54 protein-coding genes and 3 pseudogenes (2 of these 57 cut by a window edge) are annotated in these 55767 nt (G+C 72.5%); 26 read left to right on the top strand and 31 right to left on the bottom strand.

The genetic code is table 11. The annotated features are described in order from the left end of the window. Nucleotides 1-920: the 3' portion of an enoyl-CoA hydratase/isomerase family protein gene (locus ACWGIH_RS28940; RefSeq protein ID WP_453451141.1), read on the top strand. 160 nt of this gene lie to the left of the window's left edge; the window shows 920 of its 1080 coding nt (coding positions 161-1080); its start codon lies off the left edge, out of view; it ends in the stop codon at nt 918-920. 198 nt (nt 921-1118) lie between these two features. Here the strand turns inward: ACWGIH_RS28940 and ACWGIH_RS28935 are convergent, their stop codons facing one another. The 3 genes from ACWGIH_RS28935 to ACWGIH_RS28925 form a co-directional block, all read right to left on the bottom strand. Beyond that, nucleotides 1119-1619, bottom strand: a complete 501-nt coding sequence (locus tag ACWGIH_RS28935) for a hypothetical protein (protein WP_453451140.1) — start codon at nt 1617-1619, stop codon at nt 1119-1121. 75 nt (nt 1620-1694) lie between these two features. Beyond that, on the bottom strand, nt 1695-2432 hold the full coding sequence (locus ACWGIH_RS28930) for an ABC transporter permease (protein WP_453451139.1): 738 nt from the start codon (nt 2430-2432) through the stop codon (nt 1695-1697). A 2-nt stretch (nt 2433-2434) separates the two neighbouring features. Further along, entirely contained in the window at nt 2435-3367 is a 933-nt protein-coding gene (locus ACWGIH_RS28925) for an ABC transporter ATP-binding protein (RefSeq protein WP_453451138.1), read from the bottom strand. Nucleotides 3368-3475: 108 nt separating this feature from the next. Here ACWGIH_RS28925 and ACWGIH_RS28920 point away from each other — a divergent pair, with 108 nt between their 5' ends. The 3 genes from ACWGIH_RS28920 (at nt 3476) to ACWGIH_RS28910 (ending at nt 6634) form a co-directional block, all read left to right on the top strand. After that, entirely contained in the window at nt 3476-4690 is a 1215-nt protein-coding gene (locus ACWGIH_RS28920) for a sensor histidine kinase (RefSeq protein ID WP_453451137.1), read from the top strand. Nucleotides 4691-4704: 14 nt separating this feature from the next. After that, nucleotides 4705-5367: a response regulator gene (locus tag ACWGIH_RS28915; protein ID WP_453451136.1), complete on the top strand. Its 663-nt coding sequence runs from the start codon at nt 4705-4707 to the stop codon at nt 5365-5367. Nucleotides 5368-5476: 109 nt separating this feature from the next. After that, nucleotides 5477-6634 (top strand): ROK family transcriptional regulator, encoded by a 1158-nt coding sequence (locus ACWGIH_RS28910; RefSeq protein WP_453451135.1) that lies wholly within the window; start codon nt 5477-5479, stop codon nt 6632-6634. A gap of 21 nt (nt 6635-6655) precedes the next feature. Here the strand turns inward: ACWGIH_RS28910 and ACWGIH_RS28905 are convergent, their stop codons facing one another. Continuing rightward, nucleotides 6656-7417 carry a GntR family transcriptional regulator gene (locus ACWGIH_RS28905; protein ID WP_453451134.1) on the bottom strand — a complete coding sequence of 254 codons (762 nt, stop codon included), beginning with the start codon at nt 7415-7417 and terminating at the stop codon, nt 6656-6658. A gap of 245 nt (nt 7418-7662) precedes the next feature. Next, nucleotides 7663-8553: an RNA polymerase sigma factor SigJ gene (sigJ, locus tag ACWGIH_RS28900; protein WP_453451157.1), complete on the bottom strand. Its 891-nt coding sequence runs from the start codon at nt 8551-8553 to the stop codon at nt 7663-7665. A gap of 181 nt (nt 8554-8734) precedes the next feature. Here sigJ and ACWGIH_RS28895 point away from each other — a divergent pair, with 181 nt between their 5' ends. Next, a complete protein-coding gene (locus ACWGIH_RS28895) occupies nt 8735-9580 on the top strand; it encodes an alpha/beta fold hydrolase (protein WP_453451133.1) in 846 nt (281 codons plus the stop codon). A 72-nt stretch (nt 9581-9652) separates the two neighbouring features. Here ACWGIH_RS28895 and ACWGIH_RS28890 read toward each other — a convergent pair. Further along, nucleotides 9653-10441, bottom strand: a pseudogene (locus tag ACWGIH_RS28890) (DMT family transporter); the annotation flags it as partial. Nucleotides 10442-10575: 134 nt separating this feature from the next. On the opposite strand from ACWGIH_RS28890, the gene pdxR reads away from it, so the two are divergent. The 5 genes from pdxR (at nt 10576) to ACWGIH_RS28865 (ending at nt 14798) form a co-directional block, all read left to right on the top strand. Beyond that, the gene (gene pdxR, locus ACWGIH_RS28885; protein ID WP_453451132.1) at nt 10576-12051 is read left to right on the top strand and encodes a MocR-like pyridoxine biosynthesis transcription factor PdxR; all 1476 of its coding nucleotides are present in this window, start codon (nt 10576-10578) and stop codon (nt 12049-12051) included. Between the two features lie 82 nt (nt 12052-12133). After that, nucleotides 12134-12406 carry a hypothetical protein gene (locus ACWGIH_RS28880; RefSeq protein ID WP_453451131.1) on the top strand — a complete coding sequence of 91 codons (273 nt, stop codon included), beginning with the start codon at nt 12134-12136 and terminating at the stop codon, nt 12404-12406. 19 nt (nt 12407-12425) lie between these two features. Then, nucleotides 12426-14219: a S8 family peptidase gene (locus ACWGIH_RS28875; RefSeq protein WP_453451130.1), complete on the top strand. Its 1794-nt coding sequence runs from the start codon at nt 12426-12428 to the stop codon at nt 14217-14219. 34 nt (nt 14220-14253) lie between these two features. Beyond that, nucleotides 14254-14508, top strand: a complete 255-nt coding sequence (locus ACWGIH_RS28870) for a hypothetical protein (protein ID WP_453451129.1) — start codon at nt 14254-14256, stop codon at nt 14506-14508. 14 nt (nt 14509-14522) lie between these two features. Then, nucleotides 14523-14798: a hypothetical protein gene (locus ACWGIH_RS28865; protein WP_453451128.1), complete on the top strand. Its 276-nt coding sequence runs from the start codon at nt 14523-14525 to the stop codon at nt 14796-14798. A gap of 48 nt (nt 14799-14846) precedes the next feature. Here ACWGIH_RS28865 and ACWGIH_RS28860 read toward each other — a convergent pair whose 3' ends face one another. Then, nucleotides 14847-15257, bottom strand: a complete 411-nt coding sequence (locus tag ACWGIH_RS28860; RefSeq protein WP_453451127.1) for a VOC family protein — start codon at nt 15255-15257, stop codon at nt 14847-14849. Nucleotides 15258-15557: 300 nt separating this feature from the next. Here ACWGIH_RS28860 and ACWGIH_RS28855 point away from each other — a divergent pair, with 300 nt between their 5' ends. Continuing rightward, complete coding sequence (locus ACWGIH_RS28855; protein WP_453451126.1) at nt 15558-17141, top strand: alkaline phosphatase D family protein; 1584 nt, start codon at nt 15558-15560, stop codon at nt 17139-17141. Between the two features lie 153 nt (nt 17142-17294). Beyond that, entirely contained in the window at nt 17295-18728 is a 1434-nt protein-coding gene (locus tag ACWGIH_RS28850) for an N-acetyltransferase family protein (protein ID WP_453451156.1), read from the top strand. On the opposite strand, the gene ACWGIH_RS28845 is transcribed toward ACWGIH_RS28850, so the two are convergent. Further along, nucleotides 18649-19983 (bottom strand): trans-sulfuration enzyme family protein, encoded by a 1335-nt coding sequence (locus ACWGIH_RS28845; protein ID WP_453451125.1) that lies wholly within the window; start codon nt 19981-19983, stop codon nt 18649-18651. The genes ACWGIH_RS28850 and ACWGIH_RS28845 overlap by 80 nt on opposite strands. Before the next feature lie 42 nt (nt 19984-20025). On the opposite strand from ACWGIH_RS28845, the gene ACWGIH_RS28840 reads away from it, so the two are divergent. Together ACWGIH_RS28840 and ACWGIH_RS28835 are read left to right on the top strand one after the other, a co-directional pair. After that, entirely contained in the window at nt 20026-20538 is a 513-nt protein-coding gene (locus ACWGIH_RS28840; RefSeq protein WP_453451124.1) for an Lrp/AsnC family transcriptional regulator, read from the top strand. A 35-nt stretch (nt 20539-20573) separates the two neighbouring features. Further along, entirely contained in the window at nt 20574-22292 is a 1719-nt protein-coding gene (locus tag ACWGIH_RS28835; RefSeq protein WP_453451123.1) for a DUF885 domain-containing protein, read from the top strand. A gap of 4 nt (nt 22293-22296) precedes the next feature. Here ACWGIH_RS28835 and ACWGIH_RS28830 read toward each other — a convergent pair whose 3' ends face one another. After that, nucleotides 22297-22824, bottom strand: coding sequence for a rhodanese-like domain-containing protein (locus ACWGIH_RS28830; RefSeq protein WP_453451122.1), 528 nt, complete (start codon nt 22822-22824; stop codon nt 22297-22299). A 94-nt stretch (nt 22825-22918) separates the two neighbouring features. Here ACWGIH_RS28830 and ACWGIH_RS28825 point away from each other — a divergent pair, with 94 nt between their 5' ends. After that, complete coding sequence (locus ACWGIH_RS28825; protein WP_365822191.1) at nt 22919-23365, top strand: Lrp/AsnC family transcriptional regulator; 447 nt, start codon at nt 22919-22921, stop codon at nt 23363-23365. A gap of 14 nt (nt 23366-23379) precedes the next feature. Here the strand turns inward: ACWGIH_RS28825 and ACWGIH_RS28820 are convergent, their stop codons facing one another. From ACWGIH_RS28820 to ACWGIH_RS28810, 3 genes are all read right to left on the bottom strand, one after another. Beyond that, complete coding sequence (locus ACWGIH_RS28820) at nt 23380-26451, bottom strand: AAA family ATPase (protein WP_453451121.1); 3072 nt, start codon at nt 26449-26451, stop codon at nt 23380-23382. Next, complete coding sequence (locus ACWGIH_RS28815) at nt 26448-27611, bottom strand: exonuclease SbcCD subunit D (RefSeq protein WP_453451120.1); 1164 nt, start codon at nt 27609-27611, stop codon at nt 26448-26450. Before ACWGIH_RS28815 ends, ACWGIH_RS28820 begins: the two co-directional genes overlap by 4 nt. Before the next feature lie 134 nt (nt 27612-27745). After that, nucleotides 27746-28960, bottom strand: a complete 1215-nt coding sequence (locus ACWGIH_RS28810; RefSeq protein WP_453451118.1) for a DUF6777 domain-containing protein — start codon at nt 28958-28960, stop codon at nt 27746-27748. Nucleotides 28961-29143: 183 nt separating this feature from the next. Between ACWGIH_RS28810 and ACWGIH_RS28805 the strand changes: the two genes are divergently transcribed. After that, nucleotides 29144-30454 (top strand): streptophobe family protein, encoded by a 1311-nt coding sequence (locus ACWGIH_RS28805; protein WP_453451117.1) that lies wholly within the window; start codon nt 29144-29146, stop codon nt 30452-30454. 20 nt (nt 30455-30474) lie between these two features. Here ACWGIH_RS28805 and ACWGIH_RS28800 read toward each other — a convergent pair whose 3' ends face one another. Genes ACWGIH_RS28800 through ACWGIH_RS28785 form a run of 4 tightly spaced genes read right to left on the bottom strand, consistent with a single transcriptional unit; the run spans nt 30475 to nt 35690 of the window. Next, nucleotides 30475-31497 (bottom strand): serine/threonine-protein kinase, encoded by a 1023-nt coding sequence (locus tag ACWGIH_RS28800; RefSeq protein WP_453451116.1) that lies wholly within the window; start codon nt 31495-31497, stop codon nt 30475-30477. Then, a complete protein-coding gene (locus tag ACWGIH_RS28795) occupies nt 31497-32588 on the bottom strand; it encodes a hypothetical protein (protein ID WP_453451115.1) in 1092 nt (363 codons plus the stop codon). Before ACWGIH_RS28795 ends, ACWGIH_RS28800 begins: the two co-directional genes overlap by 1 nt. A 60-nt stretch (nt 32589-32648) precedes the next feature. Continuing rightward, entirely contained in the window at nt 32649-35006 is a 2358-nt protein-coding gene (locus tag ACWGIH_RS28790; RefSeq protein ID WP_453451114.1) for an FHA domain-containing protein, read from the bottom strand. A 57-nt stretch (nt 35007-35063) separates the two neighbouring features. Further along, the gene (locus ACWGIH_RS28785) at nt 35064-35690 is read right to left on the bottom strand and encodes a YigZ family protein (protein ID WP_453451113.1); all 627 of its coding nucleotides are present in this window, start codon (nt 35688-35690) and stop codon (nt 35064-35066) included. A 103-nt stretch (nt 35691-35793) separates the two neighbouring features. Between ACWGIH_RS28785 and ACWGIH_RS28780 the strand changes: the two genes are divergently transcribed. Further along, nucleotides 35794-36471 (top strand): 4'-phosphopantetheinyl transferase family protein, encoded by a 678-nt coding sequence (locus ACWGIH_RS28780; protein WP_453451155.1) that lies wholly within the window; start codon nt 35794-35796, stop codon nt 36469-36471. Here the strand turns inward: ACWGIH_RS28780 and ACWGIH_RS28775 are convergent. Both ACWGIH_RS28775 and ACWGIH_RS28770 read right to left on the bottom strand, forming a co-directional pair. Beyond that, nucleotides 36446-38074, bottom strand: a complete 1629-nt coding sequence (locus ACWGIH_RS28775; RefSeq protein WP_453451112.1) for an amidohydrolase — start codon at nt 38072-38074, stop codon at nt 36446-36448. The two genes, ACWGIH_RS28780 and ACWGIH_RS28775, sit on opposite strands and share 26 nt — an antisense overlap. A gap of 140 nt (nt 38075-38214) precedes the next feature. Beyond that, a complete protein-coding gene (locus ACWGIH_RS28770; protein ID WP_453451111.1) occupies nt 38215-38892 on the bottom strand; it encodes a thiaminase II/PqqC family protein in 678 nt (225 codons plus the stop codon). 185 nt (nt 38893-39077) lie between these two features. Between ACWGIH_RS28770 and ACWGIH_RS28765 the strand changes: the two genes are divergently transcribed. Next, a complete protein-coding gene (locus ACWGIH_RS28765; RefSeq protein WP_363206712.1) occupies nt 39078-39653 on the top strand; it encodes a TerD family protein in 576 nt (191 codons plus the stop codon). Nucleotides 39654-39743: 90 nt separating this feature from the next. Next, nucleotides 39744-40148, top strand: coding sequence for a CoA-binding protein (locus ACWGIH_RS28760; protein WP_363313172.1), 405 nt, complete (start codon nt 39744-39746; stop codon nt 40146-40148). Between the two features lie 94 nt (nt 40149-40242). On the opposite strand, the pseudogene ACWGIH_RS28755 reads toward ACWGIH_RS28760, so the two are convergent. Then, a pseudogene (locus ACWGIH_RS28755) lies at nt 40243-40508 on the bottom strand (ABC transporter permease); the annotation flags it as partial. On the opposite strand from ACWGIH_RS28755, the pseudogene ACWGIH_RS28750 reads away from it, so the two are divergent. After that, a pseudogene (locus tag ACWGIH_RS28750) lies at nt 40444-40893 on the top strand (MarR family transcriptional regulator); the annotation flags it as partial. The pseudogenes ACWGIH_RS28755 and ACWGIH_RS28750 sit on opposite strands and share 65 nt — an antisense overlap. 407 nt (nt 40894-41300) lie before the next feature. Here ACWGIH_RS28750 and ACWGIH_RS28745 read toward each other — a convergent pair. The 6 genes from ACWGIH_RS28745 to ACWGIH_RS28720 form a co-directional block, all read right to left on the bottom strand. After that, nucleotides 41301-41894: a sigma-70 family RNA polymerase sigma factor gene (locus ACWGIH_RS28745; RefSeq protein WP_453452628.1), complete on the bottom strand. Its 594-nt coding sequence runs from the start codon at nt 41892-41894 to the stop codon at nt 41301-41303. Nucleotides 41895-42057: 163 nt separating this feature from the next. Beyond that, complete coding sequence (locus ACWGIH_RS28740; RefSeq protein WP_453452626.1) at nt 42058-42852, bottom strand: hypothetical protein; 795 nt, start codon at nt 42850-42852, stop codon at nt 42058-42060. A 161-nt stretch (nt 42853-43013) separates the two neighbouring features. Continuing rightward, entirely contained in the window at nt 43014-43271 is a 258-nt protein-coding gene (locus ACWGIH_RS28735; RefSeq protein ID WP_453452624.1) for a hypothetical protein, read from the bottom strand. A 139-nt stretch (nt 43272-43410) separates the two neighbouring features. Continuing rightward, the gene (locus tag ACWGIH_RS28730; protein ID WP_453452623.1) at nt 43411-44202 is read right to left on the bottom strand and encodes a lysophospholipid acyltransferase family protein; all 792 of its coding nucleotides are present in this window, start codon (nt 44200-44202) and stop codon (nt 43411-43413) included. Beyond that, complete coding sequence (locus tag ACWGIH_RS28725; RefSeq protein WP_453452621.1) at nt 44199-44966, bottom strand: GNAT family N-acetyltransferase; 768 nt, start codon at nt 44964-44966, stop codon at nt 44199-44201. The genes ACWGIH_RS28730 and ACWGIH_RS28725 overlap by 4 nt, the downstream gene beginning before the upstream one ends. Then, nucleotides 44939-45295, bottom strand: a complete 357-nt coding sequence (locus ACWGIH_RS28720) for a hypothetical protein (RefSeq protein ID WP_453452619.1) — start codon at nt 45293-45295, stop codon at nt 44939-44941. Before ACWGIH_RS28720 ends, ACWGIH_RS28725 begins: the two co-directional genes overlap by 28 nt. Before the next feature lie 182 nt (nt 45296-45477). Between ACWGIH_RS28720 and ACWGIH_RS28715 the strand changes: the two genes are divergently transcribed. Next, nucleotides 45478-46695 carry a CaiB/BaiF CoA transferase family protein gene (locus ACWGIH_RS28715; RefSeq protein WP_453452617.1) on the top strand — a complete coding sequence of 406 codons (1218 nt, stop codon included), beginning with the start codon at nt 45478-45480 and terminating at the stop codon, nt 46693-46695. Between the two features lie 47 nt (nt 46696-46742). Here ACWGIH_RS28715 and ACWGIH_RS28710 read toward each other — a convergent pair whose 3' ends face one another. Both ACWGIH_RS28710 and ACWGIH_RS28705 read right to left on the bottom strand, forming a co-directional pair. Next, nucleotides 46743-47300: a YbaK/EbsC family protein gene (locus tag ACWGIH_RS28710; protein ID WP_453452615.1), complete on the bottom strand. Its 558-nt coding sequence runs from the start codon at nt 47298-47300 to the stop codon at nt 46743-46745. A 42-nt stretch (nt 47301-47342) separates the two neighbouring features. Continuing rightward, nucleotides 47343-47927, bottom strand: coding sequence for an XRE family transcriptional regulator (locus ACWGIH_RS28705; protein ID WP_453452613.1), 585 nt, complete (start codon nt 47925-47927; stop codon nt 47343-47345). A 94-nt stretch (nt 47928-48021) separates the two neighbouring features. On the opposite strand from ACWGIH_RS28705, the gene ACWGIH_RS28700 reads away from it, so the two are divergent. Beyond that, a complete protein-coding gene (locus ACWGIH_RS28700; RefSeq protein WP_453452611.1) occupies nt 48022-48885 on the top strand; it encodes an EamA family transporter in 864 nt (287 codons plus the stop codon). Nucleotides 48886-48901: 16 nt separating this feature from the next. On the opposite strand, the gene ACWGIH_RS28695 is transcribed toward ACWGIH_RS28700, so the two are convergent. Further along, complete coding sequence (locus tag ACWGIH_RS28695; RefSeq protein WP_453452609.1) at nt 48902-49660, bottom strand: acyltransferase; 759 nt, start codon at nt 49658-49660, stop codon at nt 48902-48904. Between the two features lie 156 nt (nt 49661-49816). On the opposite strand from ACWGIH_RS28695, the gene ACWGIH_RS28690 reads away from it, so the two are divergent. Continuing rightward, nucleotides 49817-50347 carry a gamma carbonic anhydrase family protein gene (locus ACWGIH_RS28690; protein ID WP_453452608.1) on the top strand — a complete coding sequence of 177 codons (531 nt, stop codon included), beginning with the start codon at nt 49817-49819 and terminating at the stop codon, nt 50345-50347. A 2-nt stretch (nt 50348-50349) separates the two neighbouring features. Here ACWGIH_RS28690 and ACWGIH_RS28685 read toward each other — a convergent pair whose 3' ends face one another. From ACWGIH_RS28685 to ACWGIH_RS28675, 3 genes are all read right to left on the bottom strand, one after another. Beyond that, nucleotides 50350-51030, bottom strand: coding sequence for a DedA family protein (locus ACWGIH_RS28685; protein WP_453452606.1), 681 nt, complete (start codon nt 51028-51030; stop codon nt 50350-50352). 83 nt (nt 51031-51113) lie between these two features. Beyond that, on the bottom strand, nt 51114-52784 hold the full coding sequence (locus ACWGIH_RS28680; RefSeq protein ID WP_453452604.1) for a carboxylesterase/lipase family protein: 1671 nt from the start codon (nt 52782-52784) through the stop codon (nt 51114-51116). A gap of 204 nt (nt 52785-52988) precedes the next feature. After that, on the bottom strand, nt 52989-53426 hold the full coding sequence (locus ACWGIH_RS28675) for a DUF4442 domain-containing protein (protein ID WP_363206715.1): 438 nt from the start codon (nt 53424-53426) through the stop codon (nt 52989-52991). A 96-nt stretch (nt 53427-53522) separates the two neighbouring features. Here ACWGIH_RS28675 and ACWGIH_RS28670 point away from each other — a divergent pair, with 96 nt between their 5' ends. From ACWGIH_RS28670 to ACWGIH_RS28660, 3 genes are all read left to right on the top strand, one after another. Continuing rightward, nucleotides 53523-54464 carry a hypothetical protein gene (locus tag ACWGIH_RS28670; protein ID WP_453450945.1) on the top strand — a complete coding sequence of 314 codons (942 nt, stop codon included), beginning with the start codon at nt 53523-53525 and terminating at the stop codon, nt 54462-54464. Between the two features lie 78 nt (nt 54465-54542). Beyond that, complete coding sequence (locus ACWGIH_RS28665) at nt 54543-55595, top strand: hypothetical protein (protein ID WP_453450946.1); 1053 nt, start codon at nt 54543-54545, stop codon at nt 55593-55595. Nucleotides 55596-55694: 99 nt separating this feature from the next. Further along, nucleotides 55695-55767 carry the 5' end (the start) of a hypothetical protein gene (locus ACWGIH_RS28660; protein ID WP_453450947.1) on the top strand. Its footprint extends 968 nt past the window's final position, so the window shows 73 of its 1041 coding nt (coding positions 1-73); it begins with the start codon at nt 55695-55697; its stop codon lies beyond the right edge, outside the window.

The following is a 55767-nucleotide window of genomic DNA, read 5'->3' as shown; positions in this document are numbered from 1 at the left end:
TCGGCGTTGTCGTCCTGACCGGGGCCGGTGAGCGGGGGCTGTGTGCCGGGGGTGACATCCGGTCCATCCACGATGACATCCGTGCGGGCGGCGGCGCCGATTCCGTGGCGTTCTGGCGTGACGAGTACCGGCTCAACGCCCGTATCGCCCGCTTCCAGAAGCCGTACGTGGCCGTCATGGACGGCATCGTGATGGGCGGCGGGGTCGGCGTGTCGGCGCACGGCAGCGTGCGGATCGTCACTGAGCGGTCCCGGATCGCCATGCCGGAGACGGGGATCGGCTTCGTCCCGGACGTCGGCGGTACGTACCTGCTGTCGCGGGCACCCGGCGAACTCGGCACCCATCTCGCGCTGACCGGCTCGGCGGTGGGCGCGGGCGACGCCCTTCTGTGCGGTCTCGCCGACCACTACGTGCCGTCGGACCGGTTGCCGGAGTTCACGGCCGCGCTGGCCGGCGCCGACGTGAGCCAGGTGGTCGCGGAGTACGCCGTCGCCGCGCCCGAAGGTGAACTCGCGGCCCACCGCGCGTGGATCGACGCCTGCTATTCCGCCGATTCCGTCGAGGAGATCGTCGACCGGCTCTACAACTCCGGTGACCGCGCGGCCAAGGAGACGGCCGAGACCATCCTCGCCAAGTCACCGACCTCCCTCAAGGTCACGCTCGCCGCTCTGCGCCGGGCCCGTGCCCTCGCCTCCCTGGAGCAGGTGCTCGACCAGGAGTACCGCGTGTCGGCCACCGCGATCGGGGCGCCCGACATGGTCGAGGGCATCCGTGCCCAGGTCGTCGACAAGGACCGTGACCCGCACTGGTCCCCCGCCGAGCTCACGCAGGTGAGCGACGCGGAGGTGGCCCGCCACTTCGCGCCGCGCGCCGGTGACGAGCTCGGTCTCGCCGCCGATTCGGGCCCGCGGCGCCCCTGACCAGGCACCCCGCCTCGTGCTGCGGCGCCGGCGCGAGGCGGACATCACCCGTCACCCCATGGCCGCCGTCAACCTCCGGCCCCGAGGTGATACGCCGGACCGGTCTCGGCTCCGAGAGCGAGGCTCGGGCGCCCTTCTGGGGACGCACCCTGCGCTCCGGCGTTCCGGCGCTCCTGCCGCGCCGAGAGAAAGCCCCCGCTACGGCGGATCGATCTCCGTGACCATGGCGAGGAGCTGGAACGGCAACTCCTTGTCCCATTGCGAGACACCGAGAGCTAGCCACCGCCCGTCGGCCCGCCACAGGTGGAGGTCAGGCACCGAGGAGCTCAGCGACCCCCACGGCTCCGGTATGTCCTCGCCCTCAGGGGCCTGGCCCCCGCCGTCTTCATCCCCATCGTCCTCGCCCCCGTAGCCGTACGCATCGCCCTGCGCCCGCTCGAAGATGCTTGCCAGGCTGAATATCTGGGGCGCCCCCCAGCGCTCGGCGAGCAGGACCGTCAGGGCGTCGCGCTCGGCGTCGTACTGATCCGACGTCGCCTCCCACTCCGTGCCGTCGTCATCCCAGAAGTCGCCACTCGTCAGTAACTCGGCGATGTGATACCCGGGACCGCCGACGCCGGACGGCGACCTGCCGTGCTCCGCGGGGAACTCCCGTGAGCGCAGCAGGTCGATCGCGGCGAGATGCTCTGCGGTACTCATGGCACCCAGTAAACCGGCCGCCACTGACAACTGGCCCACCGTCAGGCCCCACCCGTCACCATCCGGACACCTGCCTCACGCGTCGCGCCGCCGCAGCGCCCACCAGCCCGCGAGGAGCGCGGCGGCCGCCCATGCCGCGGTGACGGCAAGCCCCGCCCAGGGGCCGAGAGTTCCGGCCGGGTTCTCGTGGAGCACCTGCTGCCCCGCCCGGTCGGGCAGGAACTCCGCGACGCCGCTCGCCACGTCCCCGACCACGAAGGACACGATGAGCGTGAACGGGATGAGGATGCTCAGCACGGCGACCCCGCTGCGCAGCAGCACGGTCAGGCCGGCGGCGAGCAGCGCCATGAGCGCGAGGTAGACGCCGCCGCCGACGCATGCCCGTACCGCGCCGTCGTGGCCGAGGCCGATGGCGTACTCCCCCAGGAAGGCCTGACCGGTCAGGAAGCCGACGAAGCTGGTGAGGACTCCGACAGCGAGGGCCAGGGCGCCCACCACCGCGACCTTGGCCCCGTAGAAGAGACCTCGGCGCGGCACCGCGGAGAGCGAGATCCGCAGGGCGCCGTTCAGGTACTCGGAGGACATCGCCGTCGTGCCGAAGCTGATGGCGGCGATCTGGCCGAAGTTGAGCGCGTAGAAGGCGCCGAAGAGCGGTTCGTAGTCGGCGTTGTCCGCCTCCGCCGTGCCGACCGCGGCGAACGCGAGCACGGTGACGGCGACGGTGGCCGCGAAGACGGCGATGAGCGACCCGAGGCTGGCTCGCACCGACTTGATCTTGATCCACTCCGAGCGGAGCACGGCGGTCGTCTGCATGGTCAGGCCTCCTGGCGGGGCGTCGAAGGGGCGGCGGCGAACTCGGCGTCGTCGGCGGTGAGGGCCAGGTAGGCCTGCTCCAAGGAGGCCTGCTGGTCGGAGAGTTCGAGGAGCGGGATGCCGTGGCCGGCCGCGATGGGGCCGATCTCGTCGGCCTTCGCGCCGTCCACGGTCCAGCGGTCGTCCTCCCCGTGCGTCACCGCGTACCCCTTGTCCCGCAGCAGGCCGCGCAGCCGTTCGCCCTCCGGGGTGCGCAGCCGCACCCGCGGGCTGCTGTGTGCCGCGATGAAGTCGGCCATCGAGGTGTCCGCGAGCAGCTTTCCGCGGCCGAGGACCACCAAGTGGTCGGCGAACGTGGCGGTCTCGTTCATGAGGTGGCTCGACACGAGGACCGTCCGGCCCTCGCGGGCGAGGCGGCGCAGGAGTTCGCGGATCCAGATGATGCCCTCGGGGTCGAGGCCGTTGGACGGCTCGTCCAGCATGATGACGCGCGGGTCGCCGAGCAGCGCGGCCGCGATCCCCAGGCGCTGGCGCATGCCGAGGGAGAACGTCTTGATCCGGCGTCCCGCGACGGTGGCGAGCCCGGCCTCTTCGAGGACCTCGTCCACGCGCCGGACGGGGATGCGGTTGGCGGCGGCCAGGGCGAGGAGATGGTTCCGTGCGGTACGCGATCCGTGCGCGGCCTGGGCGTCGAGCAGGGCCCCCACGTGGCGCAGGGGTTCGTCGATGGCCGCGTAGGGACGGCCCCCCACGGTCGCCGTACCCGAGGTGGGCCGGTCGAGGCCGAGGACGAGCCGCATGGTGGTGGACTTGCCCGCGCCGTTGGGGCCGAGGAATCCGGTGACCTTCCCCGGGCGGACGGTGAAGGTCAGTCCGTCCACCGCGCGGGTGGTGCCGTACTCCTTGCTGAGGTCTTGGACGTCGATGCTGGTCATGGGCTCAGACTGGCGGCCGGGAGGGCGGTGGGGCTTCCCCCGCCCGGGGATCGCGTCTCCCCCTCATGGGGGAGCCGGGCAGCGGCGGGTGGCTGGCACGATGACGTGATGCCCCGCTTCCTCAGGCCGCTCACCCGCGCGGTGACCTACACGCGCTGGCTGCACCTGCTCATCGGCGCGGCCGTTCCCTTGACCATCTCGTTCATCTACCCCGGGCTCAGCGACCCTTCGTTCTTCGACTGGATACTGATCGCTCTCCAGCCGATACCGCTGGCGGCGGCCGTCGCCGTCCTGCCGTCCATACGCCGGGCGGAGGGGCTGCAGGCCCGCCTGATGCTGTTTCCGGGGCAGCACGCGCGCGTGCCGGGCACCGCCGAGGATCCCGGCGTGTCCGTGGCTCCCTCCGCGTCCTGGCGGGAACGGGGCAGGACGGCCGTGTGGCTCGTGCTGCGTCTAGAGGCCGGCGCCGTCGCGGCGTTCTGCACGGTGCAGTTGATGGGGACGATGCTGGCCCTCATCGGGTCGGTGACGGAACCCGGCGAGGACCCCGGTGCGCTTCTCCCCCTTCCCGCCCCGCATTGGACGAACGCGCTGCTCGCCCCCCTTCCGCTGCTGCTCCTCCTCGCGCTCGTCGTGGTGGCTGGCCGGCTGATGGCGGTGGCCGCGCGACGGCTGCTCGGCCCCTCCCCCAAGGAGCGGCTGGCCGCCTTGGAGGAGCGCACCGAGCAGCTCCTCGAACGCAACCGCATCGCCCGCGAACTGCACGATTCCATCGGGCACGCGCTGACCGTCGCGGTCGTCCAGGCGGGCGCCGCGCGGGCCGCCGCGGACCCGGAGTTCACCGACCGCGCGCTCGGCGCGATCGAGGAGACGGGCCGTGCCGCCCTGGAAGACCTGGAGCGCGTCCTGCGCGTGCTGCGGGAGGACGGCCGGCCCGCGAGCCGCCGCCCCACGCTCGCCGACGCCGGTCAACTCCTGGACTCCGCGCGCGCTTCGGGGGCGAAGGTCGACACCGAGGTCACCGGCCCCTTGGACCAGATGCCCGGTCCGGTGTCCCGCGAGGCCTACCGCATGCTCCAGGAGGCCCTCACGAACGTGCTGCGCCACTGCGGTCCTGTTCCGGTGCGGGTGCGGCTCGCGGTCGACGCGACGGCCCTGGAGATCGACGTACGCAATCCCCTGCCCACGGCAGGAGAGGCCACCGGGCGTGGCGGCAGCGGACTGCGCGGCATCCGGGAACGGGCCACGCTGCTCGGCGGCCGGGCCACCACGGGCCCCCGCGAGGGCGAGTGGCAGGTGCATGTCCTGCTGCCCCTGGGGTGATCTACGCTGACCGGATGCCGGTCACCGTCCTCCTCGTCGACGACGAACCCCTCGTACGTGCCGGGCTGCGCGCCGTCCTCGAGGCGCAGCCCGACATCGAGGTGGTCGGTGAGGCGGCCGACGGCGCCGCGGTGATTCCGCTCGTGCGCCAACTGCGGCCGGATGTGGTCGCGATGGACGTCCGCATGCCGCTCCTGGACGGCATCGAGGCCACGCGTGCGGTCCTGCGCACCGTGCAGGACCCCCCGAAGATCCTCGTCGTGACGACCTTCGAGAACGACGAGTACGTGTACGAGGCGCTGCGCGCGGGTGCCGACGGCTTCCTCCTGAAGCGTGCCCGCCCCGCGGAGATCGTGAACGCCGTCCGGCTGGTCGCGGAGGGCGAGTCGCTGCTGTTCCCCGCGGCGGTACGGCAGCTGGCCGGGGAGTACGGGCGGCGGCCGGGCAACGCCGCGGCCAGGGACGCCCTGGACCGGGCCGCGCTCACCGAGCGCGAGTCGGCCGTGCTGCGCCTCATGGCACGCGGCCTGTCGAACGCGGAGATCGCGCGGGAGCTGATCGTCGGCGCCGAGACGGTCAAGTCGCACGTGAGCTCCGTCCTGGCGAAGCTGGGGGCCCGGGACCGAACGCAGGCGGTCATCGCCGCGTACGAATCCGGTTTTGTGGCACCCGGGTGAGGGCGAAGGACGATCGGCACTCTGTGTCACAGGTGGGCCCGGCGCTCGCAGTGGCCGGTCCCGGCGAGTACGATCCGCCCATCATGCGCACGAGCTGGGAGGACGGACGTTGGGGCGGCTGACCGGCGGGGATCCCTCTCTGCTGCGGCGGATCAACTCCGCGGTGGTGCTGCACGCGCTGCGTGCGGCGGACTTCGCGACACTCACCGAGATCACCCGGGTGACGGGGCTTTCCAGGCCGACCGTCGAGGGCGTGGTCGAGGGGCTCATCGAGGCCGGGCTCGTGGTGGAGACCGCCGCCGAGGAAGGCGCGGCCAGACGCCAGGGAAGGCCCGCGCGGAGGTTCCGCTTCCGGGCCGAGGCGGGGCATCTGCTCGGCCTGGAGATCGGCCCGCACCGGGTCGCCGCGGTCCTCTCGGATCTGGACGGCCGCGTGCTGGGCTCGGCCGCCAAGGCCGTCGACGAGACCGCCCCGGCCGACGAGCGCCTCGAGCGGCTGCGCATGGCGGTCGCCGATCTGCTGCGCCGCGGCGGGATCGCCCGCAGCTCCCTGCGCGCGGTGGGCGTCGGCAGCCCCGGCATCGTGGAGGCGGACGGCACGGTCCGCCTTGGCACCGCGCTGCCCGAGTGGACGGGGCTGCAGTTGGGCGAGCGCCTTCGCCGGTCCTTCAAGTGCCCGGTCCTGGTGGAGAACGACGCGAACACGGCGGCCGTGGCCGAGCACTGGAAGGGTGCGGCGACCGAGTCCGACGACGTGGTGTTCGTCCTCGCGGGCCTCAGCCCGGGAGCCGGTGCGCTGATCGGCGGACGGCTGCACCGCGGCTACGGCGGCGCCGCGGGCGAGATCGGCGCGCTGCATCTCCTTGGCCGTGACGTGACCCCGGAGACGCTCCTGTCCACCACGGACGAACCGCTGCACCCGCTCGACGAGCAGGCGGTGGCGGAGGTCTTCGCCCACGCGCGCGAGGGTGACGAGCGGGCGCGGCAGGCCGTCGAGCGGTTCATCCAGCGCCTGGTGCACGACGTCGCGGCGCTGGTGCTCGCCCTGGATCCGGAGCTGGTCGTCGTGGGCGGCTGGGCCGCCGGTCTGGACGGCGTACTGGAGCCGCTGCGCCGCGAGTTGGCGCGTTACTGCCTGCGGCCGCCCCGGGTCGCCCTGTCGATGCTCGGCGAAGCGGCGGTCGCGACGGGTGCGTTGCGGCTCGCCCTCGACCACGTCGAAGAGCAACTGTTCGCGGTCGAGGGAACGGTCACGGCGCGGCGCTGAGACGCCGCGCCGAGTCGGGGCTCAGGAAGCCCGGCGCTCCGGACCGTGGTGAATTTCGACGCCGCCCGCGTCGCCGAACGTGAGGCGGCAGGTGTCCGCGCGGTACGTCGCCACGGATACCGCGGCGGTGCGTCCCTCGGCGAAGAAGCGGGTCGTCACGACGAGGACCGGCGCTCCGGGCAGTCGGTCGAGCGCCTTGGCGTCGTCCGCGCGGGCCGAACCGAGCTCGACGGCGCGGTCCTGGCCTTCGAGGCCGAGCCGGTGCAGCTCGCGCAGCACGCCACGCGCGCGTGCCGGTCCCGACGGCGCGTCGATGGCGGAGAGCTCCGCGACGGATGACATCGGCACGTACAGCAGCTCGGCGGCGACGGGCTGGCCGTGCGAGACGCGCGTACGGCGCACCACGTGCACCTGCTCGTCGGGGTCGGCCGCCAGCATGCGGGCCACCTCCGCGGGCGGGACCGCCGGTGCGCAGTCGGCGGGCTGCCAGGCGTCGCCGACCTCGCCCGGCCACGTGCCTTGTGCGGATCCGACGGCCACACCCATCCGCGGCGGGGCGACGGTCGTGCCGACCCCGCGACGGCGCTGCAGCCTGCCTTCGAGCTCCAGCTGTTCGAGTGCCTGGCGGAGCGTGGCGCGGGCGACACCGAACCGGGCGGCGAGATCACGTTCGTTGGGCAGGATCTCGCCGACGGCGAACTCGGAGTCGAGTGCCTCGCTGAGCACGGTCTTGAGGTGCCAGTACTTCGGCTCCGGTGCCGTTTCCAGCTGCGTGGTCCCCACCCTGTCCTCCGCAATCGCCGTGTGCCGGCGGCTTTTTAGCGCCCTTGTTTATTAAAGGTTCCTGCACTATCTCTGCGACGATAGAGCGGCACCCACCCTTGGTCAAGACCAATCCTGGATCCGTTACAGCGCGCACAGGGACGATGCCACAGAGCATTCACGCGTTGTTGGTGTCGGGTCACGCAGCCGTGCCGAACAAGACAAAAACCCCCGCCCTGTACAGGCGGGGGTCCGTCATGTGCGGCCTAGGGGACGAGTCCTACCAGCTTGTCCGGGTTGCGGATGATGTAGACGTACGTGATCCGTCCGTCGACGACGTCCAGCTGGAAGAGGGAGTGCGGCTTGCCGTCGACCAGGAAGAGGACGGAGCTCGCGCCGTTGACCTCAAGGAAGCGGGCCTCCAGCTCCGCGTCCGCCGGTACGCCCCTGCGGGCCGCGCCGTTGAGGAAACGGCCCACCTTGTCGGCCGTCTCGATGACCCGCAGTGGGGCCTTGGCCTTGCCGCCGCTGTCGCCGACGAGACGTACGCCCGGAGCGAGCAGGGACATCAGACCGTCCAGGTCGCCGCTGGTCGCCGCGGCCAGGAACCGCTCGGTCAGGTCCCTGCGCTCGTCCGGATCCACGGCATAGCGCGGCCTGCCCTCCTCGACGTGCTTGCGGGCCCGCGCCGCGAGCTGGCGCACGGCGGGCTCGCCGCGGTCCAGGGTGAGGGCGATCTCCGAGAAGGGGAACCCGAAGGCCTCCCGCAGCACGAACACCGCGCGCTCCAGGGGCGAGAGGGACTCCAGGACGACCAGGACGGCGATGGACACGGAGTCGGCGAGCACGGCCCGCTCGGCGGTGTCGGGGACGGTCGGTCCGAAGTCCGTGACGAGGGGCTCCGGCAGCCATTGCCCCACATAGGACTCGCGCCGGGACTGCGCGTGGCGCAGGCGGTCGATGGCGAGCCGGGTGGTGACACGCACCAAGTAGCCACGTGGTTCGCGTACTTGGGATCGGTCGGCCGCCGCCCAGCGCAGCCAGGAGTCCTGCACCACGTCCTCGGCGTCTGCCACCCGGCCGAGCATGCGGTAGGCCACGCCCATCAGGACGGGCCGGTGTTCCTCGAAGACGTCGGTCACGGTGTCGGTCGCCACTCCTCCATCCCAGCCGACGGGCCACGCGGTGTCCAGGCGAATTCGGTGCGTCACGCCCCACACCGGCCCTGCGGCCGTTGTCCCCACCCTCTTGAACTGGAGGCTACTGAGCGGTAATTGTTGCTGACAAGGTGTCTAAGGTGTCTGAGACCGTCGTCCGGCGACGGGGACTGGAGCAGCAATGGCCGCAGAGGTGTCCTTCAGCGTCGAAACGCCGGGCGGCCCACGGACGCTGTCCGTGGCCTGCGAACGCACGGGCGAGGGCGAGCCGCTGCTCCTGCTGCACGGCATCGGGCACCACCGTCAGGCGTGGGACCCGGTGCTCGGCATTCTGGCCGCGGAGTACGACGTGATAGCCGTGGACCTGCCCGGCTTCGGGGAGTCCCCCGCCCTGCCCGACGGGCTGCCCTACGACATCACGACGGTGGTGTCCGTGCTCGGCGCGCTGTGCGAGGCCCTGGACATCGAGCGTCCGCATGTGGCCGGCAACTCGCTGGGCGGTCTGCTCGCCCTGGAACTCGGCCGGGAGAAGCTCGTGCGCTCGGTCACCGCACTGTCCCCCGCGGGCTTCTGGACGCCCGGTGAGCGGCGTTACGCGTTCAACACCCTGCTCGCCATGCGGCACGGCGCGCGGCTGCTTCCGTTGCCGCTGATCGAACGGCTCTCGCGGAGCATGGCCGGACGTGCGGCGCTGACCAGCACCATCTACGCCCACCCCGGGCGCCGTTCACCCGAGGCCGTCGTCGCCGAGACGCTCGCGCTGCGCGACGCCAAGGGGTTCGAGCAGACCCTGGCCGCCGGGCGAGACGTGCTCTTCGGCGACGACGTGCCCGGCATCGCGGTCACCGTCGCGTGGGGCTCGCGCGACCGGATCCTGCTGCGCCGCCAGGGCGTCCGTGCGAAGCACGCCGTCCCCGAGGCGCGTCTGGTGCGGCTGCCCGGCTGCGGTCACGTCCCGATGAACGACGACCCGGCTCTCGTCTCGCGCGTCGTCCTCGACACCTGCCGCCGTACGCCGGCCGCGTAGCACGCCGGAGCCCAGGGCCACCCCGGCGCCGACGAGCGCGCTGCCCACGGCTTGCGGGACTCCGTAGGTGCCGGTGCCGACCATCGGGGCGGTGAAGGCGGCCGCCACGGGAATGAGACCGGAGAAGAGGGTGGCCCGCTCGGCGCCGATGCGCTGGATGCCCGAGTACCAGCAGACGAAGCCGATGACGGTGACGATCGCCGCCTGCCACAGCAGGGCGGCCGCCTCCGTGGTGCCGGGCATCCGCAGCCAGTCCCCGCCGTCGACCACGACACCGATGGCGGCGGACTCGGCTGCGGCGATCCCGCAGACCGTCGCGGAGAGCAGCTTCGGGCCGAGCGGGCGCAGCACGGGGACGGCGAGGACCGCGAAGCCGACCTCGCCCGCCAGCGCGCACACGGAGAACAGGATGCCGAGCCCGTCCGTACGGCCCCACCCCTGCACGGTGAAGGCTCCGACGGCCACGATCAGCGCCCCGTACATGACCAGGCGCTGTGGCCGGCGGCCCGCGAGGAGCGGCACGATGACCGCCACGACGACCGGGGCGCAGCCCACGAAGACGCCCGGTACGGCCGGTTCCGCCGAGCGTTCGGCGGCGAGGATCGCCAGGTTGAAACCGACCATGCCGACGGCGGCGAGCAGGGCGAGCCGCCCCCACTGGCGGCGTGTGAGGCGGCGGAGCGGCGCCGTGCCGCCCCGCCCGAGCAGCGGCAGGAGCAGCAGGCAGGCCAGGCCGTAGCGCAGGAACTGGCCGCCCGCGTACGGGTAGTCGCCGAGGAGGCTGTTGGCGGTGAAGGAGCCGCCGACGAGGAGGCAGGCGAGGGCCGCGAGGAGTGACCCGCGTGTCAGGTTCGCGTTCATGTCCCCGACGTTAGGAACGGACGCGGATCGGTTTAAGGTCCACTCCCGGGGCCGTTTCGGGGACCACTTCGGGCCCCCTCGGGCGACTTCGCGCGTCCCGCCCGTCCGCCGTCACACCAAGGAGGCGCATCCCGGTGCCATCGAGTTCGGGCCGAGCCTCCGGGACCGCCGCCTGGGAGCTGCTGCTCCCCGCCGCGGCCGCACCCGCCCGCAGCCGTGGCCGCAGCCTGCAGTCGGCGCTGCGCGAGGCGGTGCGGTCCGGGCGCCTTGCGTCGGGGACACGGCTGCCCTCCAGCCGTGAGCTCGCCGCCGACCTGGGCGTCTCACGGGGGCTCGTCACGGAGGCGTACGAGCAGTTGACGGCCGAGGGCTATTTGCGCAGCGACCGCGGCGCGGGCACCTGGGTGGGCGGCGCGGCACGGAAGGCCGCACCGGGTGCACGCGATCTGGCACCACGCGAAGTCCACGCGCGCGTGGACTTCATCGCCGGCACCCCCGATCTGTCCCTGTTCCCGCGCGCCGCGTGGGCGGCCGCGCACCGCGGCGTCCTGGCCGAACTCCCTCACCACGCGCTCGGGTACCCGGACCCGCGGGGCCTGCCCCGGCTGCGTACGGCCCTCGCCGAACTGCTCGTACGCCGCCGGGGCGTGGTCGCGGACCCCGAGGCGATCGTCGTCTGTTCCGGCGTGGCGCAGGCCATGGCCCTGGTGGGCTTCGTGCTGCACGCGCGCGGGGTGCGCACCGTGGGCGTCGAGGACCCCGGGAGCCCGCAGCACGGCGAGCTGTTCGCCTCGGCGGACGTGGCCACGGCGCCGGTGCCCCTGGACGAGGAGGGTGTCGTCATCGGCGCACTGCGGGAGCGGGGCCTGCGGGCGGTCGTCACCACGCCCGCGCATCAGTTCCCGCTGGGTATCGGCTGTTCGGCCGGGCGGCGCGCCGAACTCCTGGACTGGGCGCGGGCCGTGGACGGTCTGGTCATCGAGGACGACTACGACGGGGACTTCCGCTACGACCGAGCCCCGGTGGGCGCGCTGCAAGGCCTCGACCCCGGGCACGTGGCCTACACGGGCTCGGTCAGCAAGTCGCTCGCCCCGGGGCTTCGCCTCGGCTGGCTGCTCGTACCGGAGTCGATGACCGATGAGGTCGTCGCCCGCAAACGCATGATGGACCTGGGCAATCCGGTGCTCGACCAGGCCGTGCTCGCGCGCTTCGTCGAACGCGGCGACTACGACCGCCACCTGCGCCGCTGTCAGCGTGCCTACCGGGAACGCAGGGACGCGCTCGTCGCCGCCCTCGACGAGCACTTTCCCGGTACGGAGGTGTCCGGCATCGCCGCCGGACTGCACGTCATCGCCCGGCTGCCCCGGCAACGGGGCTCGCAGGCCGACTTCCTGCGGCGGGCAGCCGCGGCCGGGGTCGCGGTCCGCCCGTTGAGCGACTACGGCTCGGCCGACGCCCCCGGGGTGCGCCTCGTGCTCGGCTACGCCCACCTCACCCCCGCCCGGATCGCCGAGGGGGTACGGCTGCTCGCCGGGGCCGATCCCGGACGCGGTGACGGCGCGGGGACGGTCCGGTTACAGCACGTCATTAGGGTCAGCCGGGCCCGGTGACCGCGAGCGCCGTCGTCCGGGCCCGGTGACCTGAGCGAGCCGCTCGGACACGGTGCCGGAGTAGTCCGGGGGGAGCAGACCTGTGGCCGAGGCCGAAGTCATCGTCCAGCTCCGCACCCCGCCGCGTGCCGCGACCGCGGACTCCACGGGTGTGCTGGACGTCAGCAGCCTTCTGGAGCGGTGGTTCGGCGTGACGGCGGAGCCGCTGCACCCCGGCGCCGACGACCCGGCCCTCATCGGATGGCAACGGGTCGCCGTCCCCGCCGGCGTGGACGCCGAGGCCGTGGCCACGGCCCTGCGCGGCCACCCGGCAGTCGAGGCCGCCTATGTGAAACCACCGGCGGACCTTCCGTGACGTGGTGAAGGAGTCAGCTGTGCCACAGCGATCAGGTGCGGGCAACAGCCGGGGGAACAGCAGCCCGGCTCCAGAAATCGGACCACTCTTCGGACGCCCTGAGCTGGTGTGCGTCACGCGCGCCGACGCCGGGGTACGCATCACTGAGACCGGTGCGAGTGCCGTGGCGGACATCTCCGTCAGCGGTCTCGATGCCGTGGCGGCCCAGGAGGACGTCACCATCCGGCCGTTGTTCGGTGTGGACCAGGAGAGGCTGCGCGCCCAGGCGGGGCCGCTGCCGGAGGCCGCGGGGGCCGACGACGCCATGCCGGAGATACTCGACCGGATGGCGCTCTTCTTCCATGTCGACGCCCCGGAGGACCAGTTGGACGCGCTGGCCGAGCGGCTCCGCGCGTCGGACGCCGTGGAGGGTGCCTACGTCAAGCCCGCCGCCGCCCTGGCCGTCCCCGAGGTCGTCCCGAAGAAGGAGAGCGCGGAGGCAGAGCTTCCGCCGCTCAACGACATGCTGCCGACGGGCGCCGACGCACCGCCCGTGACCCCGGACTTCACCGCCCGGCAGGGCTACCTCGACGCGGCTCCGGGAGGCGTGGACGCCCGGTACGCGTGGACCCTCGCGGGTGGGCGCGGCGCCGGCGTCCGGGTGATCGACTGCGAGTGGGGCTGGCGCTTCACCCACGAGGACCTGCGCCTGAACCAGGGCGGCATCGTCTCCGGCACGGGCAGCACGGACACCGATCACGGCACCGCGGTGCTCGGCGAGATCGGCGGCGACGTCAACGCGTTCGGGATCACCGGCATCGCGCCCGACGCCGTCACCAGCGCGTCCGCCTTCTCCATTCCCACGGCCACGGCGATCCGCAACGCCGCCGACCGGCTCGGCCCCGGCGACATCATCCTGCTTGAGATCCACCGCGCGGGGCCGCACGCGACCGGCGTCGGCCAGATCGGGTACATCGCCGTCGAATGGTGGCCGGACGACTACCTGGCCATCCGCTACGCCGTGAACAAGGGCATCACCGTCGTCGAGGCCGCGGGCAACGGCGCGGAGAACCTGGACCACGCCGACTACGACACCCCGCGGGCCGGCTTCCCCGCCTGGTGGCGCAACCCCTTCCGGCGCACAGCGCTGGACGCGGGCGCCGTCATCGTCGGTGCCGGGGCGCCGCCGCCCGGCACCCACGGCCGTCAGCACGGCCCGGACCGCTCCCGGCTCGATTTCTCCAACTACGGTGCCTGCGTGGACGCCCAGGGCTGGGGGCGTGAGGTGACCACCGCCGGGTACGGCGACCTTCAGGCGGGCGCCGATCGGGACTTCTGGTACACGGACCAGTTCAGCGGTACGTCCAGCGCGTCGCCGATCGTCGTGGGGGCGGTCGCGAGCACCCAGGGTGTCCTGCGTGCGGCGGGCCGGATCCCGCTGTCTCCCTCGCGGGCCCGCCAGCTGCTGCGCTCCACCGGGTCGGTGCAGCAGGACGCACCGGGCCGCCCGGCGACCCAGCGGATCGGCAGGCGGCCGGACCTGCGGCAGCTCGTCCCGGCGGCCCTCCAGACGAGCAGCTGGGTCGGCGTCCAGTTCCGGGGCACCCTCGCCGGGCACCGTACCGGCCGCTGGTTCACCTTCAACTGGCCCGCCCACTGGCACGTGGTGTGGACGGTCGTCCCGACCAGTCCGCGCACCGGCGCCCCGCAGATCGGCTGGAAGGTCCGGGTCGAGCGGGCCAACGACACGTACGCGACGTACTGGATCGACGTGACCAACCTCGTGGCCGACCCGGTCGACTTCGAGGCCCGGTTCGCGGTTCTCGGATGGTGATTCGCGGTTCTCGGACGCTGAGAGGAAAACGACGATGCGCGTAGGCACACAGTTCACCGGCACACTCAACCCCGGACAGACCGGGCGCTGGTTCACCTTCAACTGGCCGCAGGGCTGGCACGTCATCTGGTACTTCATGCCGACGTCACCGCAGACCGGCAGCCCGCAGATCGAGTGGGAGACCGAGGTGGAGCGCGCCTCGGCCACCACGGTCACGTACTGGCTGACGGTGAAGAACATCGGGAGCACCCAGATGAACTTCGAAGGCCGGTACGCGGTTCTCAACTAGGCGAGGGGACGGCCATGCAGGTACACATCACGATCGCGGAGGACGCGGGCGCGGCACCCGCGCCGGCACCGTCACCGGGCGCCGGAACGGAGCGGCAGCCCTCCATGACGCTGAACGCCACGGGAGCCGCCGGCGCCGGACCCGTCATGGACGGCGGTCAGGCCCCGGGCTGGCTCACCGAGCTCGTCAGGCTCGCCGACGCCGGAGAGGTGGCCCGCCCCGGTGAGGAGTCACCGGAGACCCGCCCGCACTCCGGCGGCCGGGCCATGGACGCCGGGAGCGCGAGGTGAGGAGGACGTACACGTAGCCGTACGGAGTTGCCGTATCAAGCGGCCGTGTCAGGAGTTGGCCCACGCGCGCGTGCAGAGCACCAGGCGGTAGCCGTCGGGGTCCTCGACGGTGGCGCCCCACTCGTTCCAGTACGGGTTGGGTGACTGGACGCGCGTGCCGCCGTGCTCCTCCAGGCGGGCCACCAAGCTGTCGGGGACCTGCTCGTCGAGGTAGATGACGAGCAGGTCCTCCTCCGTGGGGCGGGGCAGGACCGGCTTGTCGGCCTCGTGGACGAGTTCGAGATGCCAGGAGGCGTCCGGCCAGCCCGCCATCAGCAGGTCGTGCTCACCGGGAGCGCCGCCGCCCCGCGCACGCCATACGACGTCGAGGCCGAGGCCCGCGACCCAGAAGCGCTCCGCCGCCGCGAGGTCGCGGGACGGGCGGGCGATGCGTATGTGGCTCTGACCGTTGACGGGCACGGGTCCCCCTTCGACGGGCGCGCTCGGCCACGCGCCTCTGCCGCCGAGCGTAGACACCCGGCGATCTTCCGGCATCGGTCCTCCGGCCTCGGGCGGAGGGGCCGGGCGCTGCGACCTGCGACCTAGACCTGCGGCTCGGGGTCTCGGCCGCTGCCGCCACCGATCCGGGCGACGCGGCCTTCGCACACCGGTTCCCTTGCACCCATGGGCAGTTGTTCACTTGTGGTTTGTGTGTGCGCCGCCGCGCACCACTAGTTGTTGCCCTGCACACTGGTCGGACCTGTCACTGGAGGCGCATCCATGTCCCACCCTCAACCGAGCCCGTCCCCTCGCCGCCGCAGTGTGCTGCGCGGCTCGCTCGCCGTGCCGGCGGCGCTGGCCGTGCCGTCCGTCGCCGGGGCCGCCCCGGCGTTCGCCCGGTCGGGGCGCCCGCGGGCCGAGTGGGGTGTGCAGGCCGGTGACGTGACAGCGCACGCGGGTCTGGTGTGGGTACGGTCCGACCGTCCGGCCCGCATGATCGTGGAGACGTCCGCCACCGAGTCGTTCCGCAATCCCACCCGCTGGAAGGGCCCGGTCCTTGGCCCCGACACCGACTTCACCGGGACGACGCGGCTGCGCGGGCTGCCCGCGGGCGAGCAGATCCACTACCGCGTGGTCCTGGCCGACCCCGACGACCCCAGACGCACGGGAGAGCCGGTCACCGGCACGTTCCGTACGACGCCGAAGGGGCGCAAGGACGGGGTGCGCTTCCTGTGGTCGGGGGACATCGCGGGCCAGGGGTGGGGCATCAACCCGGACCGGGGCGGCTGGCGCGTCTTCGACGAGATGCGCCGCAGGGACCCTGACTTCTTCCTGTGCAGCGGCGACAACATCTACGCCGACGGGCCCATCCTGCCGAGCGTGACCCTGCCCGACGGCACGGTGTGGCGGAACGTGACCACGGAGGAGAAGTCGAAGGTCGCCGAGTCGCTCGCGGAGTTCCGTGGCGCCTTCCGCTACAACCTGCTCGACGAGAACCTGCGGCGCTTCAACGCCCAGGTGCCCTCCATCGTCCAGTGGGACGACCACGAGGTGCGCAACAACTGGTACCCGGGGCAGATCCTGACCGACCCCCGCTACACCGAGAAGAACGTGGACGTCCTCGCCGGTCGCTCCCTGCGGGCCTTCAGCGAGTACTACCCCATCTCGACGCTGTCGCCGGGCGACGAGGACGGGCGGGTGTACCGCGTGCTGCGGCACGGCCCGCTCCTCGATGTGTTCGTCCTGGACATGCGCTCCTACCGCAACGCCAACTCGCCCGGCCGGCAGCCCGACGACGCCACCGGCATCCTGGGCGCCCGCCAACTGCGGTGGCTGAAGCGTGAGCTGTCGCGTTCGCGTGCCACCTGGAAGGTCATCGCATCCGACATGCCGCTGGGCCTCGTCGTGCCCGACGGCTCGGCGAACTTCGAGGCCGTCGCGCAGGGCGACCCCGGCGCGCCGCTGGGCCGTGAGCTGCAGATCGCGGAACTGCTGCGCCACATCAAGCACCGCAAGGTCACCGGAACGGTGTGGCTGACCGCCGACGTGCACTACACGTCGGCGCAGCACTACGACCCCTCGCGCGCGGCGTTCAAGGACTTCGCGCCGTTCTGGGAGTTCGTGTCGGGACCGCTGGCGGCGGGCGGCTTCCAGGCCCTCAAGCTCGACGGGACGTTCGGCGCCGAGCAGCGCTTCATCAAGGCGCCGAACCGTTCCAACACCTCGCCGGCCGAGACGCCCCAGTACTTCGGCGAGATCGACATCGACGGCGGCAGCGGTGAGCTGACCGTGCGGCTGCGCCAGGAGGGCGGCGGCGTGCTGTTCACGAAGGTGCTGCGCCCGGGACAGGTGGGACAGCAGTGATTTCGCCCCCGAACGCACACCGAAGGGTCGCGTCCGCGCGTCGGCAAAGACCAAAGTTGAACTAAACGGACAGAAGGCGTCTTAACTCATCAGTCACAAAACGTTCGTGATCACGCAACACCCTTCCTCCACAGTGACTGCATGAGTGCTGACATGTCTGATGTGACGCGAACCAAACACGGCCGCCCCGTGCACCACTGGCGGCGAGACCTGGTGGAACTCGCCGCCCTCTTCACGGCCGTGGCCGTGGCGGACGCGGTGGCGAACATGATCGGGCACGGCCCCGACGGCCCCGCCCTGCTCGTGATCTCGGCCGTGGCGCTGCTCGCCACGGTCGGGTTCCACACATGGTGGGCACGCCGCCACAACCACGCGCCCCCGACGGCCGACGATACGGACGCCCGGCCGCAGCCCGCCGGGCAGCCGACCGGGACCACCGCGACCGAGTCCCCCGCGGGCGAGACGACACTGTGGCGGATGCGCACCACCGTGCGGGACGAGCCCGGCGCGCTCGCCGCCCTGTGCACGGCCCTGGCCCACGCCAGGGTCGACATCCTGAGCCTCCAGGCGCACCCGCTGGCCGAAGGCACCGTCGACGAGTTCCTGCTCCGCTCCCCCGCCGCCCTGCCCGCGGCGGAGATCACCCGGGGCGTCGCGCACGCGGGCGGCTCGGAAACCTGGATCGAGCGGGCGGACGCCCACGACCTGGTGGACGCCCCCACCCGCATCCTCGGCCTGGCCACCCGCACCGCCCTGGACGCGGCCGAACTCCCGCTCGCACTGCGGCAGTTGCTCGGCCGGTGCACCATCCGGTCGCTGCCCGCGAAGGCTCCGGGCGGGTCCGGGCCGCGGGCGGACAAGCCCGCCGACGCCGCACCCGTCGAGGGCGCGCTCGAAGGCCAAGGGACGGTGCTCCGGCTCCAGGCACCTGCCGGCGAAGTGATCACCGTGGAGCGGCCGTACCTGCCGTTCACACCGACCGAGTTCGCCCGCGCGCGTGCCCTGGTCGAGCTCGACACCCGGCTCGGCCCGCGCATCCCGCACAGCCAGGACGTACTGACCCTCGCCGAGGGCAACTCCATCACCGTGCGCCGGGCCGACACCACCGATGTCGAAGCGGCCAAGGCCATGCACGACCGCTGCTCGCGGCGGACCCTCGGCATGCGGTACCACGGCCCCGTACGGGACGCCGACCGCTATCTCACCCACCTGCTCAGCCCGCGGTTCGGCCGCACCCTGGCGGTACAGACCGCGTCCGGGCGCATCGTCGGCATCGGCCATCTGCTCTGGGACGGGGACGAGACCGAGATCGCGCTGCTCGTCGAGGACGACTGGCAGCGCCGCGGCATCGGCAGCGAACTGCTCGGGCGCCTGGTGACGATGGCGGTCGAGGCGGGCTGCGAGAGCGTGTACGCGGTGACGCAGGCGTCCAACACGGGCATGGTCGCCGCCATGCGCGGCCTCGGACTGCCCCTCGACTACCAGATCGAGGAGGGCACGCTGGTGATCACCGCGCGTCTCGACGCCACGCCGGTGAGTTCGCGGCTGCCGTACGACCAGCCGCAGGGGCGGTCGGAGCGGCACTGATCCGGTGCGCTCCGGCCGACGCCTCGGTGCCGGCCGGCCGGGGGCCGAGGGCGCGGTCGAGGTCCTGCCACAGGTCCTCGACGTCCTCGAGCCCGGCCGAGAGCCGCAGCAGCTTGTCACTCACACCCGACCCGCGCCGGTCCGCCGGGTCCACGACGCGGTGGCTGATGGACGCCGGATGCTGGATGAGCGTGTCGACGCTGCCGAGGCTGACCGCCGGGGTGATCAGACGCACCCCGGCGGTCACCTCGTGCGGGTCGCCGATGACCTCGAAGGCGACCATGGCGCCGCCGAGCCGCGGATAGTGCACCCGGCTCACGCGCGGGTCGGCGGCCAGCCGCCGCGCGAGCTCCGCCGCGTTCGCGGAGGCCGCACGCACCCGCACCGGGAGCGTGGAGAGCCCGCGCAGCAGCAGATAGCCCGCGAGCGGATGCAGCACCCCACCGGTGGCGAAGCGCACCTGCCGCAACTGCCGCGCGAACTCCTCGTCACACGCGACCACTCCGCCGAGGACGTCGCCGTGGCCGCCCAGGTACTTGGTGGCGCTGTGCAGCACGAGCCGCGCGCCGCTCTCGACGGGCCGTTGCAGGACGGGCGTCGCGAAGGTGTTGTCGGCGAGCAGCGGAACCGTCCCGCAGGCGTGGGCCACCGCACGCAGATCGAGTTCGGCGAGGGTCGGGTTGGCGGGCGACTCGACGAGAACGAGGCCCGTGTCGGGGCGTATGGCGTCGGCGATCCCCGCGGGATCGACCCAGGTCACCTCGGAGCCGAGGAGCCCCGCCGTCAGGAGGTGGTCGCTGCAGCCGTACAGCGGACGGACCGCGACGACATGGCGCAGGTCCGCCGCTCCCCGTACGAGGAGGACCGCGGTCAGCGCCGCCATGCCGCTGGCGAAAGCGACCGCGCTCTCGGTGCCTTCGAGCCTGGCCAGGGCGGTCTCGAAGCGGGCGACGGTGGGGTTCGCGAGGCGGGCGTAGACGGGCGGGCCGTCGTCCAGGGCGCCGTCGGCGGCGAAGGCGTCGATGCGCGCTGCCTCGCCGCGGGTGTCGTACGACGGGTAGGTGGTGGACAAGTCGATCGGGGCGGCGTGCAGACCGAGCCCGGCGAGGTCGTCGCGTCCGGCGTGCACGGCCTCGGTGGCCAGGGCCCGGGGCGCGGGAGCGGCCGTGGGTACCGAAGGTGCCGACGTCCGTGCCGGGTGGCCGGATCCGAAGCGGGTTTCCGTGTTCGTGTCCATGCCGGACAGCCTGAACAAAGGCCGGTGCCTGATGGTTGAACCCCGTGCTACGTTCGGCAAGTGGCTGATTCTGTCGTACTCGACCCGGTGGATCTCCGCATCCTGCGGCTGCTGCAGAACGATGCCCGGATCACCTACCGCGATCTCGCGGCCCAGGTCGGTGTCGCGCCGTCGACCTGCCTGGACCGTATCTCCCGGTTGCGCCGATCCGGGGTGATTCTCGGTCACCAGCTGCGGCTCGACCCGGCGAAACTCGGACGCGGCCTTGAGGCACTGCTCTCCGTGCAGGTGCGACCGCACCGGCGAGAGCTCGTCGGGCCGTTCGTGGAGCGGATCAGGGCGCTGCCCGAATCCCGGTCGGTGTTCCATCTCGCGGGCCCGGACGACTATTTGGTGCACGTGGCGGTGGCCGACACGGCGGACCTCCAGCGGCTCGTCCTCGACGAGTTCACGGCGCGCCGCGAAGTGGCGCGCGTGGAGACACGGTTGATCTTCCAGCAGTGGGACTGCGGCCCGCTCCTTCCGCCGGGTCCGGGGGCCGATGACCATGGGGAGACCTCCGGCCAATCATGATGACGGGGGCGTGTCCCGCGTACGAGGATGTCCGCATGTCAGACACCAAGATCCCGAACCCGAACGAGAGCGGCGGCCCGCTGCCTCGCCAGGTCGCCGACGCCTACGTCGACGACCTCGTCGTCCTCGACCCCGTCAACGGCACGTTCCTCGGCATCAAGGCGAGCCACAGCAAGCTCCCCGACACCTCACCTGCGGGCCAGGAAGCCGTCGCGGAGCTCGCCCGCACGACGCTCGCCCGGCTCGACGAGGCGGAGCGCAGGCCCGGCGCCGACAGCGCGGCCGAACGCCGGTGTGCGCGGCTGCTGCGCGAGCGGCTCACCGCCGAACTCGCCGTCCACGAGGCCGACGAGGGACTGCGCGCGGTCGGCAATCTGCACACGGTTCCGCACGCGGTGCGCGAGATCTTCACCATGACGCCGATGGAGACGGACGAGGACTGGGCGGCGATCGCCGAACGGCTGCGTGCCGTGCCCGCCGCCTACGAGGGATATCGCGCGTCGCTCGAACTAGGCCTGGAGCGCAAGCTGTTCGCGGCTCCCCGGCCGACGGCCGTCTTCATCGAGCAGCTCGGCGAGTGGGCGGGCCCCGGCGGCGACGAGGGCCGCGGCTGGTTCGAGGAGTTCGCCGCGGACGGGCCCGACTCGCTCAGGGCCGAGCTGGACGACGCGGCCCGCGCCGCCACCGCTTCGGTCGTGGCACTGCGCGACTGGATGCGTGATGTGTACGCGCCCGCGATCGAGGGCGCCCCGGAAACGGTCGGCCGGGAGCGTTACGCCCGCTGGTCCCGCTACTTCAACGGCACCGACCTGGACCTCGACGAGGCGTACGCCTACGGCTGGTCCGAGTTCCACCGGCTGCTCGGCGAGATGCGCGCCGAGGCCGAGAAGATCCTGCCCGGCGCCGAGACGCCGTGGGTGGCGCTCGCCCATCTCGACGAGCACGGCACGCACATCGAGGGCGTGGAGGAGGTGCGGGTCTGGCTCCAGGAGCTGATGGACGAGGCGATCGAGGCGCTGAACGGCACCCACTTCGAACTCGCGGAGCGGGTCCGGAAGGTGGAGTCCCACATCGCCCCGCCGGGCGGCGCCGCGGCCCCGTACTACTCGGGTCCGTCGGAGGACTTCTCACGGCCCGGCCGTACGTGGCTGCCGACGATGGGCGAGACCCGTTTCCCCGTCTACGACCTGGTCTCCACCTGGTACCACGAGGGCGTACCCGGGCATCACCTCCAGCTGGCGCAGTGGGCGCACGTCGCGGAGAACCTCTCCCGGTACCAGGCGACCATCGGCATCGTCAGCGCCAACGCGGAGGGCTGGGCCCTGTACGCGGAGCGGCTGATGGACGAGCTCGGCTTCCTCAAGGACGCCGAGCGCAGGCTCGGTTATCTGGACGCCCAGATGATGCGGGCGCTGCGCGTCATCGTCGACATCGGCATGCACCTGGAGCTGGAGATCCCGGCGGACTCGCCCTTCCGCCCGGGTGAACGCTGGACGCCCGACCTCGCGCAGGAGTTCTACGACGCGCACTGCAGCAGGCCGACGGATTACGTCGCGAGCGAGATGACCCGCTACCTCTCGATCCCCGGCCAGGCCATCGGCTACAAGCTGGGCGAGCGGGCCTGGCTCCTCGGCCGTGAGAACGCGCGGCGGCGGCACGGCGAGGCGTTCGACGCGAAGGCGTGGCACATGGCCGCGCTGTCGCAGGGATCGCTGGGACTCGACGATCTGGTGGACGAGTTGTCCGCGCTCTGAGTCCTCAGCAGCCGCAGTCCGCCGCGTCCGCCGGGGCCGTCAGGGTGTCGGGGGCGCGGCGCTCGTCGCCCTCCCAGGTCTCGTACCCGAAGCCCTCGCGGGCCCAGTACTCGAAGCCGCCGAGCATCTCCTTGACCTGGAACCCGAGTTGGGCGAGGGCGAGGGCGGCGCGTGTCGCGCCGTTGCAGCCGGGGCCCCAGCAGTACGTGACGACCGGGACGGACCTGTCCAGGAGTTGCTCCGCCTGCTCGGGGACGAGGGCAGTGGGAAGGTGGATCGCGCCGGGGATGTGGCCCTGGTCCCAGGACGCCGTCGAGCGGGAGTCGACCACGACGAAGCCGGGGTCGCCGTCGGCGGCCAGCGCCGAGGCGACGTCGGAGACGTCGGCGTGGAAGGCGAGGCTCGCGCCGAAGTAGGCGGCGGCCGCCGCCGGGGACGCGGGAGGCACCCGCAGGACGGAGTTCGGGGCCGCGGCCGCTGCGGCCGGGATGCTCGTGGCGGTCGTCACCTGGGTGTTCGTCACTGTGCTCATGGCCAGAAATCTACGGGGGAAGCAACCGGGCCAGAAGGGACGATCACCGGCGTACCTCTTGATCAGCCGGGGATTCCCCTGTTACCTCTCCGTCATGACCGGTTATTCCACGGACGCCACCGACTGGCGCATCCTCGATGTCCTCCAGCGCGAGGGCCGCGCCAGCTACGCCGAGCTGGCCCGCGCCGTCGCCATGTCCCCGAGCGCCGTCACCGAACGGGTCCGCCGCCTGGAGGAGGCGGGCGTGATCCAGGGGTACGCGGCCGTGGTCGACCCGGAGCGTCTCGGCCTCCCCATCCTGGCGTTCGTGCGCCTGCGCTACCCCAACGGTCATTACAAGCCGTTCCACGACCTGGTCGAGGTGACCCCCGAGATCCTGGAGGCCCACCACGTCACCGGCGACGACTGCTTCGTGATCAAGGTCGCCGCGCGCTCCATGGGTCACCTGGAGGAAGTCGCGGGAAAGATCGGCGCGCTGGGTTCGGTGACCACCAGCATCGTCTACTCCTCTCCCCTGCCGAGGCGCCCGCTGGGCCGCTGAGCCGCCAGGGTCCCTCACACCCCGCCGCGCTGCCGCACGACCGACCCCGCGCGCCCCTTCTCGACCTCCAGCTGCGCGTGGACGCGGCGCCGCAGGTCCGCGACGTGGCTCACGATGCCGACGCTGCGGTCCCGCTCGCGCAGTGAGTCCAGGACGTCGAGGACCTCGTCGAGCGTCTGGTCGTCGAGGCTGCCGAAGCCCTCGTCGATGAAGAGCGTGTCGAGCCGTACGCCGCCGGCCTCGTCGGTGACGACGTCCGCGAGGCCGAGCGCGAGGGCGAGCGAGGCGAAGAAGGTCTCGCCGCCCGAGAGCGTGGAGGTGTCGCGTTCGCGGCCCGTCCACGCGTCGACCACGTGCAGCCCGAGGCCCGAACGGCCGCGCCCCGTACGGTCGTCGGAGTGGACGAGGGTGTAGCGGCCCGAGGACATGCGCCGCAGGCGTGCGGTCGCCGCGGCCGCGACCTGTTCGAGCCGGGCCGCGAGGACGTAGGACTCCAGGCGCATCTTGCGTTCGTTGTCCGCCGACGTGCCCGCGGCAAGGCCCGCGAGGCGCGCCACGCGGTCGTGATCGGCACGCAGCGGCGCGAGCCGCCGGGCTCCGGCGGCCGATCGCGCGGAGAGCCGGTCGAGTTCGGCGCAGCGCCGGGTGGCCGCGTCGAGCGCGGAAGCTGCCGCACGGGCCCGCTGGTCGGCGTGCTCGGCTGCTTCCTGGGCGGCCCGGAGGTCGGCCGGCGGCTCCTCGGCGGCGGCGGCCGCGTCCGGCTCGGCGAGGAGGGAGCGCACTGCCGCCTCCTCGTTCTGCCACTCGTCGATGCGGCGCTGCAGTTCGCGGTGGGCCGCGTCGTCGAGCAGGGCTTCGGACGCGTCGCCCGGCGTGTCGAACCCGGCACGGAAGGCGGCGTCGGCGAGGCGCGCGTCGGCGTCCTTGAGCCGCTGGGCGGTGTCGTCGGCGACGCGCGCGGCGTCCGCGGCCTCGGTCAGGAGCGCGGCCTGCCGCTCCAGCTGGGCGGCTCGCGCGGCGACGCTGCCGCTGGCTCCCCGCGCGCGGGTCAACTCGGCTTCAAGGCCGGTCTGTTCGCGCTCGAGGGTGTCCCGCAGGGTGGCGCGGGACGCGGCCCGCACGACGGCTTCCTGTCGCGCGGCGACCCTGCGGTCGTGCTCGCGCTCGGCCTGGGCGAGGGATTCCCTCGCGGCGTGCAGCCCGGATGCGCGGCTGTGCGCTTCGGCGTGGTCCCTCCGCAGTTCCTCGACGAGCGCCGAGAGCTGATCGACGGACGGCCCCCGGGGTGCGGCCTCCGGCGCTGCGCTGCCGGTCTCCCCGCTCGACGAACCGAGGGCCGCGGCACCGGCCGCCGCCAACGACTCGCGCACCTCGCCGAGGTGGCGTTCCTCCTGCGTGCGTGCCTCCTCCGCCTGCCGGTGGGCGGCGAGCGCCGACTCCTCCGTGGCGCGGTCGACGTGCCCCGCGCTCCGCGGTGCGGGCGCGGGGTGTTCGGTGGCTCCGCAGACCGCGCAGGGGGCGCCGTCGGCCAGACCGGCGGCCAGTTCCGCCGCGATGCCGGTGAGGCGCTGCTCCTTCAGGGCGAGCCAGTGTTCGTGGGCCGTGCTGGCGCGCTCCCGGGCCGCGAGGGTCCGTTCGTGCGCGGCGGTCACTTCCCCGGTGAGCCGGTCGCGGCGGCGCGCCGCGTCCAACCTGGCCTGGGTGGGCTCCAGTTGCCCCGCGAGATGCTCCGCTCGCGTCGCCGCCTCCTGGGCGGATTCGATGCGCTCCTTGAGCGCGGTCCTGGTCGCTTCCCAGCCGTCGAGCCAGCCCGCGGCCTCGCGAAGGAGTTCGTCGTCGGCACGCTCCTCGCGCTCCAAGGAGGTGCGCTCCGCGCCGAGTTCGGCCAGGCGCCGCTCCGCGCGCCGGGCGGATTCGAGGCCGCCGAGCTCTTCGGCGGCCTTGCGCGCGGCGGCGGCGAGTCCCGCAGCGCCGGATTCGGCGAAGGTGGCGGGCAGTTGCGCCCTCGCCCGTGTCTCGTCGGCGCTCGCGCGGCGGTGTTCCTCCTCGGTGGCCCGGCGCAGGCCGAGCGCGGGGGCGACCCGCTCCGCCTTGCGGGCGCGCTCCATGCGGTCCAGTCGCTCCCGGTGTTCCCCGGCCCTTTCCTGAAGCCGCCCGGATCGCTCCCGCGCCTGGGCGAACCGCGTCTGCAGCCGGTCGAGTTCGCGTACGTCATCGAGGCGGCGCCCCGCGGCGGCCTGCGCGGACTCGGCGGCCGTGAGCGCGCAGTCGGCGACGGTGCGGCGCTCGCGTGCGCTGGTGCGGGCGACGGCGGCCCAGGTCAGCACGGACTCGGCGAGCCCCGGGTCGCCGGGGGAAAGCTCGGGCAGCGGCGACTCGGCCTCGTCGAGGCCGCCCCCGGCTGCCTGTTGCATCCGGTGCGCGTCGGCGAGGAGCTCCCTGTCGCCTTCCCGCACGGCGCCCTCGGCCTCGCGCCGCTGCTCGGCAAGACGCTGCTCGACCGCCGCGAACCTGCGGGTGTCGAAGAGGCGTCCGAGGAGTTTGCCGCGGGCCTCGGCATCGGCCCGCAGGAAGCGCGCGAAGTCGCCCTGCGGCAGCAGCACCACCTGGCAGAACTGCTCCTTGCTCATGCCGAGCAGCTGCGTGATCTCCTCGCCGATCTCCTGGTGGGAGCGGCTGAGGTCCTTCCACGCGTCGGCGTGCGCTTCCCCGGCCTCAAGCTCCCGGAGCCAGCTCTGCGCCTTCTCCATGGTGGTACCGGTGCCGCGCTTCTTCGGGCGCTCCCACGGCGGCTGCCGGGTGACCTCCAACCGGCGTCCGGCGACGGTGAGTTCGAGGCACACCTCCGTGCGCACGCCGGGCTGCGCGTGGTCGCTGCGCAGCGTCACGCCCTGGCCGCTGCCCTGCCGGGGCCCGGGCACCGAGCCGTACAGGCCGTAGCAGACGGCGTCCAGGACGGACGTCTTGCCCGCGCCGGTCGGTCCGTGCAGCAGGAAGAGCCCGGCGGCGGAGAGCTCGTCGAAGTCGATGTCCTGAGTGGTGCCGAAGGGGCCGAACGCGGTGATCCTCAGCCGGTGCAGCCTCATCGGGCCACCTCGCGCAGCGTGTCGTCGGCACGGACGGTGTCGAACGCAGCCCGCAGCACCGCCTGTTCGCGTACGTCGGGCCCCGCGCCCCGCACGTGGCTCACGAAGTCCTCGGCGACCTGCTGGTCGCTGCGGCCCTTGAGACGCTGGGCGTACGAGACGTCCGGGTCCTCGGGGGCGCGTTCCGGGTCGAAGACGAGGCTGAGGGTGTGCGGGAAGCGCTCGCAGAGACGGGCCATGGGGTCGTCGGGGCGCACCGGGTCGGTGAGGGTCGCCTCGACCCAGGCCTCCTCGTGGCGGGCGAGGTCCGGGGCGGCGAGCAGCGTCTCGATGTCTCCGCGGATGCGGGCGAGCGGCCGCGGCACCGGGCAGTCGATCCGCTCGGCCGCGATCTCCCCCGCGGGCCCGAGGTCCACGAGCCACATGCTCTTGCGGTGCGTGGACTCGGAGAACGAGTACGGCAGCGGGGAGCCCGAGTAGCGCACGCGCTCGCTGATGGTCTGGCTGCCGTGCAGGTGGCCCAGTGCCACGTAGTCGACGCCGTCGAAGACCCCGGAGGGCACGGCGGCCACCCCGCCGATCGTGATGTCGCGCTCGCTGTCGCTGGCCTCGCCGCCGGTGACGAAGGCGTGCGCGAGGACGACGGAACGGGTGCCCGGCGTACGGTCGGCCAGGTCGGCGCGGACCCGCTCCATGGCGGCGCCGAGCACCGCCTCGTGCCCGGCCTTCGGCACCGCGAACTCGTCCTTGACCAGCGCGGGTTCGAGATAGGGCAGGCCGTAGAACGCCACGTCCCCGTGGCCGTCGGCCAGGACCACCGGGTCCGCGCAGGCGGCGGGCGCGGTGCGCAGGTGGATGCCGGCGCGGCCGATGAGTCCGGCACCGACCCCGAGCCGGCGCGCCGAGTCGTGGTTGCCGGAGATCATCACCGTGGGGACACCGAGGTCCGCGAGCCGGTGCAGCGCGTCGTCGAAGAGCTCGACGGCGGCGAGCGGCGGGACCGCCCTGTCGTACACGTCGCCGGACACGACGACGGCGTCCACGTCGCGCTCACGCACCGTGGTGACGAGGTGGCCGATGAACTCGGCCTGGGCGCCGAGCATGTTCACGCGGTGGAACGCCCGGCCCAGATGCCAGTCGGACGTGTGCAGAATTCTCAAGACGCCGCTCCGGCCCGCATGCTCACTTTCCCCTCCTACGCCCCGGACCAAGGACCGCCCCAGCACGGGCCCCGCCGACAGCACCCACCACGCTAGCGCCTGTCGGCACCTGCTCCATCACGAACGTCGATCTGTCACGGAGAGGACGGCGGCTGCGCGGGCTGCGACGGGGGCGGCTGCTCCTGCTCCGAGGAGGGCGTCAGCGGGGCGGACGGCGACGAGGGTTCGCCGGAGGAGGGGGACGCGGAAGAGGGCGAAGAGGACGAAGGGGGCGAAGAAGGCGAGCTCGACGAGGGTGACGACGACGCGGACGACGAGGACGGGGACGGCGACGGCTGGTTCACCGGCGGCTCGGTCCTCGTGTCACCGGTGCCGGTGTCGCCCTTGTCACGTTCGAACCAGTCGCCGCTCTTCGGGTCGTACATGACGAACTCGTTCACGACCTGGGTGGCCGGTGCCACGACCACGACGTCCGACGACCGGTAGCCCGGCCACGCGTCGCCCTTCGGCTTCGGGGTGCTCTTCTGCGCGACGGGGGGCAGCAGGGGGTTGCCGCAGGCGCAGCGCACGCGGGGCACGCCCCGGTCGTCGACGAGCACTGCGGTCCCGGCCTGCAGGACCGCCTGATAGGCGGTGGGGGCGCCGTCGCGGTAGCCGTGATTGGTGACGCGGGTGTCCATGCGCAGCTGTACGGGTGTGAGCGCCCGCAGGTACGCGGGGACGGCGGACGCGTCGAGGTCGAGGACCGAGGCGAACGCCTTGTTCTTCGCCGGGTCCTTCTTCAGGGCGTCCACCTGCTTCTCCACGTCGCAGCTGCCGACCTTCCGTGTCCCGCCGTAGAGGCCGGGAGCGCCGCCGTCGACGCCGCGCGTCACGTTGGCCGACGCCGAGGAGCTCGGCAGGGCGCTCGGCGACGGCGGCGTGGAGTCGCCCCGGGCCGTCGACTCGGTGAACGGGTCGGGGCCTTGCTTCCCTGCGGGCTGGAGGGCGACCTCGCCGCCGGACTCCGAGTTGCCGTCCGGCCGTGTGAGGACGACGGTCAGCACCACGGCGGCCACAAGGACGAGGGAGATCGCCGCCACCCGCGGCGCCGACTTCCACCAGGGGCGCTCCGGCTTCCCGCCACCACCGGGGCCCGGTTCGGGGCTCGCGCCACCCGGCGGCGGGCCCGGAGGCTCCGATGGGCCGCTCGGTGGACCACCCGGGGCCCCGCCGGATCGCGAAGGGCCTGGCCCCGAGGGGCCGGGCTGTGCAGGGCCAGGCTGTGCAGGGCCAGGCTGTGAAGGGCCCGAGAGCGGGCCGGACGGGGGTCCTGTGGGGCGTCCTGACGACGGCGGTTCGGCGCTCACGAGCTCTTCTTCCCTGCGTAGGGGATGTGCGGCGCTCAGAACCGATAAACCATGCTTTCGCTCGATCCGTACGCCTCATACCGTTACGCGCCTATTGTGTGTCCCGCCTCCCCGGGGCCCGCAAGCCGACGCGGTCGGCCCTCCCGACGGGCGGACCTCGGCGGCGCTGCATAGCGTGACAACGTGAGCGACCAGACACCGCCCGGGCAGGCAGGCGCACAGCCCGCATTCGCGAGCCGGCGGGCCCCCCACGGCTGGATCCACGCCCTCCTCGCGGTGCTCGGCGCGCTGGTGGCCATGGCCGTAGTCGCCGCGCTCGGCCTGTGGGCCGCCGGGGCCGCGGATCTGCCCGGCGGCGCGTTCCCGCGTGTCGTGGCGGCCGTCGTCGTGATGGCGGTCGGCGGTTCCGTCGGGCTCTCCGGTGACGCCGGGGCGATCGCCGAGACGAACGCGGGGCTCTCCGTGCTGCCCCTGTCGGTCACTCTCACCGGGGCTCTGGTGATCGCCGCCGGGTTCCTCAGGCCGCTGCGGCACCGGGCCGTCGCCGACACCGGGGAACTCGCCGGCTGGGCCGCGCGGTTCGCCGTGCTGTGGGTGCTGCTGCTCGTCGGACTCGGCCTGCTGGCGCGCCACCGCTTCACGATCACGCTCGGGGAGGGGCCCGCCGCCGACATCGGCGATCTGCTTGACGCCTCGCCCAAGGTCGGCTTCGAGACGGATGTGCCGCTGACCATCCTCTTCGGGCTGCTGTGGCTCGCGGGTGTCCTCCTCGTGGCGCTGCTGGTCTCCCGCGGGGCGCCGCTCCCGGGCCGCCTGGTGCGCTTCCAGGAGTCGGTGCGTCCCGCGGCGCACGCCATGGTCGTCCTGCTGCTCGCGTACGTCGCCCTGGGGCTCGTGGCCGGGCTTGTCGTGGCGGTGACCAAGGGGCACGCGGCCGAGACGCTCGCGGTGCTGCTGCTCGGCCTTCCCAACCTCGTCTGGCTCGCGTTCACCATCGGCCTCGGCGCGTCCTGGGAGGGCCGCGTGGACGGTCCTTTCGGGCTGCCCATGCCGAAGGTCCTGGACGAGGTGCTGCGCACTCCGGCCGACTCCACGCTCAGTCTGCGAACGCTCGCCGAACACGACAGGCGGGTGTGGTGGCTGCTCGTGGTCGCGGCGGCCTTGGTGCTGGGCGCCGCATTCCTCATGGCGGCGCGCTCACCCGCGAGGATGCGGGTTTGGCAGCACGCCGTGCACATGGCGGTGGCGCTGACCCTGACGGTGCTCGCCGTCTGTCTGCTCGCCCGCCTTTCCGCCCATTACGGCCTGTCGCTCCTGGGCATCGGCGATCTGGGCGGCGGCCTCTCGGGCCTGGTGAAGCTGGAGCCGAATCTGGGGACCGCGCTCATCCTCGCCCTGGCGTGGGGCCTGGTCACCGGTTTCATCGGCGGCCTGCTGGCGCGCGGGGTGCACCGGCGCGGCGAGGTGGAGAAGGACGGGCGCTCGCCCTCCTAGCCGGTGAGCCGGTCGCCCTCCTAGCCGGTGAGCCGCCGGAAGACGGGGCGCGCCCAGCTCGGCGGTTCCGGGGGCGCTCCCGGGTCCGCCGGGGCTCCGGCCACCCGGAAATCCACCTGTGTGGGGGCGTGGCCCTCCGCGCCGCCCGTGGCCGCGGAGCGCAGCGCGGCCGCGAATTCCAGGCAGGAGCCGTACCGGTCCTCCGGGCGCTTGGCCAGCGCCTTCGCCAGGACGCCGTCGAGGGCGGCGGGGACCTCGGGGCGGATCTCCGTCAGCCGGGGCGGCTGGTCGTACTGGTGGGCCCAGAGCAGCGCCATGTCGTCGTCGCGCTGGAAGGGCGGCCCGCCGGCCATGGTCTCGTGGACGACACAGGCGAGGCTGTAGACGTCGCACCGGCCGTCCACGGGACGTCCGGATATCTGCTCCGGCGCCACGTAGTCGAGGGTTCCCACGAACTGTCCGACGGTCGTGAAGCCGGTCAGCGACAGCGATTTCTTCGTCAGGCCGAAGTCCGTGAGGTAGACGTGCTCCGGGTGGTCGCTGTCCGTGCCCTTGGCCACGAGGATGTTGCCGGGTTTGACGTCACGGTGGACCAGGCCGTGGTCGTGGGCCGCGTCGAGCGCGGAGGCGACCTGGGCGGCGATGCGGAGGGCCGCTCCGACGGGCAGGGGGCCCGAGTCGTCGAGCAGATGCCGCAGATCGAGCCCCGGGACGTACCGCATGGCGATGTAGAGCACACCATCCGTCTCGCCCGCCTCGAAGACCGGCACGATGTGCGGATGCTCGATCGCGGCGGCGACGCGTGACTCGTGCGTGAAGCGCTGCCGGAAGGTGTCGTTGCGCGCGAGTTCGGGTGCGAGCAGCTTCAGGGCGACGGTCCGGTCCAGGCGCAGATCCTTGGCGCGGTAGACGACGGCCATCCCGCCCCGCCCGATCTCACGCTCGACCCGGTATCCGGCGATCTGCTGTCCGACCAGCTCGGAGGGCCGCCCGGAGCGGGGACTCGGGCTCGCGGGCACGTCGTCGCGCGGCACGGCCTCCATCACCCGTCACCGGACCGGACCGCCGGGCCGTCGACCGTGACGGGAGGGATACGACGGGTGGGTTCTCCGGCGGAGGGGTCGGGGGCGGAGGCGGGGTCGTCGCGGTATGTCGCGGGGGCGGAGGCAGGGTCGTCGCGATATGTCGCGGAGGCGGAGGCAGGGTCGTCGCGGTACGTGGCGGGGGCGGCCGCAGGTTCTTCGCGAGACGTCGCGGAGGCGACCTCAGGCTCTCCCCGAGACGTCGCGGAGGCGGCCCCAGGCTCTCCCCGAGACGTCGCGGAGGCGGCCCCAGGTTCTTCGCGATACCTCGCGGAGGCGCGGCGTGCGTCTTCGCCGTACGAGGCAGGAGCGAGCCCTTCAGTGCCCTCGCCACCCGAGGCCGCCCCGGCCCCAGCCCCCGCCACGGCCTCGACCACCTGCGTCGGCTCGGGTGAGCCGGCCGCAGCCCCGCCCCGCTCACCCACCGACCCGCGAGCGTCACCGGTCTCGCCATGCCGCCCGAAAGCCGGGCCCGCGTCACGAACACCCCCGACCACCTGCGTCGGCTCCGGACGGGCCGCCCCGCCCGCGCTCGCGCCCCGCTCATCCGCGGGCGCTCCGTGAACGCTCGGGGTCTCCCCCGTCGCGTACGTGCTGAGCCGGGTCCCGTCGCAGTACACCCACCGCTCGTGTTCGGCGTCGTAGAGCCACATCGAGTCGCCGTCCACGACCACGCCCACGCGCAGTCCACGGGTCCGCTGCCGGAATGTTTCCGCGTCGGTCTCACCGGCCGCCAGTTCCCGCGTCGCGCGGCGGTAGTCGCCCAGTGCCTCCTCGGTGCGGGCAAGAAGCGGGCCCGGGTCCGCCGTACGGGTCAGGGGGTGGCCCGCGGCGGGCGGGTCCGCCGGTACGGCGATCAGGAGGCGGCCGTCGACCCAGGCCGACCAGTCGTTCGCGCAGACGATCCGGGCCCAGTCACCGAGCCGGTCGACCAGTTGGACGGGCAGGAGCGCGTCGAGCGGCGTCGTCGGGCGGTTCACGTCCGGCGCCTCCCAGGCGGAGAGACCGTCCTGGGGGACGACGTGCGTGGGGCGGAAGTCCGCGGTTGTCATCTCGTGTGCTCCTGCCTCCTGCCACTCCTGCTTCGGTCTCCGCGCGCCGCGCGCCGCTCGCTACTTCCGCATCACCGCGGGTTCGTGCCGTCTCAGCAGCCTCGCCACCAGGTAGCCGAACACGACCGAGAGGACCACCAACATGCCCATGTTGAGCAGCCAGACGCCCGCCGAGTGCCGGAAGAGGGGATCGGCGGTCAGCTCGCCCGGCACGATCCTGCCGAGGCCGATCGTCCCCGCCATCGCGCCCAGCGCCCACCGGGACGGCACGAGCCACGCCAGCTGTTCCACGCCGGGCACGCCGTGCAGTTTCAGGAGGGCGCCGCAGAACACCACCTGCACGATGGCGAGCAGCACGAGCAGCGGCATCGTCACTTCTTCCTTGCGCACGAGCGCCGAGACCAGGAGCCCCAGCATCATCGCCGTGAAGGCCAGCAGCGCCACCGCCACGGTGATCTCGACCAGGGGTGGCAGCAGCACGCCCTCGCCGCCGGGTGCGTTGAGGTCGACGCCGAGCAGCGCCACCAAGGTCAGCACGACGGCCTGGAGGACGGTGATCGTTCCGAGTACGACGACCTTGGACATCAGGTACGCCGATCTGGAGAGCCCGACCGCTCGCTCGCGCCGGTAGATGACACGTTCCTTGACCAGTTCGCGCACGGCGTTGGCCGCGCCGGTCAGGACTCCGCCCACGCAGAGGATGAGCAGCGCGTTCAGCGCCGTCTCCTGCGTCAGCCTGCTTCCGGCCAGCGCGCGGGCCATGGCGCCCATCACGAACGGCAGCGCGATCATGATCGCGAGGAAGGTCCGGTCGGCGCCGAGCGCGGCAGCGTACCGCCGTACCAGTGTCCGGAGTTGGGAGCCCCAGCTCTGCGCCTTGGGCGGCGGTGCGAACGCGGCGACCGGAGCCACGCCGCCCTGCGGCATCGGCGGCTGCGCCGAGGAGTTGACGATGTACCGCTGGTGGAAGGGCGACTGCCGGTACTCCCCCGCCCAGTCCCGGTCGCGGTCCCCCTCGAAGGCCTCGAACGCCTCGGGCCACTCCTCGAAGCCGAAGAACGGGAGTGCGTCCTTGGGAGGACCGTAGTAGGCGATCTTGCCGCCCGCGGCGAGCACGAGGAGCCGGTCGCAGCCGTCGAGGCTGAGCACGCTGTGCGTGACGACGATGACCGTCCGGCCGTCGTCGGCGAGGCCGCGCAGCATGTGCATCACCGAGCGGTCCATGCCCGGGTCGAGCCCGGACGTGGGTTCGTCGAGGAAGAGCAGGGACGGTTTCGTCAGGAGTTCGAGGGCGACGCTCACGCGCTTGCGCTGTCCGCCGGAGAGGCTGTGGATGGGCTGGTCGACGCGCTGTTCGAGGCCGAGTTCGCGGATGACCTCGTCGACCCTGGCCCGGCGTTCCGCCTTCTCGGTGTCCTGCGGGAAGCGCAGTTCGGCGGCGTATCCGAGGGCGCGGCGCACGGTGAGCTGCGCGTGCAGGATGTCGTCCTGCGGCACGAGACCGATGCGCTGACGGAGTTCGGCGTAGTCGCGGTAGAGATCGCGGCCGTCGTAGAGGACCGTGCCGTCGTCGGCGGGGCGCAGGCCGGTGAGGGCGTTGAGGAGGGTGGACTTCCCGGCGCCGCTGGGCCCGACGACGGCGAGCAGACACTTCTCGCCGACGGGGAAGGAGATCTTGTCGAGGAGCGTCTTGCGGCCCTTGTCGACGGCGACCGTCAGCTCCTGGACGTCGAGCGAGACCTCGCCGGTGTCGACGTACTCCTGGAGCTGGTCGCCGACGAGGCAGTACGCGCGGTGGCCGACGCCGACGATGTCCCCGGGCGCGACCGGGGCGCGGCCGACGGGCTGGCCGTTGAGGTAGGTGCCGTTGTGGCTGCCGAGGTCGACGATCTCGTAGCTGCCGTCCGCGAGGACCCGCAGCTCGGCGTGGCGGCGCGAGACGACCAGGTCGTCGATGACCAGGTCGTTGTCAGCGGCGCGGCCGATGCGAACGGTGCGGGCGGGCAGCGGGCGCACGCTCGTGGGCTGCCGGAAGGTGCCGGTGGCCGAGGGGGTGCGGACGGCGGAGGGGCGCTCGGGGGCGGCGGGCGGGGGCGGCGTACGGCCGACGAGCACCGCGCGCGGGCCGTCGGTGACGCTGCCGAAGCGCAGGACGCTGCCGGCGCCGACGTCCCACTCCTGGACGCGCTGCCCGTCGGCGTAGGTGCCGTTCGTGCTGTGCTCGTCCTCGATCGTCCAGTGGTCGCGCTCGGCGTGCAGGACGGCGTGGTGCCAGGAGACACGGGCGTCGTCGATGACGACGTCGCACAACGGGTCGCGCCCGACGTGATAGTCCCGGCTCGGACTCATCACCGTGGAGCCGCTGTCGGTCTCCAGGACGAGTTCGGGCGCAGACGGAGCTGCGGACCGCTCTCCCATGCCCGAATTCTACCCATTCGCACGCATTCACGCCTGGGCTCGGGCAGCAGCCGGACATCAGGCGTCCCCGTACGCCTCTCCGCCGGGCTCGAAGACCGCGGCGCCCGCGGTCGCGTCCGCCAGCCAGGCCTTGAAGGGCTCGACGTCGGCGTCGGGAAGGCCGATCTCGATGGTCACCGCGTCGCCGTACCGCACGTCACGCACCTCGCGCCCCGCCGACCGCAGATCGTTCTGGATCTTGCCCGCGCGCTGGTGGTCGACCGTGACGGTGGCGAGCCTGAAGCGCCTGCGGGTCAGCGTGCCGACCGCGTCGAGCGCCTCACCGACCGCACCTCCGTAGGCCCTGATCAGACCGCCGGCGCCGAGCTTGACCCCGCCGTAGTAGCGGGTCACGACGGCGACGACGTACCGCATGTCGCGGCGCAGCAGCATCTGGAGCATCGGCACACCGGCGGTACCGCCGGGCTCCCCATCGTCGCTCGCCTTCTGCACCCCGGCGTCGGCCCCGATGACGTATGCGAAGCAGTTGTGCGAGGCGGACGGGTGCTCCTTGCGGATGCGCGCGACGAACGCCTGGGCCTCCTCCTCGGTGGCCGCGGGCGCGAGGGCGCACAGGAAGCGCGAGCGGTTGATCTCGGTCTCGTGCACGGCCTCGCGGGCCACTGTGCGGTACTCGTCGTGCATCCCGCCAGACTAGGCCCCCGCTCGGGGGGCGGCCCCGGTACGGTGATCCGTTGTGACGTCACCTTCGAATCGCGTACGCCAAGTCCCCGGCGCCACTGACGTGTTGGGGTCACTGCTCGCCGCCGCGCCCGTCACCGTCGTGGAGACCCGCGAGGATCCGGCCGATCCCTTCCTGTTTCCCGAGGAAGCGGACGTCGTGGCGCGGGCCGTGGACAAGCGGCGCCGCGAGTTCGCCACGGTCCGGCAGTGCGCCCGCACCGCACTGGCCGAGCTCGGCGTGCCGCCCGTGCCGATCCTGCCGGGGCCCAAGGGCGCGCCGCGCTGGCCCGACGGCATCGTCGGCAGCATGACGCACTGCGCGGGCTACCGCGCCGCCGTCGTGGCCCGCGCCTCGGCGGTCCTTTCCGTGGGCATCGACGCGGAACCGGCTGCTCCGCTCGCCGACACCGACGTCCTGAAGCTGGTGTCGGACGAGTCGGAGCGGGCGGCCCTCGCCGATCTTGGCGCCCGGCACCCCGGCGTTCCCTGGGACCGGCTGCTCTTCAGCGCCAAGGAATCCGTCTACAAGGCGTGGTTCCCGCTGACCGGCCGCTGGCTCGGCTTCGAGGACGCGCGTCTCGACCTGGCCCCGGACGGCACGTTCACCGCGGCGCTCCTCGTCCCCGGGCCGACCGTGGCGGGGCGTGAGCTGACGGGCTTCGCGGGCACCTGGCTGATACGTGACGGCGTGGCCGTCACCGCCATCGTCCTGCCGCTCACGCCTGCCCCGCCCGGAAGGTAGGCACCCCGGCGAGCCAGGTACCCAGCACCCGTACATGCCGGATGGCCATCGGATCGACGGCACGCGGATCGGCGGAGAGCCTGACCAGGTCCGCGGGCGCGCCGGGCACGAGCGCGCCGCGGTCGTCCGCACCGGCCTGGTGGGCGACACCGCTGGTGGCCGCGGCGAGCGCCTGCTCCACGGTGAGCCGCTGGTGCGGGGTCCAGCCGCCTTCGGGCAACCCGTCGAACGTGCGCCTGGTGACCGCGACTTGGATGCCCTCCAGCGGCTCGTACGAACTCACGGGCCAGTCGCTGCCGAAGGAGAGCCGCACCCCGTCGCGGGCCAACTCCCCCATCGCGTACTGCCGGTCGGAGCGTTCGGCGCCGATCCGTGGCATGGAGAGATCGGTCTGGAGCGGGTCGGGCTGCGCCCACAGGGGCTCGAAGTTGGCGATGACGCCGAGCGCGGCGAAGCGCGGCAGGTCGGCCGGGTCGACGAGCTGGACGTGGGTGATCACGGGGCGCCGGTCCCAGGCCGGATTGGCTCGGGTGGCGGCCTCCACGGCGTCGAGTGCGGCCCGTACGCCCGCGTCACCGATGGCGTGGATGTGCGTCCGGAAGCCGTCGGCGTCGAACGCGCACACCGCTTCGGTGAGCGCGCCCGGTTCCCACACGGGCATGCCGCAGCTGTGCGGCGCGTCGAGATAGGGGTCGAGCAGGGCAGCCGTACCGCCCTCGATCACGCCGTCGCTGAAGTACTTCACCGTGCGCGCCGACAGCATCGGGCCGCCTTCGGCGTTCACCCGCGCACGCGCCGCGTCGAACTGCTTGCGCTGCTCGCGCCAGCGGTCGGGGTCGGCGCGCTGGGCCAGGTCCACGCGGACGCTCAGGGCGTCGTGCCGGGCCGCCGCGAGGTAGGCCTCCACCATCTCCGGCTCCACCCAGGCGTCCTGCACCCAGGTGATGCCCGCTCGCGCGTACGCCTGACCCGCCCGGCGCACCGCTTCGACCAGTTCGGCCTCCTCGCGCGTGGGCACCTGATCGAGCACCAGGTCGCAGGCGTGCCACTCGCGCAGGGTGCCCATCGGCGAACCGTCGGGGCGCCGAACGATCCAGCCGAGGCGCGGGTCCGGCGTCGAGTCCCGTACCCCGGCCCTGCGCAGCGCCTCGGAGTTGCACCACACCGTGTGGTAGTCGTGGGCCCGCAGCACGACGGGCCGTTCACTCACCGCCGCGTCGAGCCACCGGGCGTCGAACTCTCCGTCGGGCGCCAGCGCGGGGTCGTAGGACGCGCCGACGACCCACTCCGCCTCCGGATGCGCGTCGGCCCACCGCCCGACCTCCGCGACGATCGCGGCGACCGAGGTGAGGTCCTTGATCCGCGGGCCGAAGCTCTCCAGGCCGCCGAAGAGAGGGTGGGCGTGACCGTCCCCGAAGGCGGGCAGGAGCAGCCCGTCCCCCAACTCGACCACCTCGTGGGCCACTTCGGTCATGCCGCGCGCCTCGTCCCCGAGGGCGACGACGCGTCCGTCACGTACGGCGAGTGCCGTGGTGTCCGCGTGGACATCACTTCCGGTGCGGACCGCCCCCAGGAAGACCCACGTCGCCGTCTCGTCCGCCATGCTGTTCCGCTCCTCCATCACACGCTCTCCGCCATCACACGCTCCCCGCGTCCGTTGTCGTCAGCCGTTGGTACGCCCGCGGATAGCGCCCCGTCACGACGGCCCTGGCCCGTGGCGGCCGGAGCGGCGGTCCCGGGGAGTCAGAGGGCGCGCTCCGGGTCGGCGAGGGTCTCCCAGAACATCGCCTCGTAGCGCTGGAGCAACTTCCCGTGGCGCAGGGCGGATCCGGTCGCGTCGAGACCGTGGCCCATGCCCGCGCGCACCGCGGCGAGCGCCTGCCGCTCCAGGTCGGGTGCGGGCTCGGCGAAGAAGGCGAAGAAACCACAGGCCTCCTCGCTGAAGCCGTACTGCACCGGCAGGGCCTCGGCGAGCGTCGCGCAATAAGCTCCCCAGGACGCGAAGTTGGCGGTCAGGGCGAGGACGACGTCGACGGGCTCGCCGTTCAGGGCGAGCCAGGCCACGTACGCCGGGTAGGCCTGACAGCCGGCCTCCGGCTCGTGGGCCGCGGCGTCGGATGCGTCCACACCGCAGGCCGCGACCAGGCTGCCGAGCCGGTCGAAGGCGAGCGTCTCGCCCGCGGCGAGGGTGCGGAAGAACGCCTCGCACTCGGCTTCGCCCGCCTCGGCCGAGCGTGCGGCCAGGTGCAGGAAGGAGCGGCGGTCGGCGGGGATCACGGAGCGCTGCTCCAGGGCGAGAGCGGTGATCGCGGACCGGTTCGCGGTGCCGTCCGCGAGGCGTGGGACCAGCGGGTTGGCCGCCGGATCGGGCGCGAGCCGCGCCACCACGTCGTCCAGCAGTTCCTGTGCGGTCCGTGTCATCGTCCGTCCTTCCCGCCTTCGGCAGGACCGGCTCTCTTGACGGCCCCTCAAGGAGCGCCACATCGTAACGGGACGCGGCACGAGGGGGCACGCATTCCCGGTTGCTTCTACAGTGTTGTAGTTTTTAGTTCCCGGCCCTGACCACGGTCGGTACGCATTTCACCTCAGGACATCAGGAGGACATCGTGGGAGTTTCCCTGGCCAAGGGCGGCAATGTCTCGCTCAGCAAGGAGGCCCCCGGCCTCACCGCCGTCCTGGTCGGCCTGGGCTGGGACGTCCGCACGACCACCGGCACGGACTACGACCTGGACGCCAGCGCACTGCTCTGCGACGACTCGGGGAAGGTCGTCTCCGACCAGCACTTCATCTTCTACAACCAGCTCAAGAGCCCCGACGGTTCGGTCGAGCACACCGGCGACAACCTCACGGGCGAGGGCGAGGGCGACGACGAGGCGGTGAAGGTGAACCTCGCTCAGGTGCCCGCCGAGATCACGAAAATCGTCTTCCCGGTGTCGATCCACGACGCCGAGAACCGCGGCCAGAGTTTCGGCCAGGTCCGCAACGCCTTCATCCGCGTCGTCAACCAGGCCGACAACGTGGAGATCGCCCGCTACGACCTCTCCGAGGACGCGTCGACCGAGACCGCCATGGTCTTCGGCGAGCTCTACCGCCATGGCGCGGAGTGGAAATTCCGCGCGGTCGGCCAGGGTTATGCCAGTGGGCTGCGCGGCATCGCGTCGGACTTCGGCGTGAATGTCTGACGTACGCGCCTGACGTACACGTCGGACGTGCGCGTCCGGCACGGGCGCGTGGCGCGGTCATCCGACCATCGGCGGCAGAAGGAGCGGGACGTGTACGGCGATCCGGCAACAGTACGCAAGATCCTGACCGAACTCGGGGACACCTGGGCGGTCGTGGGCCTGTCCACGAACGAGGAGCGAGCGGCGTACGGGGTCGCCGGCGTCCTGCAGCGGTACGGGAAGCGGGTCGTCCCGATCCACCCGAAGGCCGAGACGGTGCACGGCGAGAAGGGCTATCCGTCCCTCTCCGCGGTGCCCTTCAAGATCGACGTCGTCGACGTCTTCCTCAACAGCGCCCTCGCGGGCCAAGCCGCCGAGGAAGCCGTCGCGATCGGCGCGCAGGCGGTCTGGTTCCAGCTGGGCGTGATCGACGAGGCGGCGTACGAGCGGACTCGGGCCGCGGGCCTGGAGATGGTGATGGACCGTTGCCCGGCGATTGAACTGCCGATGCTGTGACGCTCCGCCGGGCGTGCGGGGATCGCCCCGCGGGCCCGGCGGGAACCGGTCGCGCGCCCCCGCGCCCCTGACGGGACGCGGGGGCGCGGGTTCTTCAGCCCACGCGTCGCAGTGCCCGCTCCCTGCGTCTTGCCACGGTGGAACCCGATCTCTGCGGGCCATCCGGCGCAGCACGACCGGGGCCACCAGCAGGCCGAGAACGGCCCAGGCACCAAGGGCCGCGGCCGTCTCCCAGTGCCGCCAGGATTCGGCGATCTCGACGGCCGCCGCGCTGTCCGGCAGCAGGGCCGAGCGCATGCCGAGGCCGAGCCAGTGGACGGGGAACGCCTGGGCCCCCCATTGCAGCCAGTCCGGCAGGGCGAGGCCCACCTCGACCATCAGCCGCGAGGTGGCCCGCAACGGCGGGCCGGGGGGTTACCGCGTCGACCACGCCCACCTGGCCACCGAGCGGCGCGCCCGGCGGCGCAAGCGGATCCCGCACCGCGATCCGGCCACGCCCCCCGACGTGTACGGCCGCGACGCCGACGCCGTACGTGACTTCGCCGAAGAACTCGCGGCGCTGATGGTCAGGACCGGGGTGCCCCGCATGGCCGCCCGGGTCCTCGCCCGGCTCATCACCGACGACTCGGGCAGTCTCACCGCCGCGGACCTGGTCCAGCGGCTCCGGGTCAGCGCCGCCTCGGTGTCCCTGGCCGTCCGCTACCTGGAGGGTCTGGAGGTGATCCGACGCGAACGGGAGCCCGGCCACCGTCGCCGGCGGTACGTCATCGACGACGACGTCTGGCTCCGGGCCTGGACGACGAGCGCCCAGAAGCACGCGATGTGGGCGCAGACCGCGCAGCGGGGAGCGGACGTCCTCGACGCGGCGACACCCGCCGGGGCCAGACTCGCCCGGATGAGCCAGTTCTTCGCGACCCTCAGCGACGACATGAGCGGTGGTTCCGGAGCCGTCGAGGACGCCCTGACCGTGCTGGCCGCGCAGCGGCACACGGGCGCATCGCTTTCGGTCGCCCAACTGGCCACCGCACTGGGCTGGCCCCCGGACCGCGTGACCGGGGCCCTGAGCTGCGCCGGGCCGGACCGCCTGACTCCGGCACAGCTCAGGGCCTTGGGGGAAGCCGCGCCTAGAAGCGGCCCGGCGACCGCGGCACGTCAGGCAGCGGCGCCCACCAGGGTGGGGCGTTCGGCTTCCCGCAGGCGCTCCATCAGCGCGATGCGGGCCCGCGCCACGCGCGAGCGGACCGTGCCCACCGGACAGCCGGTGAGCAGCGCGGCCTCCGCGTAGGGCAGCCCGAGGAGTTGGGTGAGGACGAAGGCCTCACGCCGTTCGTCGGGCAGCGTCGCGAGCAGGTCGGCGAGGACCACGCCGTCGTCGAAGCCCGGCAGACCCCTCGGCTGGGCCCGCTCCGCGGCGGACTGCCAGTCGTCCGTGTCGCAGAGACGGGGCCTGGCCGCGGCGTGCCGCAGGCTGTCGATCACCGCGCGCCGGGCGATGGAGAGCAGCCACGTACGGGCGGACGAGCGCCCTTCGAACCGGTGCAGGCTGCCGAGGGCTCGCAGGAACGTGTCCTGCGTCAGGTCGTCGGCGGCCTGCGGGTCGCCGCCGAGGTACGTCACGTACCGGCGGACGTCCCGGTGGAGGGCGCGTACGAAGTGCTCGACCGCTTCGGGGTCTCCGGCGCGGGCGGCGAGCGCCCAGGCCGTTATCGACTCGTCGGGTGAGCTGGGCAGGGCAGGAATGATCACCTGGTGTCCTTCTCGGGAATCCGGGACCCGGATACGCCGTACGTGCGTGCGTCCGACGGGTCCGGTGAGGGGGGGTACGGCCGCGCGAGAGTGCGTACGACCGATGCCCGAGCCGCCCGGCCGCGCGAGAGGGCGCGCGGGAACGGCGTCGGGGAACCAGCTGTCAGGCGACAGCGGTTCCCGCGGGCGGACCCCGAGAAGTGATGGCGTGGACGAGAAGCAGCTGCCGCGGCCGGCCCGCCGAACGGTGGCGATGCGGCCGGATGCGGGGCCGGTGTGCGGGCGTGGGCAGCGCGAGAGGCACCCGCAGCGGGGCAACGAGCCACCCGGCGAAGGCACGCGCGAAACGGAAGGCCGCACGTTCGCCGTGCGCGAGCCAGAGGCCGCAGAGGAGCGCGGCGAGAAGGTGGGCGGTGAGCATGCCGGTCGGAGACATGCCGCTCATGTCGTGGGCGCCGCCCATGTGATCCATGTGCTCCATGGCGGAGCTCGTGGACGACGCGGGCATGGCGGGCATGGCAGGCATGGGTGTCATCGCCGAGTCGGGCATCGGCGCGGACATGGCCGAGCCCTGTGCCCTTCCCGCCCTCCCCATGGAGCCCATGGACCCCCCGGACGCCATGGAATCGGCGCCCATCGGTGCGGTGCAGAGCATGTGCTGCACCCAGCGCCGTACGAGCGGCACTCCGGCCGATGGCTGCGCGGCGGCCTGGGCCAGGGAGAACCCCGAGTGCAGCGCGGCCTGAGCGGCCACCGCCACGGAGACGACCAGGGGCAGCCCCCGTTCGCGCCCGGCCAGCAGCCACGCCGTGCCGCCGACTCCGACGGCTCCGGCTCCCAGCGTCCACCAGGGCAGCGGGGCCCCCGACATCATGACGTGCCCCAGGGCAGCGAGCAGCACACAGGCGGCCGCGAACACCGCAGCCCGTACCGCGCGAGAACACCATCCAGCAGTCATGGCGGGGCCATCCTTGCATTCGCGCCCGTCCTTTCACGGACGGGTACGCGAAATGACCTCGCCGCGCTCACCCGCCCCGCGCGTGTGAGCCACGGCACATCAACTCGCGGGAACCCGACGCCGCCTCTTCCCGACCCTTGAGGGGGTGTTGGCGCACCCGCTCATCGGCCGGGGTCGCCGGAATGCATGTCGCCCATGTCGTCGCCGGAGTGCATGTCGCCCGTGTCCCCCTCATGCGTCCCGCCGCCACCGCCACCGCCGGGCTCCTTGTCCGTCCCGGTCCCCGTCTCGGTCTCGGTCCGCTGTGTGCCGGGTGCGCCCGGTCCGACGGCCGACCCCACGGCGTACGAGACCGCGAAGATCACCGCGAGCAGCGCGAGGAACCCGCAGAGAAGGGGCAACTGGGGGCGGTCGCTCATCGCCGCTCTCCTGACACTCGTGACGCGCCGGCGCGGAACCGTCGCGCCCGCACCTGTTCAGGAGTCGGCCGCGCGGGCGCCCGAGTTCCCGTGACGTACCGCCTACTTCCCGGGAGTGGCGTTCGGCCTGGTGAGCGGTTCACACATGGGCGGGCATCTCGTGGGCGCCGATGACCGCTTGGGCCTCGGCGGCCAGCTCCCTGCGGTCGGACCCGCGCAGCGGTGCGTGGGCGGTGACCCGTACGGTCAGGCCGCGGGCACGGGCCACACGGTGCAGCGAGGCACCGAAGGACTCGTCGCCGAGGAAGGCCGCCGTGGTGCTGCGCGTGCCGTGCCGGTAGTAGCGGATGGTCACCGGTCGTACGGGGGCGCCCGCGTCGGCCGCCGCCTGGAACGTGGCCCGGCGGAAGCGGCCACCGGCCACGGAACACCAGGTGGTGGCCTGCGGGAAGACGAGGACGGAGCGGCCCGAGCGCAGGGTCGACGCCAACTCGGCCACGGCGTAGGGCAATTGGCGTAGCCCGTCGCGGTCGATGAACTGGGTCCCGGCCCGCCGGGCGAGCGAGCCGATCACCGGCCACCGGCCCACCTCCCGCTTGGCCAGGACCGTCACCGGCTCCACGGCGAGCAGGCTGACCACGTCGAGCCAGGAGATGTGGTTGGCGACGACGAGGGTGCCGGGCCGCGAACCGGTCACCGTCAGCCGCTCCGGCCCCGCCTCGAGGCGTATACCCAGGGCGTCCAGGATCCCCCGGGCCCGCGCCCGCAGCGCCCAAGGCTCGGCGAGGCGCGCGCCCTGCGTCACGCCGACGCCGATCTCGTACGCCAACGCGGCGTACCGGCGGGCCAGCTCGGCCGCCGGGACCTCCGGTGCCGAGCGGGTGACGCAGGCCGGGGTGCACAGCGGCGCCGGGGTTCCCACGGGGCTCATTGCGTCTCCCCCAGGAAGTAGCGGCGGTAGCGGTCTCCGAGCCGGTCCATGTCCAGGAGGACGAAGAAGTCGGCGACGTCGAACTCGGGGTCGTGCGTGGGCGCCCCGCACATCCACGCTCCCAGGCGAAGGTAGCCCCTGAGCAGTGGCGGCAGGTCGGTGTAGGCGGGCCGCTCCACCGGCGGCGCGGTGGGCACCCAGGGGCGACGGGGCTGCACCCGCAGCTCGGGCGGTGACGCGTGCCTGGACGTGCCGAGCAGCCAGGCGCTCGACGCCGCCCTGCCGCCGTCGGACAGCGGTACCGAGGCGCAGCCCGCCAGGTAGCGGTGGCCGGAGAGCAGGACGTAGCGGGCGAGGGCCGACCACATCAGGTTGATCACCGCGCCGGAGCGGTGGTCCGGGTGCACGCAGGAGCGGCCGGCCTCGATCGTGGAGGACCGCAGCCCTTCCAGCGCACGCAGGTCGAACTCGCTGTCGGAGTAGGACCTCTCGGCCCGGCCGGGCGGCATCAGACGGTAGGTCCCGACGACCTCGCCGGTGGTGGTGTCGGTGACGATCAAGTGGTCCGCGAGGTCGTCGAAGGGGTCCACGTCGTGGCCGGGCAGGGATGTGTGGAGCGTGACACCCATCTCCTCGCCGAAGACGCGGTACCGCAGCCGCTGCGCGGCCCGGATCTGCTCTTCGGAGTCGGCTACGGAGGTGACGTACGCACGGGTGACGGCGGGAGCGGAGGGCGTCAAAGATGTCGCGGATGTCGAGGGCATGACAGATCCGGGCTCCGTTCGGGGAGGGTGGTGCGGCGAGGTCCGCCGGGTTCGCGAGAAGTCGTGGGCAGCGAGAGGAATCGAGGGGAATCGAGGCGAATCGAGGGGACGTTCGTCGGCGCGACGAGCAGCGGCACGAACAGCGCCACGAACAGCACGGTGATGGCCCCGGCTGAACTGCGCACGTTGGCCGCGAGGCCGACGGTCAGGACACGCGTGAGCATCAGGTGAACGGCGGCCGCAAACACCTGCCCCGCACCTTCGAAGTGGAATCCCGGCTGCCGGGCTTCACCATGGACGGACCGCCCGGCGCCGCGCCAGGACACCACGTGGCCAGGACTGCGCGCGCTAGAGCACCCGCTCTCTTGTCGGGTTCATGTCGGGCGACGGCTACCGCCTCCGCTTCGACGACGGGCGGCTCGTGTCCACGTCGGTCGTGGGCGAGGGCGACTGAAGCGGCGTCCTGTGTGACCGTACAGACTCAGGCAGCACCCGCGAACGAAAGGCAGTCATGGCGACGACGCACCACGAACCGGCAGGTCACCTCCCCCTGGAGGGCATCACCGTGGTCAGCCTGGAGCAGGCCGTCGCCGCTCCCTTCGCCACCCGCCAGCTCGCCGACCTCGGCGCCCGCGTGATCAAGGTCGAGCGTCCCGGGGGCGGTGACTTCGCCCGGCGTTACGACACCACGGTGCACGGCCAGGCCAGCTACTTCGTCTGGCTCAACCGCTCCAAGGAGTCCCTCACCCTGGACCTCAAGTCCGAGGAGGGCAGGGCGATCCTGCACGAACTCCTCGCGGGAGCCGATGTGTTCGTGCAGAACCTCGCACCGGGTGCCGCGGACCGACTCGGCCTCGGCGCGGACGAACTCCAGGCCCGCTACCCCTCGTTGATCCCCTGCACCGTCAGCGGGTACGGCACCAGCGGCTCCTGGGCGGAGAGGAAGGCGTACGACCTGCTCGTGCAGTGCCAGACCGGGTTGCTCTCGCTGACCGGAACGCCCGACGAGGCGGTGCGGGCGGGGATCTCGGTCGCGGACATCGCGGGCGGGATGTACGCCTACACCGGCATCCTCACCTCGCTCTTCACCCGGGCCACCACCGGGCGCGCACCGGCGGTGGAGGTCTCCCTCTTCGACGCGCTCGGCGAGTGGATGGGCCAGCCCGCGTACTACACGCGTTACGGCGGCACGCAGCCACCGCGTGTCGGCGCCCGGCACGCGACGGTGGCGCCCTACGGCCCGTTCACCGCGTCCGACGGCAAGGACGTGCTGCTGTCCGTGCAGAACGAGCGCGAGTGGGCCGCCCTGTGCGAACAGGTCATCGGGCAGCCCGAGTTGACCGACGATCCGCGGTTCGCCACCGGCTCCGACCGGGTCGCGCACCGCGACGCACTCGACGCGATCATCTCCGCGCGGTTCGCCCGGCTCGGCAGCGCCGAGGCGATGGAGCTCCTCGACCGTGCCAACATCGCCAACGCGGGTGTGAATTCGGTCGCGGAGTTCCTGGAGCACCCCGCGCTCGTCGAGCGCGACCGCTGGCGGGAGGTAGCCATTCCGGGCAGCTCGTCCCCGGTGCAGGCGCTGGTGCCGCCCGCGAACCTGAAGGGTGTGGCCCCGCGCATGGACCCGGTGCCGGCAGCGGGCGAGCACACCGAGCGGATCCTCGGGGAACTGGGGCGTGGCCCTGACGACATCTCCCGGCTGCGTGCGGAAGGGGTCTGCGGGTGAGCGGTGCGTGAGTCCGGCCCGTGCCGGGCGACTTGAGCCCGGGCGTGTCAGGCGACGCCGAGCCCTTCGAGCACCACCGCGCCCGGCAGCTCGGCGAACGCCTTGCCGGGCACGATGAGCTTGCCCCGGCGGCTGCCGCTGCCGATCAGGACGTACGGAAGGTCGACGACGGCGGCGTCCACGAGCAGCGGCCAGTCGGCGGGCAGGCCGATCGGCGTGATGCCGCCGTACTCCATGCCGGTCTCACCGGTGGCCGTGTCCATCGGCGCGAACGAGGCCTTGCGGGCGCCGAGTTGGCGGCGCACGACGCCGTTCACGTCGACGCGGGTCGTGGAGAGGACCAGGCAACCGGCGAGCGATGCCTCGCCGCCGCGCTTGCCCGCGACGACGACACAGTTCGCGGACTGCTCCAGGATGTCCTGGCCGTAGTGCTCCACGAAGGTGGCGGTGTCGGCCCACCGCGGGTCGGTGTCGACGTGGATGACCTGCTCGGCGGGGACGCTCCCGCTCCATCCGCGCACGGCGTCCGCGACGGGCGCGACAAGGAGGTCGAGGGCCTCGTGCGCGGGCCGGACGTCGTCGAAATCTCCCATGGGTGCACGCATGGCCGCACGCTAACAGGCCGCCCCGCGGCTCGACCTCCCGGCTCAGTACGACGAGGCGTGCGCCGGAGGCACCGACACGGACATGGTCATCTCGACCGGCTCGGCGCCCTTGTTGTGATAGCCGTGCGCCACGTTCGCCTCGAAGGACGCGGCCGACCCGGCGGGCACGAGATGCTCCACGCCGTCCACGAGGAGGGTCAGTTCGCCCGCGGCCACGTGCAGCAGCTCCATCGTCCCCGGCGGGTGCGCGTCGGAGTCGCTGCCCTCTCCGGGCATCAGCGTCCACGACCACAGCTCGAAGGGTCCGCGCGCCTCGGTGCCGACCAGGAGCGTCGTGCTGCTGCCTGCCTCCGTGGACCACATGCGCACCGCCTGCTCCGGCGGCACGAGCCGCACGTGCGAACCCTGTTCGTAGTCGAGGAGCGTGGTGATGCTGACGCCCAGGGCATCGGCGAGCTTCACCGTGATGCCGACGCTGGGGTTGGTCCTGGCCTGCTCGATCTGGATGATCATGCCGCGGCTGACGCCCGCGCGGGCCGCGAGCGCGTCGAGCGTGAAGCCCCGTTCCGAGCGCCAGCGCTTGAGGTTGCGGGCGAGGGACTGGGTGAGCTGATCGAGGTCCGACACATTCCGTCCAATATTTTGGATGACAGGGTTCAGGATATTGAACTACGGTGTGGTGCACCTAAAGGTTCACCACACTGTACTGCGAGGATTTCCGATGACCGCACTGTTCGCCCTGGCCACCAGCCTCCTCTGGGGCCTGGCCGACTTCGGCGGCGGCCTGCTGACCCGCCGCCTCCCCGCGCTCACGGTGGTCGTCGTCTCGCAGGCCATCGCCGTGGTCGTCCTCGGGGTGATCGTGGTCGCGACGGGCGGCTGGACGGAGTGGGGACCGCAACTGTGGTTCGCGGTCGGCGCGGGCCTCGTCGGACCCGCCGCGATGCTCGCCTTCTACAAGGCCCTGGCGCTCGGCCCGATGGGCGTCGTCTCGCCGCTCGGTTCGCTGGGCGTCGTCGTACCGGTGGGCGTCGGGCTCCTCCTCGGCGAGCGGCCGGGAGTCGCGCAGTTCGCCGGGATCGGTGTCGCCGTGATCGGCATCGTCCTCGCGGGCGGCCCCGAACTGCGCGGCGCCCCCGTACAGCGGCAGGCGGTCCTGCTCACGCTGGTCGCGGCCTTCGGGTTCGGCGGGGTGATGGCGCTCATCTCCGAGGCGTCGAGCAACCTCACGGGCCTGTTCCTCGCCCTGTTCGTGCAGCGTGTGACGAACGTGGCCACCGGCGGCGCGGCGTTGTTCGTCTCGGTCAAGCGGGGCGGCAGGGCGCTCCCCGAGGGCGGCGGAACGCGCGTCGTCCTGGCGGCGGTCCCGGCCCTGGCCTTCGTCGGCCTCGCGGACGTCGCGGCCAACGGCACGTACTCGGTGGCCGCCCAGAACGGCCCGGTCACCGTGGCCGCCGTACTCGCCTCCGTCTACCCGGTGGTCACCGCCCTCGCCGCCCGGCTTGTGCTCAAGGAACGGCTGCGCGGGGTACAGGCGGCGGGCGCGGGCCTCGCGCTGGTGGGCACGGTGCTCCTGGCGAGCTGAGCGGAACCGCCGCCCGTCAGACCTGCTCACCGAGGTCGAGGTCGTCCAACTCCCCCAGGGCGAGCAGCTGTTCCGGCGTGACCCCGTCAGGAATGGGAACGGGCGCGGGCGTCCGCAACGGCGGCTGCCACCCCGCCTCCGCGTCCCACGTACGCACGACACGGGCCGGCGCCCCCGCCACCACCGCATGATCGGGGACGTCACCCCGCACGACCGCCCCCGCGGCCACCACGACATTGCGGCCGATCCTGGCGCCCGGCAGGATCACCGCGTTCGTGCCGATCCAGCAGCCGGGCCCGATCTCGACGGGCTCCATACGCGGCCACTGCTTGCCGATGGGCGTGTGCGGATCGTCGTACGAGTGGTTCGTGGACGTCACGTACACCGTGGGCCCGAAGTAGCAGTCGTCGCCGATCGTGACCGTCGTGTCGGCGATGACGTGGCTGCCGCGGCCGAGCACGACGCCGTTGCCGATGCGCAGGATCGGGTCGGGGCCGAGGTCCAGGTCCGGCATCATCCCGGCGGTGAGGGTGACCTGCTCGCCGATGATGCAGTGGTCACCGATGCGGATCCACGGCTCACCGAAGACGGTCCCCTGCGGGAAGGACAACTTCGTGCCGTGGCCGATCGCCCCGAACCGCAGCCGTCCCGGCCGCTGCGCGGTGACGGCGCCCGTCCGCCGCACCCAGGCCCAGCCCGCGTGGACGGCGCGCTGGGTCGCGCGGCGCCGCCAGTCGGCGGCCGCGGATGAGAACGTGTTCCTGTTCTTCGGCACGCGCTCACGTTACTCAGCCGCGCGCGGCCCGGTGAGCCCGCACCCCTGTGATCTTCACCCCACAGGGCGGCTGATCTTCACTCCACAGGGCGGCGGACCCCACCCCGTCCCGTACGGTTCCGCCAGGCGCGAGACACGTACGAATGGAGAGTTCCGATGAGCCACGAGGCACTCATCACCGGGTTCGGCGGCAAGGACCCGCAGATCGACCAGGACGCCTTCACCGCGCCCACCTCGGTCATCATCGGCGAGGTGACGCTGCACGCCGGGGCGAGCGCCTGGTACGGGGCGGTGCTGCGCGCGGACGGCGGGCCCATCGTCGTCGGCGCCGACAGCAACATCCAGGACAACTGCAGCCTCCACGTCGACCTGGGCTTCCCGATGACGATCGGCGAGCGGGTCTCGGTCGGCCACAACGCCGTCCTGCACGGCTGCACCGTCGAGGACGACTGCCTCATCGGCATGGGTGCGACGGTCCTCAACGGCGCGGTGATCGGCGCCGGTTCGCTGGTGGCGGCCCAGGCGCTCGTACCGCAGGGGATGGTCGTGCCGCCCGGCTCACTGGTCGCGGGCGTTCCCGCCAAGGTGCGCCGCCCGCTCACCGACGAGGAGCGCGCGGGCGTCACCCTCAACGGCACGATGTACGTCGAGCTGGCCAAGGCGCACCGGGACGCCCACGCCGGGTGACGTCAGTCGGCGGCCGGAACGGGAACCGGCTCGGCCGCCGTCTTCGCACCGGCATCGGGCTCGGCCGCCGAGCGCGCCTCCGCCGACTTCTTGGCGCGGCGCTTGACGAGCAGCATGGAGCCGACGCCGATCAGCACGGCGATGGCCAGGCCGAAGTACGAGAACCGCTTGAGCCAGTCCTCGGCGACGACACCGATGTAGTAGATGACGGCGGTGGTGCCGCCCGCCCAGACGATGCCGCCCAGGACGTTGGCGATCAGGAACTTCCAGTACGGCATGCGCAGGACGCCCGCGAGGGGTCCCGCGAAGATCCGGAGCAGGGCGACGAAGCGGCCGAAGAAGACCGCCCACATGCCCCACTTCTGGAACGACTGCTCGGCGCTCCCGACGTTCGCGGCACTGAAGTGCTTGGGGAACTTGCGTTCGAGCCAGGCAAGGAGTGGCCGACCGCCCTTGCGTCCGATCGCGTACCCGATGGAGTCGCCGATGATGGCGCCCGCCGTGGCGCAGATCCCGAGGACGACGGGGTTCAGGTCGCCGTGCTGCGAGGAGAGCAGCGCGGCGGAGACGAGGACGATCTCACCCGGCAGCGGAATGCCCAGGCTCTCCAGACCGATGACCACGCCCACCAGCGCGTAGATACTGACGGCCGGTACGGTCTCCAGCCATTCCTGGACGTGCAACGCCGGTTCCTCCTGTGCTGATGGTGCGTGTACCCGGCGTGCGCGCTCCCCCCAAGATCGCGCACGCCGGGCAGCCTACCCGCTCACCCGGCGTCGGCCGGGGCGGAGTCCCAGAGGTCACACCGATGCGCGCGGCCCACCGTGCCGCTCAGCTCGCTCCCGCCCGCGGAAGCGGTGCGCAGCGAGAGCACCCGGCCCGGCTGCGTCCGCTGGTCGGGTGCGGCGGGCTGGCCCTCGGCGCGCGGCGGGCCGCCGTGGATGAAGGAGCCCCAGTACTGGACCATCTGCCGGGCCAGCACCTTCTGCTCCGCGTTGAGCGGCGACGCGAGCCCGAAGTGCTTGAAGAGGTACTGCACTTCGTTGACGTGGGTCGCCCCGAAGTCGAACGTCCTGCCCGCTTCCCGGATCGAGGCGAAGGGCGGCGAGGTCCGGTCGGCGAACTCATAGGCGTAGACCGGGCCCCGGCCCGCGAGCGACCTGTCCATGCGCAGGGCCGGGCAGGCGAACATCATGTCTCCCTGGGCGGCCGCGTAGGCGTGCGTCGGCGAGGCGTGCCCGGACAGGGGGTAGCGCTTGAGGACCTTGGCGCCCAGCTCGGGGCCGTACATCTGGGTGAGCGCGCCCGGGTACTGCTCCGCGGTCAGCGGCTTGCCCTGCGCGTCGAACTGGCCGTAGGCGAAGAGGCGCCCCTCGTCGCTGTTCGCGCCGTTCAGGACCGGCACGCGGGAGGCGCTCCCCTTCTCGTACGCCTCCTCCGGCTGAACCGGCAGGAAGTCGCCACCGGCCACCGGACCCCAGTCGAACCCGGCCTGCGCCGCGAGGATCTCCTCGGCGGGCTTCTCGCGCAGACACGCGACGGCGGTCGCCGGATCGGGGCAGCCCGCCTTCTTCGCGAACGCCGCGCCCTGCGTGCGTGCCTCGTCGCGCTCACGGGCGGCACAGTCCCCATAGGCCCCGCTCTGCACGATGCCCGCACGGAAGAGGCCCTTGGCGGTGGGCGACGCCAGCTGGGTACAGACCGAGCGGCCGCCCGCGGACTCGCCCGCGATGGTGACGCGCTGCCGGTCACCGCCGAACGAGCCGATGTTGGCGCGGACCCAGCGCAGCGCGGCCTGCTGGTCGAGCAGGCCGTAGTTGCCCGAGACCCGGTCGGACGCCTCCGAGTCGAGCCCCTTGCCCGCGAGGAAACCCATGGCGCCCAGGCGGTAGTTGACGGTCACCACCACCGTGCCGGTACGCCGGGCGAAGGTGTCGGGCACGATGTCCTCGCCCGCGCCCGCGGTGAGCCCGCCGCCGTGCAGCCAGACCATGACCGGGCGCTGCTCGTACGTCCCCTTCGGCACGTAGACGTTGAGGTCGAGGCAGTCCTCCGTGTGGCTGGGGTTCTCGTAACCGGGGTCCCAACTCGCCGTCTGTACACAGCGGTTGCCGAAGGATGTCGCCCCGCGCACGCCCTGCCAGGACTCGGCGGGACGCGGCTCCTTCCACCGGAGGTCGCCGACGGGCTGCCGGGCGTACGGGATACCGAGGAACTGCCGCCCCTCGGCGGTGGATTCGCCGCGCAGCCACCCTGTGTCCGTGCGCACGAGCGTGCCGGCGCCTGCCCGGGATGCGTCCTCCGGGGCGGCCTGCGCGGTGTGCGGGGTGAGCAGGGCCGCGGTGGCGGCGATGACCGTGAGGATGGTCCGGGTGGTTCGCTTGCGTCCCGCGCGCCCTGTACACCCTGCGCGTCTCGTGCGTCCCGTGCGTCTCATGCGGCGACTCCCTTGACGACGTGAACCCTGGCGGCCGGAAACTATGACCACTACTGACTCGTGTCAATGAGTTGAGCAGGGTCGGCCGAAACGGCTTGATGGGGCCAGTACGAACGGCGTCGCGCCGGTCGGGACCCCCGTGGCCCGACCGACGCGACGCCGCTGTGTTCAACGAACGTACGGAAGCGAACGCCCTTACGCGACTCAGTTATTGGGGCGCAGCGTCCAGACGACCGTCATCTCGCCGGTCACCGCGCCGTCCTCGCGCTGGATCGCGATCGCCACCGGGAACTCGGGGCGCTGCCCCGCGTCCAGCTCGGCGACGACCTCGGCGGCCGGGCGGCCGAGGGTCGCGGTGGCGGTCACCGGCCCCATGGCGAGCTTCTTGTACGCGATGTCGGCGCTGACGGCGAGCGGTACGGCGCGCGAGAGCTGGTCGCCGAACGCGGCGAGCACGATGGCGCCGCTCGCCGACTCCCCCAGCGTGAACATGGCTCCGGCGTGCGGCCCGCCGACGTGATTGTGATACTCGGCCTGGTCGGGCAGGGCGACCACGGCCTTCTCGGGCGTGGTCTCACGGAACTCGAGGTTCAGCGTCCGGGCCATCGGCACGGTGGCGGCGAGCATCTCGCCTATCGACATCTGGTCAGTGCTCATGACCAGGAGGTTACCCACCAGTAGCCTTCTTTGGCCAGGAGCCTGCCGGGGTTGGATCACGGTCACCTATCGTTGCTGCGCATGTGGCCAGGAGAGCAGCAGCCCGGGGGCGGGCCGAACCAGCCGAATCCGTACCACCAGCCGGGATATCAGCAACCGGCACCGTGGAACGCGCCCACCGTTCCCGGTGGCACACCGCAGACGCCGCAGGGCGGAGGGGGCGGCGGGGGCGGCAACAGGACCAAGGTCGTCGCCGTCGTCGCCGCGGCGGCGGTCGTGGTGGCCGCGGGTGTCGCCGGTTTCCTCGTCCTCGGCGGCGACAAGGACGACGGCGCGAAGCCGGACCCCGCACGGTCCTCCGCGTCCGAGTCCGCGAGCCCTGCCGGGTCCGGGGGCACCGAGCGCGGTGTCGGCCGCGGGCCGAAGCCGACCATCGCGGGCTGGCAGACGGTCGTGAACGCCGAGCGCGGCATCGCCTTCGACGCGCCACCGGAGTGGGAGCTCAAGTCGCGCGACTGGGTGGACGCCGTCGGGGAGGCCGACGACGAGGACAGCATTCTGATCGCGATGGTGGCACCCGCCGTGCTCGAGAAGCAGTGGTGCACGAGCGATCCCGACCGGGACGGGGTCAAGGACCACACTCCGCTCGCCCAGGCCGGCAGCAAGGGCAACCGCGGCGCGAAGAGCACCGAGGAGATCGCCAGGGAGAACTCGGCGACGTGGGTGTACGGCCAGTACTCCCAACCCGACCGGAAGAGCATCAGGACCAGCGCGGTGGAGTCCTACACCACCAAGTCCGGCATCCGGGGCAGCCTGGCCACGTCCTCGGTCTCCGGCGTCGCCAAGGACGACAAGTGCGCCTCGGACGGCAAGGCCACCACGTTCGGATTCAAGGACTCCGAGGGCAAGTTGGTCTCGTGGTCGTTCTTCGGCGCCAAGGGCGTGAGCAAGGAAGTCCCGGACGCGGTGGTCAAGAAGATGCTCAGCACGGTGCGCGCATACGACAACGGGTCCGAATCCTGAGCAACCGCCCCACCACAGGCCCTGTGACCAGGGGTTGCAGCGCTGTACCGGTCTCCTGACCCCGTATCGTTTCGCGCCATGTGGCCAGGACAGCAGCCGCCCGGGGGCGAGCAGAACCCGCAGGACCAGAATCCCAATCCGTACAAGGAGCCGGGGTACCAGCAGCCGAACCCGTATCAGCAACCGGGTTATCAGCAGCCCAGCCCGTACCCGCAGCAAGGGCCGGGGCAGCCGGACCGGCCGCAGGGCCAGTGGAGCGCGCCGACCGCGCCGATGGGCATGACACCGCAGCCCGGCGGTGACGGGGGCGGCGGCAACGGCAACAGGACCAAGCTCATCGCCGTCGTCGCGGCGACGGCGGTCGTGGTGGCCGCGGGCGTCACCGGATTCCTGGTGCTCGGCGGCGACAAGGACGACGAGGCGAGCGGGAAGCCGGACAAGAAGTCTCCCGCCAAGTCCGCCTCGCAGAAGCCGAGTCCGACGGACGACGGCGGCACCGAGCGCGGCACGGACAACGGTCCCAAGCCGGTGGTCAAGGGCTGGCAGGTCGTGGTGAACCCCAAGTGGGGCACCGCCTTCGATGTTCCGGCGGACTGGGAGGTGCAGACCCCCGACACGCTCATCGGCTTCGAGGACGCCGAGAAGGGCGCCGAGGCCAAGCCGCTCATCACCATGTCGGCGCCCGCGTACTACAAGTCCAAGTGGTGCTCCGCGGACGACGACAAGGACGGCACGAAGGACGACACCGCCCTGGGCGCCGTCGGCACCAAGGGTGCGAACGGCGCGAAGAGCACCGACGAGGTCGCGGTCAACCAGGTGCCGTGGTGGGTGTTCGGCGGTTACACCCAGCCCGACAAGAAGAGCCTCACCACCGCCAAGAAGGCGGAGCCGTTCACCAGGAAGACCGGCATCAAGGGCAGCATCGCCCGCGCCCACTCGACGAACACACCGCAGAACGGCAAGTGCGCCTCCGACGGCAAGGCGATCACCTTCGGCTTCAAGAACTCCGACGGTGAGTACGTGGCGTGGAGTCTCTACGGCGCCAAGGGCGTCAAGGACGAGATCCCGGAGGCGACGGTGATGAAGATCCTGAACACGGTCCGGCTGTCCGGGGACCCCACGGAGTCCTGAGGCGTTTCGTACTCCGCAGGGGCTTATGGCCCGATGCGCCGTCCCCGCCACGGGGGCAGCGATGACATCAGGCCACAAGCCCCTCTATGGTTACTGCCCATGTGGCCAGGACAGCAGCCGCCCGGGGGCGAGCAGAACCCGCAGGACCAGAATCCCAATCCGTACCAGCAGC

The organism is Streptomyces sp. NPDC054872 (assembly GCF_053610705.1).
This window is presented reverse-complemented; position numbering and strand designations above follow the sequence as displayed.

Bases quoted from the DNA above. Each gene is read 5' to 3' on its own strand.
- ACWGIH_RS28920 (WP_453451137.1), top strand. From the start codon at position 3,476: ATGCCCCGCTTCCTCAGGCCGCTCACCCGCGCGGTGACCTACACGCGC.
- ACWGIH_RS28665 (WP_453450946.1), top strand. From the start codon at position 54,543: ATGTGGCCAGGACAGCAGCCGCCCGGGGGCGAGCAGAACCCGCAGGAC.
- ACWGIH_RS28690 (WP_453452608.1), top strand. From the start codon at position 49,817: ATGAGCCACGAGGCACTCATCACCGGGTTCGGCGGCAAGGACCCGCAG.
- ACWGIH_RS28820 (WP_453451121.1), bottom strand. From the start codon at position 26,451: ATGAGGCTGCACCGGCTGAGGATCACCGCGTTCGGCCCCTTCGGCACC.
- ACWGIH_RS28870 (WP_453451129.1), top strand. From the start codon at position 14,254: ATGCGCGTAGGCACACAGTTCACCGGCACACTCAACCCCGGACAGACC.
- ACWGIH_RS28730 (WP_453452623.1), bottom strand. From the start codon at position 44,202: ATGAGCCCCGTGGGAACCCCGGCGCCGCTGTGCACCCCGGCCTGCGTC.
- ACWGIH_RS28740 (WP_453452626.1), bottom strand. From the start codon at position 42,852: ATGACTGCTGGATGGTGTTCTCGCGCGGTACGGGCTGCGGTGTTCGCG.
- ACWGIH_RS28790 (WP_453451114.1), bottom strand. From the start codon at position 35,006: ATGGGAGAGCGGTCCGCAGCTCCGTCTGCGCCCGAACTCGTCCTGGAG.
- ACWGIH_RS28925 (WP_453451138.1), bottom strand. From the start codon at position 3,367: ATGACCAGCATCGACGTCCAAGACCTCAGCAAGGAGTACGGCACCACC.
- ACWGIH_RS28800 (WP_453451116.1), bottom strand. From the start codon at position 31,497: ATGGAGGCCGTGCCGCGCGACGACGTGCCCGCGAGCCCGAGTCCCCGC.
- ACWGIH_RS28670 (WP_453450945.1), top strand. From the start codon at position 53,523: ATGTGGCCAGGAGAGCAGCAGCCCGGGGGCGGGCCGAACCAGCCGAAT.
- ACWGIH_RS28915 (WP_453451136.1), top strand. From the start codon at position 4,705: ATGCCGGTCACCGTCCTCCTCGTCGACGACGAACCCCTCGTACGTGCC.
- ACWGIH_RS28770 (WP_453451111.1), bottom strand. From the start codon at position 38,892: ATGACACGGACCGCACAGGAACTGCTGGACGACGTGGTGGCGCGGCTC.
- ACWGIH_RS28735 (WP_453452624.1), bottom strand. From the start codon at position 43,271: ATGAGCGACCGCCCCCAGTTGCCCCTTCTCTGCGGGTTCCTCGCGCTG.
- ACWGIH_RS28680 (WP_453452604.1), bottom strand. From the start codon at position 52,784: ATGAGACGCACGGGACGCACGAGACGCGCAGGGTGTACAGGGCGCGCG.
- ACWGIH_RS28895 (WP_453451133.1), top strand. From the start codon at position 8,735: ATGGCCGCAGAGGTGTCCTTCAGCGTCGAAACGCCGGGCGGCCCACGG.
- ACWGIH_RS28935 (WP_453451140.1), bottom strand. From the start codon at position 1,619: ATGAGTACCGCAGAGCATCTCGCCGCGATCGACCTGCTGCGCTCACGG.
- ACWGIH_RS28715 (WP_453452617.1), top strand. From the start codon at position 45,478: ATGGCGACGACGCACCACGAACCGGCAGGTCACCTCCCCCTGGAGGGC.
- ACWGIH_RS28835 (WP_453451123.1), top strand. From the start codon at position 20,574: ATGTCAGACACCAAGATCCCGAACCCGAACGAGAGCGGCGGCCCGCTG.
- ACWGIH_RS28785 (WP_453451113.1), bottom strand. From the start codon at position 35,690: ATGCACGACGAGTACCGCACAGTGGCCCGCGAGGCCGTGCACGAGACC.
- ACWGIH_RS28825 (WP_365822191.1), top strand. From the start codon at position 22,919: ATGACCGGTTATTCCACGGACGCCACCGACTGGCGCATCCTCGATGTC.
- ACWGIH_RS28830 (WP_453451122.1), bottom strand. From the start codon at position 22,824: ATGAGCACAGTGACGAACACCCAGGTGACGACCGCCACGAGCATCCCG.
- ACWGIH_RS28855 (WP_453451126.1), top strand. From the start codon at position 15,558: ATGTCCCACCCTCAACCGAGCCCGTCCCCTCGCCGCCGCAGTGTGCTG.
- ACWGIH_RS28700 (WP_453452611.1), top strand. From the start codon at position 48,022: ATGACCGCACTGTTCGCCCTGGCCACCAGCCTCCTCTGGGGCCTGGCC.
- ACWGIH_RS28775 (WP_453451112.1), bottom strand. From the start codon at position 38,074: ATGGCGGACGAGACGGCGACGTGGGTCTTCCTGGGGGCGGTCCGCACC.
- ACWGIH_RS28930 (WP_453451139.1), bottom strand. From the start codon at position 2,432: ATGCAGACGACCGCCGTGCTCCGCTCGGAGTGGATCAAGATCAAGTCG.
- ACWGIH_RS28865 (WP_453451128.1), top strand. From the start codon at position 14,523: ATGCAGGTACACATCACGATCGCGGAGGACGCGGGCGCGGCACCCGCG.
- ACWGIH_RS28795 (WP_453451115.1), bottom strand. From the start codon at position 32,588: ATGACAACCGCGGACTTCCGCCCCACGCACGTCGTCCCCCAGGACGGT.
- ACWGIH_RS28675 (WP_363206715.1), bottom strand. From the start codon at position 53,426: ATGTCGATAGGCGAGATGCTCGCCGCCACCGTGCCGATGGCCCGGACG.
- ACWGIH_RS28710 (WP_453452615.1), bottom strand. From the start codon at position 47,300: ATGCGTGCACCCATGGGAGATTTCGACGACGTCCGGCCCGCGCACGAG.
- ACWGIH_RS28725 (WP_453452621.1), bottom strand. From the start codon at position 44,966: ATGCCCTCGACATCCGCGACATCTTTGACGCCCTCCGCTCCCGCCGTC.
- ACWGIH_RS28850 (WP_453451156.1), top strand. From the start codon at position 17,295: ATGTCTGATGTGACGCGAACCAAACACGGCCGCCCCGTGCACCACTGG.